The sequence below is a fragment of the Paenibacillus ehimensis NBRC 15659 genome, from assembly GCF_004000785.1.
GTDB lineage: Bacteria > Bacillota > Bacilli > Paenibacillales > NBRC-103111 > Paenibacillus_G > Paenibacillus_G ehimensis.
The window spans coordinates 57,672-115,342 of the sequence record NZ_BILX01000003.1 but is presented as its reverse complement, the minus strand read 5'-3'; the positions used below and the strand labels follow the sequence as shown (position 1 = coordinate 115,342).

General features: G+C 50.2%; 50 protein-coding genes and 2 pseudogenes (2 of these 52 cut by a window edge). 45 read left to right on the top strand and 7 right to left on the bottom strand.

What is annotated here, in order from left to right:
• The 12 genes from PEH01S_RS02695 to PEH01S_RS02640 all read left to right on the top strand — a co-directional run.
• On the top strand, positions 1–80 hold the 3' portion of the coding sequence (locus tag PEH01S_RS02695; protein WP_025848181.1) for a molybdopterin oxidoreductase family protein. 2,098 nt of this gene lie to the left of the window's left edge; 80 of the gene's 2,178 nt are visible here — the last part of the coding sequence; the start codon falls outside the window, past its left edge; it ends in the stop codon at positions 78–80.
• Complete coding sequence (locus PEH01S_RS02690) at positions 77–640, top strand: 4Fe-4S dicluster domain-containing protein (protein WP_025848182.1); 564 nt, start codon at positions 77–79, stop codon at positions 638–640. Before PEH01S_RS02695 ends, PEH01S_RS02690 begins: the two co-directional genes overlap by 4 nt.
• A 45-nt stretch (positions 641–685) precedes the next feature.
• Positions 686–1,213 (top strand): Rieske 2Fe-2S domain-containing protein, encoded by a 528-nt coding sequence (locus PEH01S_RS02685; RefSeq protein ID WP_127483855.1) that lies wholly within the window; start codon positions 686–688, stop codon positions 1,211–1,213.
• Positions 1,203–1,391, top strand: a complete 189-nt coding sequence (locus PEH01S_RS02680; protein ID WP_127483854.1) for a hypothetical protein — start codon at positions 1,203–1,205, stop codon at positions 1,389–1,391. The genes PEH01S_RS02685 and PEH01S_RS02680 overlap by 11 nt, the downstream gene beginning before the upstream one ends.
• A complete protein-coding gene (locus tag PEH01S_RS02675) occupies positions 1,388–1,738 on the top strand; it encodes a hypothetical protein (RefSeq protein ID WP_127483853.1) in 351 nt (116 codons plus the stop codon). Before PEH01S_RS02680 ends, PEH01S_RS02675 begins: the two co-directional genes overlap by 4 nt.
• The gene (locus tag PEH01S_RS02670) at positions 1,738–2,031 is read left to right on the top strand and encodes a hypothetical protein (RefSeq protein WP_127483852.1); all 294 of its coding nucleotides are present in this window, start codon (positions 1,738–1,740) and stop codon (positions 2,029–2,031) included. Before PEH01S_RS02675 ends, PEH01S_RS02670 begins: the two co-directional genes overlap by 1 nt.
• A 94-nt stretch (positions 2,032–2,125) precedes the next feature.
• Positions 2,126–3,394 (top strand): molybdopterin molybdotransferase MoeA, encoded by a 1,269-nt coding sequence (locus tag PEH01S_RS02665; RefSeq protein WP_164827644.1) that lies wholly within the window; start codon positions 2,126–2,128, stop codon positions 3,392–3,394.
• 132 nt (positions 3,395–3,526) lie between these two features.
• The gene (locus PEH01S_RS02660; protein WP_127483851.1) at positions 3,527–4,828 is read left to right on the top strand and encodes a hypothetical protein; all 1,302 of its coding nucleotides are present in this window, start codon (positions 3,527–3,529) and stop codon (positions 4,826–4,828) included.
• An 85-nt stretch (positions 4,829–4,913) separates the two neighbouring features.
• Entirely contained in the window at positions 4,914–5,312 is a 399-nt protein-coding gene (locus PEH01S_RS02655) for an Rrf2 family transcriptional regulator (RefSeq protein WP_025848192.1), read from the top strand.
• 97 nt (positions 5,313–5,409) lie between these two features.
• Positions 5,410–6,318, top strand: a complete 909-nt coding sequence (locus PEH01S_RS02650) for an NAD(P)/FAD-dependent oxidoreductase (protein WP_036713388.1) — start codon at positions 5,410–5,412, stop codon at positions 6,316–6,318.
• Between the two features lie 110 nt (positions 6,319–6,428).
• On the top strand, positions 6,429–6,749 hold the full coding sequence (trxA, locus tag PEH01S_RS02645; protein WP_127483850.1) for a thioredoxin: 321 nt from the start codon (positions 6,429–6,431) through the stop codon (positions 6,747–6,749).
• A gap of 259 nt (positions 6,750–7,008) precedes the next feature.
• Positions 7,009–7,446: a NucA/NucB deoxyribonuclease domain-containing protein gene (locus PEH01S_RS02640; protein WP_025848197.1), complete on the top strand. Its 438-nt coding sequence runs from the start codon at positions 7,009–7,011 to the stop codon at positions 7,444–7,446.
• Positions 7,447–7,775: 329 nt separating this feature from the next.
• Here PEH01S_RS02640 and PEH01S_RS02635 read toward each other — a convergent pair whose 3' ends face one another.
• The gene (locus tag PEH01S_RS02635) at positions 7,776–9,617 is read right to left on the bottom strand and encodes a fibronectin type III domain-containing protein (RefSeq protein ID WP_127483849.1); all 1,842 of its coding nucleotides are present in this window, start codon (positions 9,615–9,617) and stop codon (positions 7,776–7,778) included.
• A gap of 307 nt (positions 9,618–9,924) precedes the next feature.
• Positions 9,925–11,514, bottom strand: coding sequence for a sensor domain-containing diguanylate cyclase (locus PEH01S_RS02630; protein WP_127483848.1), 1,590 nt, complete (start codon positions 11,512–11,514; stop codon positions 9,925–9,927).
• A gap of 187 nt (positions 11,515–11,701) precedes the next feature.
• Here PEH01S_RS02630 and PEH01S_RS02625 point away from each other — a divergent pair, with 187 nt between their 5' ends.
• The 16 genes and pseudogenes from PEH01S_RS02625 (at position 11,702) to PEH01S_RS02550 (ending at position 28,480) form a co-directional block, all read left to right on the top strand.
• Positions 11,702–12,994, top strand: coding sequence for an ATP-binding protein (locus tag PEH01S_RS02625; protein ID WP_127483847.1), 1,293 nt, complete (start codon positions 11,702–11,704; stop codon positions 12,992–12,994).
• 190 nt (positions 12,995–13,184) lie between these two features.
• A pseudogene (locus tag PEH01S_RS35295) lies at positions 13,185–13,420 on the top strand (DNA-binding domain-containing protein); the annotation flags it as partial.
• A 396-nt stretch (positions 13,421–13,816) separates the two neighbouring features.
• Complete coding sequence (locus PEH01S_RS02615; protein WP_246062772.1) at positions 13,817–15,298, top strand: spore germination protein; 1,482 nt, start codon at positions 13,817–13,819, stop codon at positions 15,296–15,298.
• A gap of 27 nt (positions 15,299–15,325) precedes the next feature.
• Complete coding sequence (locus PEH01S_RS02610; RefSeq protein WP_127483846.1) at positions 15,326–16,420, top strand: GerAB/ArcD/ProY family transporter; 1,095 nt, start codon at positions 15,326–15,328, stop codon at positions 16,418–16,420.
• Positions 16,407–17,594, top strand: a complete 1,188-nt coding sequence (locus PEH01S_RS02605; RefSeq protein ID WP_025848202.1) for a Ger(x)C family spore germination protein — start codon at positions 16,407–16,409, stop codon at positions 17,592–17,594. Before PEH01S_RS02610 ends, PEH01S_RS02605 begins: the two co-directional genes overlap by 14 nt.
• 178 nt (positions 17,595–17,772) lie before the next feature.
• Positions 17,773–18,564 (top strand): DeoR/GlpR family DNA-binding transcription regulator, encoded by a 792-nt coding sequence (locus PEH01S_RS02600; protein WP_127483845.1) that lies wholly within the window; start codon positions 17,773–17,775, stop codon positions 18,562–18,564.
• Positions 18,554–19,492 (top strand): 1-phosphofructokinase, encoded by a 939-nt coding sequence (gene pfkB / locus PEH01S_RS02595; RefSeq protein WP_127483844.1) that lies wholly within the window; start codon positions 18,554–18,556, stop codon positions 19,490–19,492. Before PEH01S_RS02600 ends, pfkB begins: the two co-directional genes overlap by 11 nt.
• Before the next feature lie 36 nt (positions 19,493–19,528).
• Entirely contained in the window at positions 19,529–20,902 is a 1,374-nt protein-coding gene (locus tag PEH01S_RS02590; RefSeq protein WP_025848206.1) for a PTS fructose transporter subunit IIC, read from the top strand.
• A 51-nt stretch (positions 20,903–20,953) separates the two neighbouring features.
• Positions 20,954–21,406, top strand: coding sequence for a PTS sugar transporter subunit IIA (locus PEH01S_RS02585; RefSeq protein WP_025848208.1), 453 nt, complete (start codon positions 20,954–20,956; stop codon positions 21,404–21,406).
• Between the two features lie 14 nt (positions 21,407–21,420).
• Positions 21,421–21,699, top strand: a complete 279-nt coding sequence (locus PEH01S_RS02580) for an HPr family phosphocarrier protein (RefSeq protein ID WP_025848211.1) — start codon at positions 21,421–21,423, stop codon at positions 21,697–21,699.
• A 38-nt stretch (positions 21,700–21,737) separates the two neighbouring features.
• Complete coding sequence (gene ptsP / locus PEH01S_RS02575) at positions 21,738–23,477, top strand: phosphoenolpyruvate--protein phosphotransferase (protein WP_127483843.1); 1,740 nt, start codon at positions 21,738–21,740, stop codon at positions 23,475–23,477.
• A 172-nt stretch (positions 23,478–23,649) separates the two neighbouring features.
• Positions 23,650–24,216, top strand: coding sequence for a MerR family transcriptional regulator (locus PEH01S_RS02570; protein WP_127483842.1), 567 nt, complete (start codon positions 23,650–23,652; stop codon positions 24,214–24,216).
• Positions 24,217–24,245: 29 nt separating this feature from the next.
• Positions 24,246–25,270: pseudogene (locus PEH01S_RS02565) on the top strand (agmatine deiminase family protein); the annotation flags it as partial.
• 64 nt (positions 25,271–25,334) lie between these two features.
• Positions 25,335–26,510 (top strand): DUF4272 domain-containing protein, encoded by a 1,176-nt coding sequence (locus PEH01S_RS02560; RefSeq protein ID WP_127483841.1) that lies wholly within the window; start codon positions 25,335–25,337, stop codon positions 26,508–26,510.
• 245 nt (positions 26,511–26,755) lie between these two features.
• Positions 26,756–27,199: a MarR family winged helix-turn-helix transcriptional regulator gene (locus PEH01S_RS02555; protein WP_127483840.1), complete on the top strand. Its 444-nt coding sequence runs from the start codon at positions 26,756–26,758 to the stop codon at positions 27,197–27,199.
• A gap of 54 nt (positions 27,200–27,253) precedes the next feature.
• Positions 27,254–28,480, top strand: a complete 1,227-nt coding sequence (locus PEH01S_RS02550) for an epoxide hydrolase family protein (protein WP_025848217.1) — start codon at positions 27,254–27,256, stop codon at positions 28,478–28,480.
• Between the two features lie 82 nt (positions 28,481–28,562).
• Here PEH01S_RS02550 and PEH01S_RS02545 read toward each other — a convergent pair whose 3' ends face one another.
• Positions 28,563–29,465 (bottom strand): LysR family transcriptional regulator, encoded by a 903-nt coding sequence (locus tag PEH01S_RS02545; protein WP_127483839.1) that lies wholly within the window; start codon positions 29,463–29,465, stop codon positions 28,563–28,565.
• A gap of 236 nt (positions 29,466–29,701) precedes the next feature.
• Here PEH01S_RS02545 and PEH01S_RS02540 point away from each other — a divergent pair, with 236 nt between their 5' ends.
• Positions 29,702–32,884 carry a bifunctional cytochrome P450/NADPH--P450 reductase gene (locus PEH01S_RS02540; protein WP_127483838.1) on the top strand — a complete coding sequence of 1,061 codons (3,183 nt, stop codon included), beginning with the start codon at positions 29,702–29,704 and terminating at the stop codon, positions 32,882–32,884.
• Between the two features lie 56 nt (positions 32,885–32,940).
• Here the strand turns inward: PEH01S_RS02540 and PEH01S_RS02535 are convergent, their stop codons facing one another.
• Positions 32,941–33,600: a type 1 glutamine amidotransferase domain-containing protein gene (locus PEH01S_RS02535; protein WP_127483837.1), complete on the bottom strand. Its 660-nt coding sequence runs from the start codon at positions 33,598–33,600 to the stop codon at positions 32,941–32,943.
• A gap of 224 nt (positions 33,601–33,824) precedes the next feature.
• Between PEH01S_RS02535 and fabG the strand changes: the two genes are divergently transcribed.
• The 9 genes from fabG (at position 33,825) to PEH01S_RS02490 (ending at position 42,233) form a co-directional block, all read left to right on the top strand.
• Positions 33,825–34,598 carry a 3-oxoacyl-ACP reductase FabG gene (fabG, locus tag PEH01S_RS02530; protein WP_025848223.1) on the top strand — a complete coding sequence of 258 codons (774 nt, stop codon included), beginning with the start codon at positions 33,825–33,827 and terminating at the stop codon, positions 34,596–34,598.
• A 145-nt stretch (positions 34,599–34,743) separates the two neighbouring features.
• Entirely contained in the window at positions 34,744–35,568 is an 825-nt protein-coding gene (locus PEH01S_RS02525) for a MerR family transcriptional regulator (RefSeq protein ID WP_025848224.1), read from the top strand.
• 38 nt (positions 35,569–35,606) lie between these two features.
• On the top strand, positions 35,607–36,629 hold the full coding sequence (locus PEH01S_RS02520) for a serine hydrolase domain-containing protein (protein ID WP_127483836.1): 1,023 nt from the start codon (positions 35,607–35,609) through the stop codon (positions 36,627–36,629).
• 168 nt (positions 36,630–36,797) lie between these two features.
• Positions 36,798–37,121, top strand: coding sequence for a hypothetical protein (locus tag PEH01S_RS02515; RefSeq protein WP_127483835.1), 324 nt, complete (start codon positions 36,798–36,800; stop codon positions 37,119–37,121).
• A 59-nt stretch (positions 37,122–37,180) separates the two neighbouring features.
• Positions 37,181–37,618 (top strand): hypothetical protein, encoded by a 438-nt coding sequence (locus PEH01S_RS02510; protein ID WP_127483834.1) that lies wholly within the window; start codon positions 37,181–37,183, stop codon positions 37,616–37,618.
• 333 nt (positions 37,619–37,951) lie between these two features.
• Positions 37,952–38,974 (top strand): LacI family DNA-binding transcriptional regulator, encoded by a 1,023-nt coding sequence (locus tag PEH01S_RS02505; RefSeq protein ID WP_036713364.1) that lies wholly within the window; start codon positions 37,952–37,954, stop codon positions 38,972–38,974.
• A 239-nt stretch (positions 38,975–39,213) separates the two neighbouring features.
• A complete protein-coding gene (locus tag PEH01S_RS02500) occupies positions 39,214–40,488 on the top strand; it encodes an ABC transporter substrate-binding protein (protein WP_127483833.1) in 1,275 nt (424 codons plus the stop codon).
• A gap of 54 nt (positions 40,489–40,542) precedes the next feature.
• A complete protein-coding gene (locus PEH01S_RS02495; RefSeq protein ID WP_127483832.1) occupies positions 40,543–41,421 on the top strand; it encodes a carbohydrate ABC transporter permease in 879 nt (292 codons plus the stop codon).
• The gene (locus tag PEH01S_RS02490; protein WP_025848232.1) at positions 41,418–42,233 is read left to right on the top strand and encodes a carbohydrate ABC transporter permease; all 816 of its coding nucleotides are present in this window, start codon (positions 41,418–41,420) and stop codon (positions 42,231–42,233) included. Before PEH01S_RS02495 ends, PEH01S_RS02490 begins: the two co-directional genes overlap by 4 nt.
• A 128-nt stretch (positions 42,234–42,361) precedes the next feature.
• Here the strand turns inward: PEH01S_RS02490 and PEH01S_RS02485 are convergent, their stop codons facing one another.
• A complete protein-coding gene (locus PEH01S_RS02485) occupies positions 42,362–42,796 on the bottom strand; it encodes a hypothetical protein (RefSeq protein ID WP_127483831.1) in 435 nt (144 codons plus the stop codon).
• A 355-nt stretch (positions 42,797–43,151) separates the two neighbouring features.
• On the opposite strand from PEH01S_RS02485, the gene PEH01S_RS02480 reads away from it, so the two are divergent.
• Both PEH01S_RS02480 and PEH01S_RS02475 read left to right on the top strand, forming a co-directional pair.
• On the top strand, positions 43,152–43,799 hold the full coding sequence (locus PEH01S_RS02480; RefSeq protein WP_127483830.1) for a hypothetical protein: 648 nt from the start codon (positions 43,152–43,154) through the stop codon (positions 43,797–43,799).
• Between the two features lie 3 nt (positions 43,800–43,802).
• Positions 43,803–45,524: a WD40 repeat domain-containing protein gene (locus PEH01S_RS02475; RefSeq protein WP_127483829.1), complete on the top strand. Its 1,722-nt coding sequence runs from the start codon at positions 43,803–43,805 to the stop codon at positions 45,522–45,524.
• A 216-nt stretch (positions 45,525–45,740) separates the two neighbouring features.
• On the opposite strand, the gene PEH01S_RS02470 is transcribed toward PEH01S_RS02475, so the two are convergent.
• Entirely contained in the window at positions 45,741–46,532 is a 792-nt protein-coding gene (locus PEH01S_RS02470) for a DJ-1/PfpI family protein (RefSeq protein ID WP_025848239.1), read from the bottom strand.
• A 726-nt stretch (positions 46,533–47,258) separates the two neighbouring features.
• Here PEH01S_RS02470 and PEH01S_RS02465 point away from each other — a divergent pair.
• Positions 47,259–48,155 carry a class I SAM-dependent methyltransferase gene (locus tag PEH01S_RS02465; protein WP_127483828.1) on the top strand — a complete coding sequence of 299 codons (897 nt, stop codon included), beginning with the start codon at positions 47,259–47,261 and terminating at the stop codon, positions 48,153–48,155.
• A gap of 101 nt (positions 48,156–48,256) precedes the next feature.
• Here PEH01S_RS02465 and PEH01S_RS02460 read toward each other — a convergent pair whose 3' ends face one another.
• On the bottom strand, positions 48,257–48,688 hold the full coding sequence (locus tag PEH01S_RS02460; RefSeq protein WP_025848242.1) for an SRPBCC family protein: 432 nt from the start codon (positions 48,686–48,688) through the stop codon (positions 48,257–48,259).
• Between the two features lie 481 nt (positions 48,689–49,169).
• Between PEH01S_RS02460 and loaP the strand changes: the two genes are divergently transcribed.
• The 4 genes from loaP to PEH01S_RS02440 form a co-directional block, all read left to right on the top strand.
• Positions 49,170–49,745 carry an antiterminator LoaP gene (gene loaP / locus PEH01S_RS02455; protein ID WP_025848243.1) on the top strand — a complete coding sequence of 192 codons (576 nt, stop codon included), beginning with the start codon at positions 49,170–49,172 and terminating at the stop codon, positions 49,743–49,745.
• A 138-nt stretch (positions 49,746–49,883) separates the two neighbouring features.
• Complete coding sequence (gene fabD / locus PEH01S_RS02450) at positions 49,884–53,150, top strand: ACP S-malonyltransferase (protein WP_127483827.1); 3,267 nt, start codon at positions 49,884–49,886, stop codon at positions 53,148–53,150.
• 37 nt (positions 53,151–53,187) lie between these two features.
• Complete coding sequence (locus PEH01S_RS02445) at positions 53,188–54,429, top strand: FAD-dependent oxidoreductase (protein ID WP_127483826.1); 1,242 nt, start codon at positions 53,188–53,190, stop codon at positions 54,427–54,429.
• Between the two features lie 39 nt (positions 54,430–54,468).
• A protein-coding gene (locus tag PEH01S_RS02440) for an SDR family NAD(P)-dependent oxidoreductase (RefSeq protein WP_127483825.1) crosses the window boundary here: on the top strand, positions 54,469–57,671 show its 5' portion. 1,975 nt of this gene lie beyond the right edge of the window; the window shows 3,203 of its 5,178 coding nt (coding positions 1–3,203); its start codon is at positions 54,469–54,471; the stop codon falls past the right edge of the window.

The window sequence follows — 57,671 nt, the reverse complement described above, 5'->3', positions numbered from 1 at the left end:
TGTCGCGAATGCCGGAGTTTAAAGCTTGCGCAGCCCAGATTGAGAAGCTGGCGAACGGGACGAAGGGGGCACTGCTGTGAAAAAAATATTATATATCGAAATGGACAACTGCATCGGCTGCCGAAGCTGTCTCGCCGCTTGTACGCAATGCGGCGGTCACGAGGAACGCAACCGCAATTACGTATATGATGTCAACCCGTTTGTAGACCGGCAGACGATTCCGCTCATGTGTCTGCACTGCGTCAACCCGGCATGCGCCAGAAGCTGTCCGGCGCAAGCCATCCAAATAACGGAAGAAGGCGCGGTGCTGTCCGCTCTCGTCGAGAAATGCATCGGCTGCCAGAACTGCACGATTGCCTGCCCTTACGGAATTCCGAAATTCGATGAAGAGCAGAACCTGATGTATAAATGCGATCTTTGCTACGACCGCACGAAGGACGGCATTCCGCCGATGTGCGCATCCGTTTGCCCGACCAATACGCTGCAGTGGATCGACGAGAACGAATTGGCCGAGAAGCGCGAGCGGCACCGGTTGGGCAAATGGGTCTCCAGCCGGCAGCCGTTCGAGCCTCTGGAAGGGGAGACGAATGTCAAGATCAGCCTTCCCGGTATTATCCAAGGAATACAGAAGCTATTCTGAACCGTCTGACAAGAAGCGACCAATATTAGAAAGCGGGTGGACCGCATGGATCAAGAAAAGAATAACAAGGTTCCGTATAACGAAGACAATTATACGCATAACATTCGTAAAAATAATGAGCGAAGCCTGGATCGGCGCGGCTTTATGAAGACGATGGTGGGGGCGGCGGGGGTGTTTGCCATTTCCACGCTTCCCTGGGGCGGACTCGCGGCCAAAGAGCTGGCGGGGCTCGGTCAAAAAAGCCATCCCAAAAAGAAAATCGCCGACGTCCAAGCGTTGAAGGTAGGAGAGGCGGTCGAGTTTGCTTATCCTGAGGAGCACGATTCGGCGCTGCTGATCCGCTTGGGCGAGAACGAATACAAAGCGTATCAAAATGCATGCACCCATTTGAAATGCCCCGTCTTTTGGAACGGCGAGGAGAAAAGAATGGTTTGTCCGTGCCATCACGGCTTTTTTGACCCTAAATCAGGCGCTCCGACAGGAGGACCGCCAAGAAGGCCGCTGCCGGAAATTATAATAGCCGTCGAAGGGCCGACTATATATGCAACGGGAGTGAAGCGGTATGAAGCGTAGCTATCGAGGCGTCATTCTGCTGAGTATCGTGCTGCTGCTCAATATTATTTTTACGCAGTACACGATCAACCATTATTATTACGAAAACTATAAGCTTGTGATCTTGTTTGCTGCGTTAAACGTCATTCTGTTTCCGATGGCCTTATTTATTTACAAGAAGGAAGTGAAGAACAGATGAAGAAATCGGAGTTTTTCATGGATTTATGCTTTATTCGGCAAAGTGCGGCGGACGCTCCCGGACAAACCTTTGCGCAGATCATTGACGATCAGCTGAAAGGCTTGTTTCCGAAGCATGCGAAGTGGACCATGGAGGATAAACAGGAAGACGGTCTGGATTACGTCATTGCAGAGGTTACAGGTACAGGAGCTTGGGAGAAGGAGGAGGAGCTTCTCGCCGATCTCGAAGAGCGGGCAGCGCATCATTTCTGGGACTGGCTGCAGGGCTACCGGCTAGAGTTCGAGCTAAAGGAACATGCGGAGTGCAGCCATTGCGGCAAAAGTAACGTCAAAGCCGGGGTCTCGTGATGGAATGGAACGTGCTGTTATCCAAGTACGAAGGAAGCCGGATCACCGTATGGATTGAAGATCTTTCGGGCGAAGAACAAACGCAGCCCAAGCCGTTCACCCTGTTCAAGACAGCGCTCACGGATAACCATGCCTATTTGCAGTTTTATTTCAATGCCGATCAGTTCCTTTCCGTACCTTTATTTGACGATCCGCTGACGAAGCTGGAGCGCGGCCAAGCAGGAGACTGTTTTGTTTCGCATGATCTTCAAGCCAACCTGCGTTATCATATCTACTTTGAAGAACGCGTGTAAAGGAGCGAAGCCTTGCGCTATTCGATGATGCCATCGGGTAGCTTATTTTTATAAAAAGGGTTCCTTGACCGGTTCGCAAAAATTGGAGGATAGTATGGAATCTTTACAGCTCTCGAATCGCTTTCGCAGGCATGCCATTCGACCTGACGAGGCTCAAAAGAGGATTCTACATCATATTCGGCCGGGAGACGTCGAACAAGTGCCATTGGAGGAAGCTTTTGGCAGGAGATTGGCGGCGGATGTATTCGCATCGGACAATATGCCGCATTTTTGCCGTTCGGGTATGGATGGATTTGCGATTCAAGCGGAATCGACCGTCGGCGCATCTTCCGATCAACCGGTTCTTCTGGAAGTGGTCGAGAGCATTCCTTGCGGCTCGACACCGGCTAAAGCCATAACGGGAAAGACGGCATCGAGGATTATGACGGGAGCGATGGTGCCTGAAGGCGCGAATGCGGTCGTCATGCTCGAGATTGCGGAATGCTTCGAACAAGGCGGGGAAACGTTCATTTCGATCAAAAAAGAACAGAAGGCAGGACAAAACGTAACTCCAACCGGATTTGAACTGGCAAAAGGCGACCTTGTTTTGGAAAAAGGAAGGAAAATCAATGCAGGCGAGGTTGCCTTGCTGGCCGCATTCGGCGCGGGAACGGTTCATGTCTTTAAACGACCCAAAGTAGCCATATTCGCAACGGGTTCGGAATTGCTGGGCCTTCATGTGCCGCTGGAGCCCGGCAAAATCAGGAACAGCAATACGTATATGCTGGCAGCACAAGTTCGGGAGGCAGCCGGAATCCCGATCCTTATGGAATCCATACCTGACGATGCGGAGCGGGCTATGGAGAAAATAACCGACGCTTTTTCCAAGGCGGATTGTGTCATTACGACAGGCGGGGTCTCGGTAGGCGACTACGATATTATGGTCGATATTTTTGCGGCATGGGAAGGCATGACGTTATTTAACAAGGTGATGATGCGGCCGGGCAGCCCTACGACGGTTGGCGTGCGGGAGGACAAATTTCTCTTTGCGCTTTCCGGTAATCCGGGAGCCTGCTTTGTAGGCTTTGAGTTGTTTGTGCGACCGGTGCTCTGGGGGATGCAAGGGAAGAAGGACGTCCTCCCGCCGGAAGCAACCGCATTCTCGGGGGAGGATTTTACGAAAGTCAATGCTTATCATCGATTCGTGCGGGCGAAAAGCTATATCGAAGACGGCAAAGTATACGTGAAAATGGCGGGACCCGATCAGTCCAGCGTGATGCTTTCGATCAAGGATTCCGACTGTCTCATGGTCATCCCGCCGGGAGGTCGCGGCGTCCTTGCAGGAGAAAAGGTAAGCATTATTCAACTCGGCGTTCCGGACTGATGGATGACTTGCAGGAATCTGTCCATACAGCGCGAATATGAAAATGCAAAGATCGGAATGTGCCAATATACGGTTCATTTCTGTAGTTTAGAAAAGGGCAGGAGAGAAGCTTGCAATGAGGATGTTGTCACTATGTCTTATATTCGTCATCCTGGCGGGATGCGATCCGTCCGGCCAGCAAGCCGGCCTAATGAGCCCGCGAAAGCTTCCGATTCGAAGTCGCCTCCGTCCGGATCGGCGGCACCTGTTCCCCCGGCTGCCTCTCCCACGGTACCCTCGCAAGCCGCTCCTGCAAGCGGCAGCGCATCGGTCGAGGAAATTGCGGACCAGTCGTTTCAGGTTGAACTGGAGTCGTGGGGCAAGGTTCGGTTTGTGTCCGCGAAACGTGCGAATGCAGACGGGCGTAAAGAGCTTTTGCTTAGCTTAAAAGATGCCGAAGGCGGCACCCTGTATACGTTCCCGCAGCCGAAGCTTGTCGCGTCGTGGAATTTCGAAGCCGTCAAGGCAGTTTCCTTTAAGGACGTCGATGGGGACGGCAAGAAGGATGTGATCGTGCTCGCGGATTACGTTGCCGGAAAAGAGTCGGGCGGAAGCGCCGCAGTGACCGCCCCGTCCATATTTGTTCAAAAGGACAAAAGCTTTGTATCGGATGATGATACCGATAACAAGCTGAACGCCTCCGGGAAAATTAAGACCGTGAGCGACGTTATGGCGTTCTTTAAAGCAAATGAAGGCGCTGCCCAAACCGTGCCGGATGCCGACGGTAATGCCACCTTAGAGAAGGTAAACCGGAACCTGTGCTCAAGAGTAGTCGCTTCCAGCATGTCCGAGGGCGAAATCGTCCGGACTTATGAGAACGAATATGCCAAGCACGAGCTGAACGGCTCCGAGCACGGTCAGGATGAAATGTATCGCTATATCGGCGAGTGCTTTCAACGGGAAACGGACAAATGGCTTGCAAACGACAGCAAGCTAAAGACGCAGACGGACGCGATTCATCAAACGGTGAATGAGGCGATTTCGGCGCTGTCCGGTATCGATTATGTCCGTGATGGCGGCGGCACCATGTGGGTTCACGATGGCAATAGGACCATTGGAATCTACGGGTATCGGATGAATGTGTACGCAAAGATGAAATTAAACCATCCCAAGTCCGCCGCTAAAAAATATGACGCGCTCGTCGAAAAGCTGGATTCGAACTTGGCAAAATTAAAGGAGCAGGGAATTAAGGGGCTGGAGGAACTCACCGATGCCGGAGGGGTGAAAGAAGCACAAAAAGAATTCGATGCCAAGCTTTCGGAGCTTGAAAACTCCCTGCACAAGTTTAGAGAGCTAACCTCCGATAAAGACGAGGCGAGCCTCTATCTCATGGAGCTTCTGACGAAACGAGTCGGAGCTTCGATTGACGAAAACCGAAGAGACGGAGAGGAGTGAAGCCGCCTGTGAGCGGCTCTCACTTGACACATTTCTAATTCAAGGATATTATAGACACAACAAGTCTTTAATTGAGGTGTTGGCCATGAGATTTTCCAAAGCGACGAATTATGCTCTGCACACGATGCTCGCTCTGATTGACGCTTCTCCGGTTAAGCCGGTAGGCGTGCAGCAGCTGGCGGAATCCCAAGGCGTTTCACCGACCTATCTTTCCAAAATTTTGACGAGGCTCGTGAAAGCAGGGATGATTGAATCGGTATCCGGGGCTAATGGCGGCTACCGGCTGTCCCGCAAAAAAGACGATATTACGTTTTTGGACATTATCCACGCGATTGAAGGCAACGCCTCCTTATTCGAATGCGATTTCGTCCACGGCGACGAATGCCAGATTCAAGCTGTCATGAAGGAAGCGGAACAGAAAATGGAATCGCATCTCCAACAAGCGAAATTGGTGGATCTGGCTCAAAAGCAAGTACAAGCTTAAGTCGAGCGAAAAGTATGGTTGTTGCGTGTACAAGTTTTTTTAACTTAATTATAGATATAAACAGTCTATAATATCCGCATTAGAGGAGATGAACATCATGATTTACGATTGCGCCATTATTGGCGGTGGACCCGCCGGGTTGAACGCAGCCCTTGTGCTTGGCAGGGCAAGGCGAAGCGTGGCCTTGATCGATAATAACAAGCCCCGCAATGCCGTTACGCATGCGTCTCACGGCTTTATTACGAGAGACGGCGTAACGCCGGGCGAATTCCGCCGCATTGCTTATGACGAGGTTCTGCGTTATCCGTCTGTCAAGCATCTGCAAACCGAAGCTGTCGAGGCTCGCAACAACGCATCGGGACTTTTCGAGGTGCTGGATTCGTCAGGTCTTCGCATTCAAGCGCGGAAACTGATCCTGGCGTCGGGGGTAAAGGAAATATTTCCTGAAATCGACGGCTTTTATCCGCTGTATGGGAAAAGCTTGTTTAATTGTCCTTATTGCGACGGCTGGGAGCTTCAGGATCAACCGCTTGTCGTCGTGTCCGAATCACCGGCCGTTTTTCATACAGCCAAGCTTCTTTTCAATTGGAGCAAAGATCTGGTCGTCTGCACGAACGGCCAGTCGTCCCTGTCGGATGAGCAAAAAAACCGGCTTCAAGCCAAAGGAATCGTGGTGATGGAGCAGCCCGTCACGGCTTTCGTCGGCCACCATGGGCGGCTTGAGCATGTTCGCTTTGCGGATGGGACAGAGCTTCCGAGAGCCGGCGGCTTCGTGATGCCCAGGTTTGTGCCGGCCGTACCGTTCGGGGAACGTCTGGGCTGCGAAAGGACGGAGAATGGCGGGATCAGGACCGATGCATGGGGAAGAACCTCGATCCCCGGTTTATATGCCGCAGGGGACGCTTCGTACTTCATGCCTTCCCAAGTCGTTTTTGCCGCGGCCGACGGCAGCCGAACGGCTATGGGCGTGAATGTGGACTTGACGGAAGAAGATTTCGCAAAATAACCGTTTGGTTCGTTGCCGGAACCGCGGAGTTGGTGGAGGAGGTGATGCAATCTTCGTCGGTTCGGTTCAATCGGAATCTGTTTATACCATTAGAATGGAGGAAGCTACGAATGACCATTTGCCATACTGCGGATACGACTTTTGCCGGTGACTTAAAAAGCGAAGGCTTGACATTGGTCAATTTTTGGGCGCCATGGTGCTCGCCTTGCCGCTTCTTTGGCACCGTACTCGAAGCGTTCGATCGGGAGCATAGCAGCGAAGTAAGGATCCTCAAAGTTAATGTGGATGAAGAATCCCATACGGCCAGTCAGTTTGGGGTCATGAGCATTCCAACGACGATCCTATTTAAAAACGGAGATCCGGTAGACAAAATCGTTGGCGCCATTCATGTCGACGAGCTAAAAAAATTTATAGCCAATCACAAAAATTAGTGGCGGTTCAAGCGGCGGCTTGGCCAAATTTGTCCAACTCATGAGCTGCTGACTGCCATCGATATCCATTCGAAAGTCTCCCGTTCCGGGAGAAAGCCAGGTCGACTTTAGTCAAGAAGAAGACCTGTTTTTTTTCGGCCAAATCGTCTTTACAAAATCTATAAAATGAATATGCCACAAAACTATTGTGGGACAACAACGTTATCCAATACAATGGATAAGGAATATTATTCCAAATATGAGTATTGGAGGTAATCGAATGATGAAGAAGCAGAGCACGGCGCTATTTTCGATTGTTTTCCTCATCGCGGTGTTACTTGGCAGTTTTTTTCCCGTTGCAGGCTCGAATCACGTTTCCTTTGCGGCATCCTCCTACGACTACATACTTATGTTTCCGACGGACCGATATCCCGAAACAAGGGCGCATATCAAAGATGCCATTGCAGCCGGTAAATCCGATATCTGTACGATCGATCGCGACGGCACCCGTGAGCGGCGAGAAGAAGCTCTGGAAGGTTATCCGCCCAAGAAAGGCTATGATCGGGATGAATGGCCGATGGCGATGTGCCTGGAAGGGGGGAGAGGTGCGGATATTCGGTACATTAGCCCGTCCGACAACCGGGGAGCGGGAAGCTGGGTAGGGAATAAGCTTTCCAAATACTCGGATGGAACCAGAGTGAAATTTATCGTGAAATAAACGAAAGAGCCGTAGAAAAGACTTCTACGGCTGAGCTTGTTGAGAAAGTGGTCGTTTACAAAAATAGAGATGCATACGGAGGTGGGGTATCCACTGGAGAAGCGATAGCGGCCGCCTTTGTCTTCGGGAAATGTCCGCTATTAAGCGGCTTTCCAATCAAATTTCCCGAGGACAAGAGCGGTCGGAAGTGGATACCCCACCCCATCGAACCTCTATATCTCTGTGGACCACTTTCTCAACAGCCTGAGCCGTAGAAAAGACTTCTACGGCTCGAATCATGAGCTTATGCGTTTGCCGCCGGCCGCTGCATGCCCGACCGACTCCGAGCTTTACTTCAGCAGCCACAGCGCCGCTACGTACGGCGGCTCCCAGCCTTGCAGCGAAGTATGATTTTGGCGGCACACATAGGTTTTGCCTTCGTACGTAACCTCATCGCCTGTTTTATAGGCGACCCCGGGCGCCCAGGGCTGCGCGCCGGACGGTGCGTCCGTCGTAACCGTGAGCACAGCGGCAGGCGAGACATTGCCGGCGGCATCCCTAGCCGTTACCGAGAACGTATAGCCGGTATTCGGCTTCAGTCCCTCGATCGTTGCGCCTGTTGCTGTCACGTTCACCTGCGAAGAACCGTAGGCGACCGTATAGCCGGTCACGCCGACATTATCGGAGGACGCCGCCCAGCTTAGCGTTACGCTCGCAGCCGACTTGGAGACCACGCTCAGTTGGGTCGGCGCGGTCGGCGCCTGGTTGTCGCCGGAGGCTTCGTCCGTCTTGACCGTTACCGGATTGCTGGCGGCCGAGACGTTGCCTGCGGCATCCTTGGCCGTCACCGAGAACGTATAGCTGGTGTTCGGCTTCAGTCCCTCGACGGTTGTGCTCGTACCGGTCACGTTCGCTTGTGAAGAGCCATACGCGACCGTATAGCCGGTCACGCCGACATTGTCGGTCGAAGCGTTCCAGGACAGCGAAACGCTGGTCGAGGTTTTGCCGGTCGAAACCAGATTCGCCGGAGCCGTCGGAGCCTGCGTATCCGGCGCCGTCGGGTTCAAGGCGTTCAAATAAGCGCGATGCTTCTTGGAAAACTCGAATTGATTGAATTTATCCCAGTTGATCGACCACGTCATCAAACCGCCAAAGTTCGGATAGCCGGTTGCGCTGCCCCGTGTTTTGTACGTGCTAAGCTGTTGGCCCTTCACGAGCGCATCGAGCGCCTTATGCACCTCGGCAACCGGTGTAAAGCCGCCGCCCGCATTGCTGTTCGCCGGCAAGCCCAGCAGCACCTGCTCCTGCCGCAGCGGCGGGAAGAACAGATTGGCATTCTTGCCAACGGGGAACCCGGTCAACACCATATCGGCCATGGCGACGTGGAAATCGGCGTTGCCCATCGTATGATACTGATCATCGAGGCCGATGATCGGGCCGGAATTGTAATTCTGCACTTGGAGCCAGTCCAGAATATCGCGCGTCGCATGGATCACGGGCAGGTAAGCGCCGGCGCGCGAATCGCAGCTGATGCAGCTCCCGCCGTAGAACGAATAACCGAGTTGGACGAAGAACGTCTCCGGTGCCATGGTCAGAATGAATTTGTCTGTGCCGAAGTGGCTGTTCAGCGCCTTGAGCGCATCAATCAGGTTGACGATGACGGGCGTCGTCGGATGGCGGAAGTCGGAATCGCCGGCGTTCAAGTAGAGCGAGTGTCCTTCGAAGTCGACGTCCAGTCCATCGAACCCGTATTTCTCGATGATGCCCGTCACCGAGCTGACGAATGCATCGCGGGCGGCCGTCGTCGGCAGCTGGACTTGACCGTTCGCACCGCCGATAGAGATGACGACCTTCTTGCCTTTGCTCTGCAGATACGCGATGTCGGCTTTGAAGTCGGCTTCGGTATAGTTATACGGGGTGAAGCCGATCACACCGGTACTGCTGCCGGTCGGCTCCGCGAACGAAACGTTAATGACATCGAAATCCGGAGAGACGTCTCGGAGCCGGATAAAGCCCGAGCCGTTGTCGAAGTTGTGCCAATAGCCGACGATTTTATAGCCTCCCGCGGGGGCGGCGGCAGAGGGAAGAGGGGAGGCAAGCACAGAGAAAAGCGAGACGATAAGCGAGACAATGAGTCCTATTAGCAGACGGGGGCGCAGGCGTACGTACAAGGGAGAACTATGGAAGTTCATTGGTTGAGCCTCCTTTAATGAATTGGTTATTGAATTTCGAATCGTTTATTAAGCGCTTACAAAAAATGCTTTGCCGGCAAATATAATCTTCGGCATCCTCTCCTTTCCGTCGTCCGCTTCCCTAAGTCTCCTCCTTTCCGCTATAAGGATCACTTCCTATTATATGGGATATTTTACACCCGAAAGAAGGGAGAACATTTTATCGAAAGGGGAGAAATTATTCCAAAGCATCCGATCTAATTACTCCGTGCTTCAAATTTGAAAAACGGAGCGCCTCCACCATTCGAAAATGGAAGCACTCCGTTTTCTAGTCGGCCACGATCGTCCTGTTTTTCCCCGCTTCCTTTGCCCGATACAAAGCGTGATCGGCCCGTTGAAACAGCATTTCAGCGGATGGGGCGTGGGATGGATAGTGGGCGATACCTGACGAGACCGTTATCGGGATTCCCAGGGGATTTTCCCTCGTTTCAAAGGCTGCACGAATTCGCTCTGCCGTGATCAAAGCCTCCGGAACGGTGGCGAGCGGAAGAAGCACGACGAATTCTTCTCCGCCGTAACGGCAGCATATGTCATGAGGACCTACGGACGAAGTGACGACGCGGGCCAGATGCTTCAATACTTCGTCTCCCGCCTGATGACCGTAAGTATCGTTGATGGACTTGAACCGGTCGATATCCATGACAATAAGGGCGAAGGGGTACTTCTCTTCCGTCCATTGCGCCATGATGGATTCGAACGTTCTTCGGTTCGTTAACCCCGTTAAAGAATCGGTCATAGCGGCATGAGTCAGCTGCTCGGTCTGCTTCTGCAAATCGCTTAGCGCAATCGTAATCGTTTGGGTCAACAAGTCGGCTTCTCTGTTCCAGTGACGCTTGACGTTCGGAAAAACGACTCTTTCGCCTTTGCTTAATCTACCTGCCAGATTGGCAAGAGCTACGAATGGACGGGCCAAACGCCGGGCAAGCCATATCGCGGCGATCATCAAGACGACAAACGGAACCAGCGTGTAGAACAGGATGGCGCGAATATTGCGGTTCAATTCGTCGTATACGACGCTGATGGGGGACTGAACAACGACTCCCCAACCATTTTCCAGGACAGGAGAATAGCCCGCAAGATAAGTGATTCCTTGAGAGTTCGTAACCTCGTCATGCCCGCTTGCGCCCCGAAGCACTTTCTGGACGACTTGATTGGCGCTGCCATCGGTACCGATCCGGGATTTGTCCGGATGAAACAATAAATGACCGTTGGAACTCACGACATAAAAGTACGAGCCGTCGCTATTGAAGTTATGCATCCCGAACATCATATTCAATATATTGTTTTCCTGCAAATAAAGACTGCCTCCGATATAACCGCGGTATATTCCGTCTTTGTCGTAAAGCGGCTCGCTCATAAAAACAATAAGACGTCCGGTTGCCGAGGTGTACGGCTTGGAAATGTAGGGCTTTTTTAAAGCCAACGCTTCTTTAGCCGCTTCCGTCACGATGTACAGACCGGTCGTGCCGACAGAAGGCGGATCTACACCGCGGACAAGACCCGTTTCGTCCACGACGGCGATGGAGTTGAAATAATGGCTGCCGAGGCGCAGCGATTCCAGCTGCTTCTGTATTTCTTGCGCGTCCGAGAGATCGCCGGCCGAAATACGGGTGCCGGTATAAGCCAGGCCTGACCGCATCGATTGGAATAAGGAATCGATGGAATGACTCATTTTGGTCGCGGCCGAATGGTTCAACGCAAAGGTCGTTTCGAATAGCGATTGCTTATTGGACTGATAAGACGCGAGCAGAAGAATCGTCAAAGTAAGCGCAACGGAAAGGGAGACCAACCCGGTTAAAAGCGTGGCAAGGCTGATTTTATTCTTTTTGGCAATGCATATCCCGAACAGCCCGGACATGGTATCTCTCTCCTCTTTTTCCAATGGAGTTCCTACTTCATTTTCGACACGACCCGTCATAATCCTTTTCGTAGAGGGATGTTCATAAAAAAGATCCCAAGTCTCGCAAGACCGGATCTGGGATGTTGGCGGATGACTCTCCTTTCGTTTATACTCATTTTAAAAAAAGATCACCGAGGGGGAACTCATGAGGAGGTTTGTCAAAAATGAAACCGCGCAAATTCTGGTTATCGCGCTAACAACGGCGATTGGCGCCGAAATTAAAGTATATCCGTTTCATGGAGATTATTTTCGTATGGGGCTTGGCGCCAGTACGTTTTTGTTCTTCTTATTGTTTGTGCGCCATTTGCCTTACCTCAAGGTTGGGATCACAACGGGAATACTGAGCGTATTCTTTCAGGGTACCGAATGGCTGACCCAATCGACCTCGCTTTCTTTCACGGCAAGCCTTCAGAATAATGTGGCCGCCGGTGTATATTATGTCGTGTTTGCGCTCTGCATGGGACGGCTTCAAACGAAAATTGACGAATATACCCCCCTTAGGTTAGGCGCGCTTGTATCGGGAATTGATTTGATTTCGAATGGGACCGAGCTTTTCTTGCGATGGCTTCTGCTCAGCGTAAATGTGATGGATTGGGACGACTGGCTTCTTTTATTGATCATTACCCTTGTGCGCAGTTATTTTGTCATCGGGCTGTACAGCAGCATCATGATCGGCCAAATGCGCATCGTTCATGCCGAGAAGGAAAAACGGATGGAGCAGATGCTGCATGTGGGTACTGGACTTTACGGGGAAACGTTCTATTTGAAAAAATCAATGGGCACGATCGAAGCGATTACTGAGCAGAGCTACATTCTTTATTCCAAGTTAAAAGAAGACAACCTGGGGCGTTACGGCCAAGAAGCATTAAGTATCGCCCAGCAGATTCACGAAGTCAAGAAGGATTCCCAGCGCATCCTGGCCGGCCTGACGAAATTATACGATAGTGAAATCGTCGTCGATATGAGTCTGGCAGAAATGCTTGACTTTGTCGTAAAAGCGAACCAGAAATACAGCCGTATGTTTCAAAAGAAAATCAAGTTTACGACCGAACTGGCTACGGATTACCGAACCGCCGAGTTTATTCCCTTACTAACCATTGTGAACAACCTCGTCTCGAACGCGGTGGAAGCCATTCAAGGGCAGGGAAGCATCCGTATACGGGTAGATGAAGATATAACGGACACGGTCCTCGTTGTTTCCGATACGGGGTGCGGCATTCGGGATTCGCACCGCAGCGTTATTTTTCAACCGGGATTTACGACAAAATATAACGAAAGCGGGGTCGCCGCAGCCGGGATCGGACTATCGCACGTGCGCGATATCGTCCATTCGCTGGGTGGAGAGATTGCTGTCGGCTCTTCCGAAGAAGGCACCGGCACGACATTTATCGTGCGGCTTCCGACCAGCAAAATAAGAAGTGTTTTCACAGCCGTGTAGATTTTTATATTTTTTAGTAGTCGGGATGTTATTTTCAAAGTGCGCTTGGTTTATTGGAAACGAATGGATACCTGCCGTTTCCGGCCGAAGGAGTGAAAACGTTATCGAGGCAAACGAATCCATCGTGACCGGAGGGGGAGATCGCTCGCCGATTGAAAAACGTTTTATTAACGCGTGACGGGGTTGGTTTGCGCCTGAACAGCGTGTGCGGAGAGCGATATCTCATGCGTTAAATCATCTTGCATCATTAGGCATCACGGATTATACCAATCCCAAGTTTGAAAATTATGCCATGAAATTTTTCGATTTTATGGAAGTCCGAAAAAAATGATCGAACTTGAAGAAGATCGAAAGTTCAACGTTGCCCAGAAAATCAATACGAAAAAATTCGTTCGAGTCCTGTATTTGGAAGCGAAGCAAATGATGGCGACATTGAAAACTGATTCCCGAAGAACGATGCGAGTGGAAAAGAAAGGAAGAGTGGATTGGACGAGAAGCATGCCTGCCTTTTATGCCACAATGAGACGCATGAATCCGGCGGAAGAGAGGAATACATTTGCGAATCATGCTCTGATATTTTGGAATTCGGCTATCCCTCGTTTCCATCGTATCCGTTGGAGGAAGGCAGCAAAAAAATGGAACACACCGAAAAATCTTTATTATGACGAGAAAACATTGGAAAATACCTGTTACTGGCGTATACAGCTTGCCGGTGCAGGTTTTTTTCTTAATGAACGAAACAAAAGCATCATAAAATGTAATGATTTAGGAATAATACAAAGGAAAAATTTATAATCCAACCAATGGCTGGAGGAGGTGAGCGTGTTGCAGGATTTTCTGTTCACAGACAAACTAGCGGGTAACCTTCGGATGATGAAGGATGCGATCGGGCAAAGCCCCGACGTTATTTTCCGAGAATTTAAAGTAGGACATTCCTCATGGCAAGCGGCTGTCGTTTATATCGACGGACTGGTCGATAAAACCGTTCTGAATGAGCAAGTAATCAAGCCCCTAATGCGGGAACGGGGTCTGTCCGGCCATTCTTCCACGAATAAAGAGCAGCTCAAAAGCAGCATTTCCGATTCCGTCGTTTCGACTGCGGAGGTGCAAGAGATGCGTTGTTTAAAGGACTGCGTTCGTAAAATCCTTGAGGGGAATACGGCGTTATTTTTGGACGGTTTTACCGATGCTATTCTTCTAAGCACTGGCGGGGGAGAGGTCCGTTCCATTGAAGAACCGTTGTCGGAAGCGGTTGTGCGGGGGCCGAGGGAAGGCTTTGTCGAGAAGCTTCATTACAATACGGCCATGCTTCGGCGCCGGGTGAAAGACCCGGGCTTTACGATGATCCCTTATAAGCTTGGACGCCGGTCTCAAACGGACGTGTATCTGATTTATATCAAGGGATTAACGAACCAAGAGCTTGTGGAAGAAGCGAAGAGCCGAATCGAGCGGATCGATATTGATGAAATTTCCGACTCCGGCTATATTGAACAGCTCATAGAGGATCACAAGTACTCTCCGTTTCCACAGATGCAAAATACGGAGCGGCCTGATCGGGTAGCGAGCGCTTTATTGGAGGGACGCATCGCCTTGCTGGTGGACGGGACTCCCTTTGCTTTGATTATACCGGTTACCTTTTCCATGCTGATGACTTCTTCCGAAGACTATTACGAACGGTGGATGCCGGCTTCCTTGATTCGCATGCTGCGCTATGGGGCGGCATTAATCGCCCTGTTTCTGCCTGCCCTTTATATTGCTTTAATTTCTTACAATCACGGATTAATTCCGACGAAATTGGTGATCTCCATCGCAGCAGGAAGGGAAGGCGTTCCTTTTCCATCGATTATCGAAGCGCTCATTATGGAAGTGACCCTGGAAATTCTTCGGGAAGCGGGGCTGCGATTGCCTAAGCCAATCGGACAAGCCGTCGGAATTGTCGGCGGATTGGTGATCGGCCAAGCCGCCGTGCAAGCGGCTATTGTTAGTCCTATCATGGTCATCGTCGTAGCGCTGACCGCCATTTCTTCGTTTGCCTTTCCTCAGTATTCTTCGGCCATTGCTATTCGTATGCTTCGGTTTGCGATGATGATGGCGGCCGCCATCCTGGGGCTTTACGGCGTCATCCTGCTTTTTATATTGATCATGGCCCATCTGGTGAAGCTCAAGAGCTTTGGGCTCGATTATATGTCTCCTTTCGCGCCCATGCGGGTGAATGATTGGAAAGACCTGATCCTGAGAGCGCCTCTCCAAATGATGAAACGGCGTCCGGAGCTAATCAGACCGCAAGACCGCACGCGCCATTAGAGAAGGTAAGGGTGAATCGTCACAATCATGAATCGCAAAGATCAAATTACATCAAGGCAAGCTTCACTTATCGTATCGAAAAGCATGATTGGGACAGGGATTTTATTTTTGCCGCAGGTCGTCGCCAAGGAGGTGGGAACGCCGGACGGATGGATTTCCGTGCTGATTGGCGGATTCCTCGCTTTACTGGCCGGGTATGTCATCAGCAAATTAAACCAACGCTTTCCAAAACAAACGTTTTTCGAGTTCAGTCAAACGGTATTCGGCAAGTGGATCGGAGCGGTCCATATCGTCCTCCTGAGCGCCTATTTCACGATTTCTTCCGGGTATTTGGCGCGGATCATGGGCGAGGTGATCCATATGTATTTGCTGGATAAAACTCCGATTGCGTTCATCATTATTACCTTTATGCTGGTCGCGGCTTATCTCGCGACAGGAGGAATCAATCCGATTGCGCGGTTGATCGAGCTATTTTTTCCCGTTATCTTAATCATCCTCGCTGCCCTTATCGCGTTCAGCTTTAAGGAATTCGACTTGGACAATATTCGGCCTGTGCTTGCAGAAGGACTCAGGCCGGTGTGGAAAGGGATTCCCTCCTCGACGTTCTCTTACAGCGGCTTCGAGATCATGTTGGTTTTAAGCGCGTTCATGCAAGAACCACGAGACGCCGTGAAATCCATGCTGAAAGGCATCGGCTTGGTGATTCCTCTATATACGTTAACGGTATTGATTGCAATCGGTACGCTTACGGTAGAGGAAGTCAAGACACTGCCTTGGCCGACCATGTCCGTAGCCAAGGATATCGAGCTGCCAGGGGGATTTTTCGAACGGTTCGAGTCTTTGTTCTCCGTGCTTTGGGTCATGTCGATGTACTCGACTTTTGTGCCGTATTATTATGTGGCAAATCTCGGAATGAGCCATTTGTTCCGAAGAAATTTCCGGACCTTTATTTACCTCCTGTTTCCGGTCATTTATATCATTGCCATGCTTCCGAAAAAGTTAAACGAAGTGCTAAGCATCGGCAATTTTCTTAACGACTTTGCCTTGTTCATCATTGTGATCATGCCGCTCTACTTCTGGATCTTCGTTAAGTTGAGGGGGAAAGGACATGCGCACGGCTAGAAGGCTGCGCTTGCTTTCGGCAGTTCTGTTTCTTGTGTTCATGACGGGCTGCTGGGATCGGGTAGAGATCGAGGATGTGGGGATCGTACTTGGCATCGGTTTCGACATGCCGGCGAACCAAGAGAATGGGATGCGGGAAGGGAAACAATCCAAGCCTGAGCGGATCTCCATGATTCATCATTTGGCCGTGCCGAAGCAATTCGCCGTGAAAGAGGGGGGATCTGGGCAAAAGGATTATATAAACGTCGTCAGCGAGGGGAGAGTCGTCTTTGACAACATTAACGGTTTGTCAACGCGATTATCCCGCACACCCAGTTATGAGCATTTAAGGGTGATTCTCATCAGCGAAGAGGTGGCCCGCAGCTTTGATTTGAAAAATATCATCAATTTTTTGCTGCGCAACCCGGAAACAAGACGGTCCATCCGGGTATTAATATGCGAGGGAAAAACTAAAAATGAATTGGAAAAGAAAGGCATCGTGGCCAATCCGGCAATAAATTTAAGAGGAATGACAGAAGGATACCGCAAAACGCTGCGTATGCCCCCGATCATGAAGCTGGGAGAAATGTCGGAAAACTTAACGAAAAAAGAGAATTTCGTCATTCAATGGGTTTCTGCAGCGCATGAGGAAGCGACCATTTCCGGGGCAGCCGTGATCCGGGGAAAGGATGCAAAAATGGCCGGGTGGTTGGATGAGGAAGAGACGGTTGGCTTGAATTGGCTGAAGGGAGAGAGGAGGAGAAGCGGGATTATCGAAGGAACGGACCCCAAAAGCGGGGCAAGTATCATCTTTGAAGTTCACAAAATCGCGAGGACCATCAAGTCCAAACCCAAGGACGGGCATATTTCTTTTGACGTGGAAATTAAGGCGGAAGGAAGGCTGCGTGAAGATTGGGTCGATTTGGACGATGCGTTTAAGGAGGAGTTTATATCCAGGGCGGAGCGGGCGGCGGAAGCGGCGATACAGACTTCTATTAAAAAAGCGCTTGTTAAAATGCAACAGAAGCTGATGCTGGATGCCGCCGGCTTCGGCAAGCGGCTGCAAATCGAATACCCTCGGGTATGGAGTAAAGTGAAAGGAAAGTGGGACCCTATGTTTAGCGAATGTCCGATCAACGTTAAAGTGAATGTCCGGATCACCGAATTCGGAACAAGAGGAAGCAAGGGGGGATGATGGCGGAGCATCTCATACCCCTTGCGTTTTTGTGCTCATTTAAGAAAGATATTTAATAAATTAGACAAAAGTAAGCGCTGTACAAATCGTTAATAATCATATACAATCATAAATGAGAAGAAACGATAAATATCAGTCAAAGATGAGCATGCAAGAGGTACAGCAGGGAGGGGAACGTATGCTGTTTGAGGAAGAACGCCAACAGAAAATCGCCGATTATGTTCAGACGCGGGAAAGAGCTTCCGTTCAAGAACTGGCACAGCAGTTTCAAGTATCCGAATCGACCGTCCGCAGGGATCTGAAGATTCTGGAGGAGAGCAGGCAGCTTCGCCGTACGCACGGGGGAGCGGTAGCGTTAGTGCACGATAACTCGGAGCCGCCGTTTATGGAGAAGGAAGACAGCTACCGGGCACAGAAGGAGGCGATCGCCAAAGCCGCTGCGGCCATGATCCAAGAAGGGGACACGATTGTTCTGGACTCCGGCACGACAACTTATTATTTGGCCAAGGAGCTTAAAGCTTTCAAGCAATTAACGGTGGTGACCAATTCGGTCATGGCCGCTCAAGAGCTGCTCACGCATCAAGGTATCGATCTCGTGCTAACCGGCGGATCGCTTCGTCATGAAACGCTGGCTATGGTCGGGCCGTTAACGGAGAAAGCTTTGAAATCGGTCTATGTGGACAAAGCCTTCTTGGCAACGAACGGGTTGGATCCTCTTATCGGGCTGACAACCCCTAATATATTGGAAGCTTCGGCAAAGCAAAGTATTCTTCACTCGGCCAAACAGGTGATTTTGCTCGCGGATCACAGCAAATACGGGAAAGTTTCGTTTGCCAAAGTGGCCGAGCTGCCGGATATCGACCACTGCATTACAGACGACGGAATGCCGGAAAATGCACGAGAGGAGCTGGAGGCGGCCGGCATATCGGTGACGGTTGTCCATGCTGGGGGGAAAGGACATGAGCTCTAAAGTCCTTACCGTAACGTTGAACCCGGCTTTGGACAAAACCGTTACGATTGAAGAGTTCGTCAGCGGCGGATTAAATCGAATTAAAGCGTGGAGAACGGACGCCGGGGGCAAAGGAATTAATGTCGCTAAAGCGCTAAAGCATTTTTCCGTCGATGTGGCATCCTGGGGGCTGACGGCCGGTCATCAAGGAAAAATCATTACCGAACAGCTCACCGGTCTGGGCATTCCGAACTTATTTATCGAGACGGCAGGCGAAACCAGAACCAATTTGAAAGTATATGTCGAATGCACCAAAGAAACGACGGAGCTCAACGAAGCCGGCTTTACGGTCGGCCGGAAAGCACTGGAGGAGTTCATTGAGCGGTATACCGACGCTGTTCGCAGCGTGTCGGTCGTCGTATTGGGAGGCAGCTTGCCGCCCGGAGCGCCGGACGATACGTATAAAACGTTAATCGAGATTGCGAATAACGCAGGAGCCCGGACAGTGCTGGATGCCGACGGGGAGCCGTTCATGAAAGGGATTGAAGCTGTTCCTTATGCGATTAAACCGAACATTCACGAGTTGGAAGCGCTTTTTGGCGAAAGCTTTCGGACGGACGAGGAGATTGTTTCCGCAGCGAGAAGGCTCACAGGCAAAGGAATTACTTACGTTTCCGTTTCTTTGGGAGCCGAAGGTTCGATTCTGGTCAGCCAAAACGAAGCGGTTCGCGCCAAACCGTTTCCGATTGTGCCCCTGAGCACGGTCGGCGCCGGCGATTCCATGGTGGCAGCTTTGGTTCACTGCCTGCTGGAGGGGAAGCCGCTTGAGGAGATGGCACGATGGACCTCGGCGGCGGGAACGGTGACCGCGTCCAAGCCGGGGACGGAGGTTTGTACGCTTGCCGAAGTGGAAGAGAAGATAAGCGGGGTAACGGTATGGCCCTTATAGTTTCATTTGTGATCATGAGTTGAGGAGGCGCTCGATATGAAAAAGATTTTGGCTGTAACTGCTTGTCCCACCGGCGTAGCGCATACTTACATGGCTGCCGAATCTTTGGCCAAAGCGGCGAGAGAGAAGCAGGTTCCGATTAAGGTTGAGACGCGGGGAGCCGTCGGCGTGGAGAATGAGCTTTCCCCGGAGGAGATCGCCGAGGCGCATGCCATCATTGTGGCGGCCGACACGGACGTATTGGAATCCCGATTTGCAGGGAAACCTCTTGTCAAAGTACCGGTGGCCCACGCCATTAAAGATCCGGCAGGTCTTATTGACCAAGCCCTTAATAAGGAAGCCGCGCCCAAGGCAGACTACAAAGAACAGGTGGAGCAATCGAAGGCGCAGCGCAGCGCTTCCCGTACCGGGGCGTATAAGCATTTGATGACCGGTGTATCCAACATGCTTCCGCTGGTCGTCGCAGGCGGGCTGCTGATCGCCCTTTCCTTTGTTTTCGGCATCGAGGCGTTTAAAGAAAAAGGAACGTTGGCCGCAGCGTTGATGGACATCGGCAGCGGAGCCGCTTTCGCGCTGATGGTCCCGATTTTGGCCGGATTTATCGCGTTCTCGATTGCGGAAAAGCCGGGTCTTGCCCCCGGTCTTGTAGGCGGCATGCTGGCCTCCAAAATCGGCGCAGGGTTCCTTGGCGGCATCATTGCCGGTTTCTTGGCTGGCTATGTAGCGAAATGGTTAAAGGATTATATCAAGCTGCCCAGAAACCTGGAAGGCTTGAAGCCGATTCTGCTTATTCCTCTTCTTGCAACCGGAATAACCGGACTTCTGATGATCTACGTCATCGGAGAGCCTGTGAAGACGATCATGGACGGCTTGACGGAATGGCTGAAAGCGCTTGGGTCGACCAATGCTGTCCTGCTCGGCGGTTTGCTTGGATTGATGATGGCCTTCGATATGGGCGGACCGTTGAATAAAACGGCGTATACGTTTTCCGTAGGATTATTGGCCAGCGATGTGTACGGGCCGATGGCCGCCGTGATGGCGGCAGGAATGACGCCTCCGCTTGGATTGTGGTTGGCGACGCTGCTTGCTCCGAAGAAGTATACGAAGGAAGAACGGGATGCCGGCAAGGCGGCCTCCGTGCTGGGAATTTCGTTCATTACCGAAGGGGCGATTCCGTTTGCGGCCAGCGATCCGTTCCGCGTCATTCCTTCGATTATGATCGGCTCCGCAGTAACGGGCGCTTTATCGATGCTTTTCGGCGTGACGCTTCGTGCGCCTCACGGCGGCATCTTCGTACTGCCGATTCCGAATGCGGTGAGCCACCTGGCCTTGTATGCCGCAGCTATCGTCGCAGGGACCGTTGTTACAGCGGTTGTATTGAATCTATTAAAAAAGCCTGTTCTGAAATAGCGGTAGATTCTATCAAAATTCCACCCTTATTACCCTTAGGAGGATGTAATGATGAACATTCAAGGACTTTTGCAGGAACAAAGCATTATGATTCCGCTGGAAACATCGGACAAAGAAAGCTGCATCCAGGCGATGATCGACGGGCTCGAGGCCGCAGGGTGCCTTCGCGACAAGTCCGCTTATTTCGATGCCGTGATGAAGCGGGAGGAGACGGGCTCGACAGGGATCGGCTTCGGCGTCGCCATTCCCCACGGGAAATCTGGCGGTGTAAGCAAGGCAGGATTGGCTTTTGCCAAGCTGACCCAGCCGCTCGACTGGCAGTCGCTGGACGGAAATCCGGTATCGATCGTGTTTATGATCGCCGTTCCGGAGGAAGCGGCAGGAAACGAGCATCTGCAAATCTTGATCGCGCTTTCCCGGAAGCTGATTGACGAACAGTTCCGTCAAAGCTTGTTGAACATTACGGAGCCGCAGCAATTGATCGACCTATTGCAAGCCATTTAGGAGGAGATGAGCCTATGCTTACGAAAGAGGTTACCATCCGCAACGCTTCAGGGTTTCATATTCGGCCTGCCCAGCTGTTTACGGAGAAAGCGACGACGTTTCAATCGAAAATCAAAGTAAACTTCCATAAGGAATCCGATACGGTAGAAGCGGATGGGAAAAGCATCCTCGGTCTCATGACCTTGGGGCTGGAGAAAGGCTCCGTCATTACCCTTTCGGCGGACGGACCGGACGAGCGGGAAGCGCTTGATTCGTTAGTAGAATTGGTAGAAAGCGGCTTTGGGGAAGCCTAGCATCACAGAACAAGAGCCAAGGAATGGGGAGACGATCAATGGCAGAAAAAAGGCTCAAGGGACTTGGCGTATCGGCTGGTGTCAGAATCGGTAAAGCTTTCGTCTACTCGCCTGTCAGGCTGGCGGATATCGAGAGCAAGAAGACTGATCACAGCGGCTTGGAATTGCAGCGGCTTCAACAAGCAAAAGCGAAATGCGCAGAGCAGCTCCAAGCGCTGATTGATCGCGCTCAAAGCACGTTAGGAGAAGATAAGGCGATGATCCTGAAGGGGCAGCTCAGCTTCCTGTCGGACCCGGTCTTTTATCCTCCGATGGAAGATCTGATTGTGCAGGAGCAGTGGTCGGCCGAGACGGCGGTTCACAAAGTCGTGAGCCAGGTCGCGGGTTTATTCGAAAGCATGGCGAACGAGTACATGCGGGAGAGAGCAGCGGATGTTCGCGATGTGGGGAACCGATTGTTTGCCCAATTGTCCGATTATCAAGGCACCCGGCTTTCGGACATTCAAGAGCAGGTTATTCTAGTAGCGGATGATCTGACTCCTTCGGATACGGTACAGTTGGATAAAAGTCTGGTGCTCGGGTTTGTTACGCGAATTGGAGGCAAGACCTCGCATACGGCCATCCTTGCCAACTCGTTAGGCATCGCTGCCGTACTGGGGATAGGGGATGATATCGAGGCTATCCGTCATGGCGATGAGCTTATTATCGACGGCTCTGTCGGGGATTGCATCGTGAGCCCGTCTTCGGCAACGGCTGCAACGTATCGGGAGCAAAAGGAACGGGAAGAATCGGAATGGGCCGATTTGAAGGCCTACGCGGATCGTGAAGCCGTCACGAAGGATGGCTTTCGAGTGGAGCTGGCAGCGAATATCGGAACGGTAGAGGAATCCATGTCGCTGTTGGAGCAAGGGGCCGAAGCCGTAGGCTTGTACCGGACGGAATTTTTGTTCATGGGACAATCCCAATTGCCCGATGAAGAAACCCAATATAAAGCGTATTCGGCCGTGGCCGAAGCGATGCGGGGCCGCCCCGTCGTCATTCGTACGCTGGATATCGGAGGAGATAAGGAGCTTCCTTACCTGGAGCTGCCGAAGGAGATGAACCCTTTTCTCGGCTACCGGGCGATCCGGATCGGATTGGACAGAAAGGAGCTTCTTCTAACCCAGCTCAAAGCGATCGCTAGAGCCGGCGTTCATGGAACCGTCAAGATTATGTTTCCGATGATTTCAGGGCTGGAGGAATGGCGCGAGGCGAGAGCGATGTACGAGCAGGCCTGCGAACAGCTTCGCAACGAAGGCAAGCCTTTTGCCGATTCGGTGGAGCTTGGGATCATGATCGAAATTCCGTCTGCGGCTCTCATGGCCGATAGCTTCGCTAGGGAAGTTGATTTTTTCAGTATCGGAACGAATGACTTGGTGCAGTATACGGTAGCCGTCGACCGCATGAACGAAAAGGTGTCTCATTTGTACGATTATTTCCATCCGGCTGTCATAAGATTGCTGAACAATGTTATCGACGCATCGATCCGTCACGGCAAGTGGACCGGGATGTGCGGAACGATGGCCGGAGACCCGCTTGCCGCCCCTTTATTGGTTGGCTTGGGTCTTCACGAATGGAGCATGTCCGCTTCTTCGCTGTCCAAAGTGAAAAAGATGATCGTCCATTTGAAGCGAAGCGAGTGTGTCGCTTTGACCCAGCGTATATTCGAGCTGGAAACGGCTGCTGAGGTAAGACGAGCGCTTGAAGATTTCCATAAGCAGATCGAGGCGGGCGCGTAACCGGAACGATCAATATGGCTATTCCAGCGATGAAAAGGGAGCGTTGTCACTGTTTCAGTGACCGGCTCCCTTTTTTTGATTGTGCGGTGTGGAAGAGAATCGGCAAAATGACCGAAGCTTGAATGGACCAATGTTCTTGATATAGTGTTAATTAGCGGAGGGAGGGTTATTGATGTATAAAATAGGAGAGTTTTCGAAGATCAATAAAATATCCCAAAGGATGTTAAGATATTACGATGAGAAAGCTTTATTAACGCCAAAAAAAGATGAAGCTAACGGTTATCGGTATTATACCAGCGATGATATGAAAACGGTGAATAGAATAAAACAACTGCGCAAATATCATTTTTCAATAGACGAAATCAAGAATGTACTCCAAATCGATACGGATTCTGAAGCCATGAAAGCGGTATACCGGCAGAAGATTGCTGAATTGAACGAAAAAGCCATGGACTATCTCGATGTTATTGAGGAGATGAAAAACGGAATTGAGCCTAAATATACCAGAAAAAGGGTGAACGTTTATGATGTGGTTTGTGGAGTGAGGAAGCCATTCCATGCTCTATGCTTAAGACAAATTGTACATGAACATGACTTGGAGCAATTAATCGATCGACTTCATAAATGCGTCAATGCAATGAATCCAACGTTGACCGGCAACTATTTTGCTATATTTCATTCCGTTGAGGAAGGGGAATTTATCAATATGATGTTGAAGTATGTCAACCTATACGGGTAGAAAGGGAGCTAATAGATTCCAGGATAAATACATACACGATGCCGGATGAAAAAAGCGAGCATGAGGGTACCTGGCTGCAATGGCCTCATGGATACACCTACGGCGACGATTATAAGAAAGGTATAGAGCCCATTTGGGTCAAAATGGCCGCCGCTTTAAGCGAAGGTGAAAAGGTTCACATCGTTGCCTATACCCAGGCGGAAAAAGAACATATTCATCAACTTCTTCCAAAGCAAGGCGTAACTATGGAGCAGATCGATTTCTTTATTTCGCCTACCGATGACGTATGGGCAAGAGATAACGGACCGATTTTTGTTTATGACCATGAGCAACATCTAAAAATATGGGATCCGGGATTCAACGGATGGGGGAAGAAAGCCCCTTTCGCCAAGGACGCCATGCTTCGTGAGCACATCAGTCGGGAGTTGAACATGGAACGAATTGTTTTGCATCAGCTTGTCATCGAGGGTGGGGCAATGGAACTGGACGGAAACGGTACTTTTCTGGCAACCAGAAGCTCCGTTATGAATCACAACAGAAATCCCGAATTATCCGAAGCGGAAATTGAAGCCTATATCCGCAGCCTTGGCGTTACGCATTTTATTTGGCTGGATGGGGTGCCGGATGCCGATATTACCGATTTTCATATTGATGGTCTTGCCAAATTTTTCGATAAAACGACCATCGTTACCTTGTCTGCGGATGACTTAGCCGAATGGGGCTCTCAGCCAAAGATATTAATACATTATTGACTGCAAAAAATGCTTCAGGCGAAATGTACAAGCATGTCTATTTGCCGCTTAGCCGAAACAAGGTCGCTTTAGAAAACGGAGAACAATTGGATGATAAAGGGTCATATGTAAATTATTATATCGGGAACAAAGTTGTATTGGTCCCAAACTATAACGATCCGAATGACAGTACAGCAAATGGGATCATCCAAAAATTATACCCCGATCGTCAAGTAGTCGGTATTGACGTAAGGGAGCTTTATAAGGATGGCGGGATGATTCATTGTGTGACGCAGCAACAACCAATCGCATTAACCTATTGAACTTGATGCTATTATAGAGTAAATTCAAACATAGGCAAATGATGGCATCGAGGAGGAACTCATTTTGAAGCATTTTACCATATTCGCGTCCAGAAACGACATTGACGATATCGAAAATACGATATCAGACGTGTTTGTGAAAGGCTATGAAATCAAGAGAAACGAACATGATTATTTTCTCAAGTCCAAAGGATTGTTCAGCAAGCACAAAGTGACGATCAGAGTCGCTTCCGAGGATACGAATCCCGATTATTTCGCTACAAACATTCCCGGGATGATGGGGTTTTACGACCGTATTCCGTTTGAAGACGAGAACCTTAAAGGATTGGTCATGACGCAAATCTCCGTCTTAAATACGATGCTTGCGATCGAAACGGAGAAGGATATAACCGACGCGCAGATGCAATTATTTACGGGGCTGCTGTCGCGGGTAGGAGGAATCGGCTTTTTGCCGAACGGAATTTTGCTTGATCAAGCAGGAGAGGTGATTGTGTATCCCGACGGTACATCGGGCCCGCCCAACTTCAGGCCTCACGCCTGCACCCGAAAGGTACTTGGCCCTGAGCTCACATCCGAGGAAGGCGAACAACGAAAAAACAGGACAATTGCTTTTTTAAGTGAAAGAGGGATTCCGTTTATTCACGGACTGCCGCAGCTTCCGCCTTTAGAACAATGCCAGTTTAAAACAAAAGAAGATATCGCAAGAAGAGCCGTCTCCTTATTGATCGTCATTCAATTCGCTTGCGACGTGGCGCAAGGCGAAGATATTCATGGGTCAAGAGACTTTTTCACAGGGATGCTGCAAAAATTCGGCGTGGAACAGGATCTGACGGAGAACGAAAGAAAGTTATTGCAGGATGAGGAGCCGGTCATGGAAGAGGCGGTCAATATTTCCTGGCAATACGAAGCGTACTGGGCGCTTATTTGGGCACTTGGACTTGTGGATACGCTCGATTTTCCCGATCGCGTATGCGACTGTGAGTATGCGATTGAAGTCGTTTCCAGCTGCGAAACGTTCGAACAGTTCTTGCTCAAAACCTCGATGCGCAGCAAGGAAGAAATGATGGATGAGGCTGACCGAATTTATCGGCTTCACTGGGCATGCGTCAACAGCCGAATCCAAGGAGAAGAAGCTCCTGCCGGCATGAACGAAAGCATCGTCATGGAAAGACGCCGGGGATTGTTCTGGATCATAGGTCACCGCGATGAAGAGTGGGATCATATTTCAATGGATACCTAAAATGGAGAGGACTGTCTCTTGGCAGAAAAAATTTTGCTGAAGAGAGCAGTCCTTTTAATTTTCTCCAGGAGATAGAGTTTGGGCGTGTTATTAAATTCACAATAAATTGCTGGTTCTCAAGGGGAGGAGGATTGTTTTGGGACGGACGCTTATTTTACAAGCTCGCGCTTCGGCCTTACGCCTGACGGAAACAAAATATGGATTTATATTAGACATTTATATAAATAACTGATATAATTTAGCTCATGGAACCTAAAACTAACATTACCGAACTGAACGTGAGCGACTTCGCTATGGCGTTCGAAGAATTGACGAGGATTTTCATTCGGATGCCGTCCATTGAGAAGCTAAGCTTCACCACGCTATCCGTATTGCACACGCTCTCGCTTAGAAGCCCTATGAGGCTGAGCGAGCTGATTGCTACGGAACAAGTAACGCAATCCGCAATGACGCAGCTGGTGATTCGGCTTGAGCGCGATGGGCTGGTGGAGCGCCGGCCGGATCCGAGCGATGGCCGTGCGGTGCTCGTCCGCATCACACCCCAAGGGGCAAAAGTCATCGATTCACGCCGGACTGAACGCATTATGCAGATCGGCAAACTTATGGAAAGGCTCACGCCGGAGGAAAGAACAAGTATCGCATCCGCACTGCCCGCATTGACGCGCCTTGCCGAGCTTGGCAACGATTAGCCAAGACTGCGGCAGCACCGCGCCTACATTCGAATTGTCCAAGGAGGAGTACCCGTGATAGAATCCCGTTTCCCGCTTGAACCGACTCCTGTCTACGTTCCGGACGATCTGCTCGCAGATTTGAGAAACCGGCTGAAAGCCACCCGTTGGCCCCTTGATGCCGGTAACGACGATTGGTATTACGGTGTCAGCCGACGCTACCTTGAGGGATTGGTCGACTACTGGATCCACAAATTTGACTGGCGCAAATCCGAGGCTGCGATCAACGTCTACGAACACTACAAAGTAAACGTCAACGGCGTTCCAGTACATTTTATGCGCAAGCCCGGCGTGGGACCGAACCCGATTCCGCTGATTCTGACCCACGGCTGGCCGTGGACGTTTTGGCATTGGTCCAAGGTGATCGATCCGCTTGCGGACCCCGGCGCATTCGGGGGAGATCCCGCGGAGGCCTTCGACGTCATCGTGCCGTCTCTTCCTGGCTTCGGGTTCTCGACGCCTCTGCCGAACAACCCGGACATGAACTTTTGGAAGGTCGCCGATCTTTGGCACGTGCTCATGACGGAGATTCTCCGTTATGATAAGTACGCTGCAGGGGGATGCGATGTAGGCGCCCTCGTGGCCGGGCAGCTCGGACATAAATATAGCGGCGAACTCTACGGGATCCACATCGGATCTGCGCAAAAACTGAGCCTATTCAACGGGGATCGCGCATGGAATTTCTCCGGATGGCAGCCGATTCCTGACAATATCCCCGAAAGCATACGGAGCGACATCCTGAAGTTTGATCGTCGTTTCGCGTCGCATCTCGCCGTCCACGTGCTTGATCCGAGTACACTCGCCTACGGGCTGAGCGACTCGCCGGTTGGCATGCTTGCATGGATTCTTGAACGATGGGCAAAATGGAGCGACAATGACGGAAACATTGAGCATGTCTTTTCGAAGGACGATTTACTTACACACGCCACGATCTTCTGGGTGAATAACGCCATCGAAACCTCCATACGCTTCTACGCGAACGCCAACCGTTACCCTTGGCAGCCCTCTCATGATCGATGGCCGGTTGTAGAAGCGCCCGCCGGCATCACTTTCGTAGGCTATGAGAATCCGCCGGGCGTTACGACCGAAAAGCGGGTTCAGCACTTTCTGGGCAGCGACCGCGCGTCTTGGTACAACCATGTCAATATTAGCGTTCACGAACGCGGCGGACACTTCATACCTTGGGAAATTCCGGATAAGTGGGTTGACGACCTGCGCCGCACCTTTCGGGGACGCCGATAAGCGTTGCTCTCTGCCATAGATGGACATTCCATTGTCGAAAGACGGGAATGTCCATTTTTTGTCTAAGCGGGGATCTAATCGATCAAGCAAAACCTTCCTGGGTATCCCAAGTTCGCTGAATTGCGAAGCTATAAAAGGCGTTCGCGGCTGCCGGCAGGTAACGGCCCATAATTCTTGAGATCCCGGTGGTCCTAGTACATTGGGGCTCCGTCATGGTCAGAACATGAAGCCGGTCCTTTAATAGTTCAGAGAACTTTTCCCAAAGAGGCTTAGGGATAAATGAGATTCCGAGACCGAGACTCACCATTTCTCCAATGACAACGGAATCATTTCCCTCGAATGCTATTTTCGGAGTAAAACCGGTTTGCGCACAGAACTTTTCCAGCCAATTCGATGAATCGTAGCTGGTATTGCTGCTAATAAATCTTTCGCCCGCGACTTCCATAAGCCGTATTTCTCGACGATGAACAAAGCGTTCTTCTCTCGGCACCAGCAATAATAATTCTTCCGAAAATAAAGGGTGCCATTGGATGTCCGGGCCTTCGATAGGCTCGGAAGAAATGCACATGTCAATCTCGCCTTTCTCCAGCAAATGGTACATGTTGATGTCGCTTCGCAAGTATTGTCGTATCCGTATATCCGGGTATTGAAGCAGAAATGACGACACCAGACTCGGAAATATGCTGACGTTTGTGGTAGCAACGGAGACCGAGAGATTTTCGATCCGGGCCATGTCGTTAATTTTCTTCTTGGCTTGATCCAGCTCCAGAAACGACCGCTCGAGGTGGGTAAGAAAAATCTCGCCGTATGGGTTAAGCCGAATATGACGTCCCTTTCTTTCGAACAGGGGGACGCCGATATCCTCTTCTAACCGGGAGATCGTTCTGCTGAGTGCCGGCTGGGTAATGTTTAATTCCTCGGCTGCCTGGGTCATATGCTGCAACCGGGCAACGGTTTGAAAATATCGAAGCTGCTGCAGTTCCATTTTCCTTACCCCATTCATTATTTCAATGTAATGAATTCATGTTCAATTATACATTGGATATTATGGATTGCGGCGGTTAAAATAAAACACATATTTCGAATAAGTTTTAGGAGTGGACAAAAAAACAACTTTTCTTCCGAATGATCCTTTAGGGTAATTTTTGTTATCGATGTTGGGGAATATTAGAAAGAGATTCCCGCGTATCCGGTTAAGTATAACAAGAGGGAGGTTTCTTCATGGAAAACCTATTGCCGATCCCCCAGCCAAAAACATACGGCGTTCTAGGGAATGTGCCTTTGATCGATAAGGATTCGCCTACTTTATCTTTCTGTAAACTTGCCGACGAGTACGGTCCTATTTTTCGCTTCGAGGCCTTAGGAAGATCGGTTTTTATTATATCCGGACCCGACTTGGTAGCCGATGTATGCGATGAATCCCGTTTTGACAAGGCTATAGGTCATTTGCTGAAAGTACGCGATTTTGCCGGAGACGGACTATTCACAAGTTTAACGGAGGAGCCCAATTGGCAAAAAGCGCATCATATTCTGATGCCTTCCTTTAGCCTTCAAGCGATGAAGGGATATCATGACATGATGGTGGACATCGCTCTGCAGCTTGTTCAAAAATGGGCACGTTTGAATCCCGACGAAAGTATCGACGTTCCGGACGATATGACACGGCTCACCCTGGATACCATTGGCTTGTGCGGTTTTAACTATCGTTTCAATAGCTACTACAGAGAAACGCCGAATCCATTTATTGTGAGCATGGTTCGTTCCTTGGACGAAGCGATGCATTATGGCAACAGGCTGCCGATTCAAAACATGCTGATGGTTAAAACCAAGCGTCAGTACGAGCGCGATATTCAATCGATGTTCTCCTTGGTCGACAAAATCATCGCCGAGCGTAAAGCAAGAGGCGATCAGGGAGAAACCGATTTGCTTGCCCGAATGCTGACCGCCAAAGATCCCGAGACCGGAGAGCAGCTGGATGATCAAAATATTCGCTACCAAATTATCACTTTCCTGATCGCCGGTCATGAAACGACAAGCGGCCTATTGTCTTTTGCGATTTACTTTTTATTAAAACATCCGGACGTATTAAAAAAGGCTTACGCAGAAGTGGATGAAGTACTCACAGGTTCGACGCCGACTTACGAACAAGTTCTGAAGCTGAAATATATTCGAATGATTTTAAACGAAGCTTTACGTTTATGGCCGACCGCTCCTCAATTTAGTCTTTTCGCCAAGGAAGATACCGTCATTGGAGGAAAATATCGAATTAACAAAGGGGAAGCCGTTTCCATTATTTTACCCAAACTTCATCGGGATAAAGGGGTTTGGGGAGAAGATGCGGAACAATTCCGGCCGGAACGGTTCGAAGACCCTGCCCAAATACCGGACCATGCCTATAAACCGTTCGGGAATGGACAACGAGCCTGTATCGGCATGCAGTTTGCGCTTCACGAAGCGACTTTAGTTCTTGGGATGATCCTTCAGCAATTTCAATTGCTTGATCCTTTGAACTATCAGTTGAAAGTCAAACAAACCCTGACGCTGAAGCCGGACGACTTCAAGATACGCGTTCAATTGCGGGATAAGAAAATAACCCATACGTATCCAAACAAACCGGAGGAAGACCTTGCCCAAGCTCCTAGCCCTGAACAACAAGCGCAGCAAGCTTCCGTCATCGGAGTGAACAACAGACCGCTGCTCGTGCTTTACGGTTCCAATATGGGAACGGCCGAACGCATAGCCAAAGAACTGGCGGACCTTGCCCGTTTGCATGGCATCCGAAGTGAAGCAGCGGCACTGAACGACCGTCTGGGCCATTTACCGAAGGAAGGCGCTTTAATCATCGTCACCTCTTCCTATAACGGCAAGCCGCCGGGCAATGCGCGTCAGTTCGTTCAATGGCTGGAGCAGGTGGAACCGGGCGAGCTGAGCGGAGTGCATTATTCCGTATTCGGCTGCGGGGACCACAACTGGGCCTCAACGTATCAAGAGGTACCGAGATTCATTGACGAACAGCTCGCCGCCAAAGGAGCGACTAGATTCTCACTTCGCGGAGAGGCGGATGCGAGCGGAGACTTCGAAAAGCAGTTCGAAGCATGGAAAAGTCAAATGTGGACCGATGCGATGAAGACGTTCGATTTAAAGCTGAACGAAAATGCGGAAAAAGAACGGAGTACGCTGAACATTCAGTTTGTCAGCGGCTTTACGGAGACGCCACTCGCTCAATCGTATGATGCGGTTCACGCCGCAGTCGCGGAAAATCGCGAACTTCAGCAGTCCGGCAGCGGACGAAGCACGCGGCATATCGAGATCGAATTGCCGGAGGGGGTTACGTATCAAGAGGGCGATCACCTTGGAGTATTCCCAAGCAACAGGAAAGATAATGTCGGCCGCATTCTGCAGCGGTTTGGTTTGAATGAAAAAGATCAAGTCATTTTGACAGCAAGCGGCGTCAGCGCGTCCCATCTGCCGTTAGACCGGCCTGTATCGCTTTTTGACCTGCTTAGCCATAATGTTGAGCTGCAGGAGGCTGCCACGCGTGCCCAAATCCGTGAGGTTGCCGCTTTTACGGTTTGTCCTCCGCATAAGCGTGAATTAGAAGCGTTGTTGGAGGAGGGGACATACGAAGAACAGATCTTGAAGAAACGGATCACGATGCTTGACCTTGTCGAAAAATACGAAGCCTGCGAAATTCCGTTTGAGAAGTTTTTGGAGCTGCTGCCTCCGCTAAAACCGAGGTATTATTCGATATCAAGCTCTCCCCGGGTGAACGCAGACCGGGCCAGCATTACGGTAGGCGTAGTCCGCAGTCAGGCTTGGAGCGGGCAAGGAGAATATTTCGGAGTAGCCTCGAATTACTTGGCAGACCGTAAGTCGGGCGAGGACATTGTCATGTTCGTCCGTACGCCGGAATCGGGATTCCAGCTCCCCGAAGATCCGCAGACCCCTATCATTATGGTCGGGCCGGGGACGGGGGTGGCTCCTTTCCGCGGTTTCCTGCAGGCCCGAGCTGCGATGAAGCGGGAAGGTAAGCCGCTGGGCGAAGCCCATCTTTATTTCGGCTGCAGGAACGAAGCGGATTATATTTACCGTGAAGAGCTTGAACAATACGAAAAAGACGGAGTGGTTACGCTTCATACCGCGTTTTCGCGTAAGGAAGGCGTACCTAAAACCTACGTACAGCATTTGATGGCGAAGAATGGAACAGAGTTAATCCGCATTCTTGACGGTGGAGGACGGCTTTACGTCTGTGGAGACGGCAGTAAAATGGCGCCGGATGTAGAAAACGAGCTGCGGAAAGCGTATCAGGCAGTCCATGGAGTTGAACGACAAGAAGCGGAAACATGGCTGGAGCAACTCCAGTCGAATGGCAGCTATGCCAAAGATGTGTGGGCGGGGATATAAAGGTATATTGCGAACGGAACGGAGGAGCCAAATCAATTGGCTTCTCCGTTCGTCGGTTAGCCGAGTTTTGCAATGACAGCTTGTGTTACCGCCAGAGTAGATTGAGGGTTCTGTCCTGTAATAAGGCTGCCGTCCTCCTCATGGTGCGAGGACCAATTCGGAGCCGCCACAAAGATTGCTCCTAAATCCCGAAGCCGGCTTTCCAGCAAAAACGGAAGATGGGGGGCGAGTGTCGTTTCCGCCTCTTCTCTGTCCGTGAAGGCATTGACTCGTTTGCCGGCAACAAGCGGAAGCCCATTGGATAATGCCGCGCCAACCAACGCTGCCGGTCCGTGACAAACGGCGGCAACGATTTTATTTCCTTCATAGAAATCGCGCAGCAGTTCCTGAAGCTTGGGATGTCTCGGAAGATCATACATCGCTCCATGGCCCCCGGGCAGGAAAATCGCATCGAAGCCTTCGCAGGTAATCTCAGCCAGATTCACGGTGTTTTCCAAATATTTAGCCGCATCTAAAATTTCTTCCGGTGTGTCAGGCCCAACACTGCCGGGATCAACCGGAGCTTTTCCTCCAAGAGGGCTAGCCACCGTAATATCGTATCCTTTTTTTCGAAATTCCATATAGGCCTCGGCGAATTCCGATAACCAAACACCTGTTGTTTTCCCTTCATGTATTTCCGCATGGCTAGTAACAACGATCAATACTTTTTTTGCCATTGGTTTAGCCTCCTGTAGTATTGGTTTTTGATACATCCTCATTCTACGTCTGGATTTTTCATAAAACAAATTATGAAATAATAGTTATTTCATAAATAAATTAATGTCAAATAGAGAAGCTCCGCGAGTTGCCTCCGCTTTTGGATTTGTAGTACGATCATAGTGGACCCAAGTAATGGAAATATTAGCAGCTCATATTTACAGAGGATAGGAGTGTTGTTGACATGCTGACGCCACTGAAGGATAAGACGGTCGTCGTGACCGGAGCCAGCAAAGGGATCGGCAAAGGAATGGCCAGAACCTTCGCCGCGAAGGGGGCGAACGTCGCAGTCGTCGCACGCAGCCTGACGAAAGCGGAGGAAACCGCGGTAGAAATCCGGGAGAACGGAGGCATAGCTCATGCCTTCGAAGGCAATGTCGCCGATTTGGAATCGATGAAGCGCGTTGCGAACGAGACGGCCGGTCGTTTTGGGGGGATCGACGTCCTGTGCGCCAATGCCGGCATTTTTCCGAATGCGCCGATTGAGGAAATGACCGGCGAGCACTGGGATGATGTGATGAACACGAATGCACGGGGGACATTGTTTTCCCTTCAGGCTTGCCTGCCCTTCCTGAAAAAAGCGGAATACGGCCGGATCATCGTTACCTCTTCGATTACGGGGCCGGTCACCGGCTATGCCGGGTGGTCGCACTACGGCGCAAGCAAAGCCGCGCAGCTTGGATTCATGCGCAGTGCGGCGCTAGAGCTCGCCCGTTACAACATTACGATTAACGCCGTCATGCCCGGCAACATTATGACGGAAGGCTTGGAAGGGCTCGGAGACGAATATTTGCAGGCGATGACGTCGTCCATTCCGCTTAAGCGGCTCGGAAGCGTCGAAGATATCGCTTATGCCGCTGTCTTTTTAGCTTCGAAGGAGGCCGGTTATATTACGGGCCAAACCATCGTCGTCGATGGCGGGCAGATTATTCCGGAAAGTCTGGAAGCGATGGGGTAAACCTGATTCTCGAATGGATAGGGAAGGCAAGTATAATAGGGAGCTCGCACACTGTACGCTGCGAGCTCTTTTTGCGGTTGACTTTGCCCCTAGGGTAAGCTGTACAGTGAAACTGTACAAAAACAGGAAGATTGGAGGCGGCTTCTTGCTATCGATTGGAGAATTCTCGAAGCTATGCGAAGTATCTACAAAAACACTTCGTTATTATGATGAAATGGGATTAATTCATCCGGATGAGATTAATCCTGAAAACGGTTATCGATATTATTCCATCAAGCAACTCCAAAAGATGCTTTTTATCAACCGGTTGAAGTCTTACCATTTTTCGCTGGAAGAAATCAAAGCCATTCTGGAATTGGAAGAGGCTCAATCCGAGGAGAAGCTTTGTTCTGCTCTTCATCGCAAGAGAAGGGACATCCAGGAGAAGCTAGATGCTTTGGAATATACCTTAAAACAAATGAGCAGCGATATTATGAATTTAGAGAAGGGCATCCCAATCATGTCCTACCTTGACCGTATCGAAGTACAGCTGGTGGAAACCCGGCCCAAGAATATTCTCTACATGCGTCAGAGGATGAGCAGCGACGACTATGCTGCCGGATATGGAACGTATTTTAGCCGGCTCTATGAAAAGATTGCTACTGAAAAACTCACCTTGCTTGGCACGCCAATGACGATTTATCACAGTCCCGAATACAATCCAGCCGGCAATGATACGGAGTTTGCTATCCCGATCGAGGAGACGGTAAAGGGAACGAGAGATTTGCCCGGAGGCCTTTGCGCGAAATCTGTGGCCAAGGGCTCCTATTCCGAATTGACATCGGTCTATGCCAAGCTGAGGGAATGGGTAGAACATGAAGGATATGCATTGGTGAATTCACCGTATGAAGTATATGTAACCGACCCCAATCAAGTCACCGCTCCCGAGGGGAATGTGACCGAGGTATATTTTCCTGTAAAGAAAAAATAACAGCAAAACAAATATCGCCCTTTAGAGAGGTATCTATCATGCAAAGAAATTATTGGCCAACGGCAGAATGGCAAGCTGCGGAACCGGCAGCCTTGCGAATGGACCCCGATAAGCTTTCAGAGCTTGAACCTAAGATAAAATCCGAGTATGGCAATATCAACGGTATTGTTGTCGTGAGAAATGGATCTATGGCGTATGAAAGCTATTATCATGGCTATGGCCCGGATGAACCGCACCATGTGGCATCCGTAACGAAAAGTATCCTATCTGCCCTCATCGGGATTGCTATAGATGCAGGTTATATAAACTATGCAGACCAGAAGGTGCTGGATTTTTTCCCTGAGTATGTTCCCGATGCTGCGGATCGGCAGAAACGAGAAATCACCATTCGCCATCTTCTTACAATGACGGCTCCCTATCCGTTTGAGGACTGGCACGAACCGCTGGACAAGATGTGTATGCAGCCTGACTGGATCAAGTATACCCTGGAAATGCTGGGCCAAAAAGGGAATATCGGGACTTTTAAATATTCTACCGCGGGGGCGCACCTGCTTTCCGCCATCATCACACGCAGCACAGGAAAAAGCGCCCGTGAGTTTGCGAATGAACGATTATTTAAACCGATCGGCATGAAGGAAATCCCGGATTACAAAATGAAATCATTCGGGTTTGACGATTTGTTCGGCAAAAACGTGAAAGGATGGGTGAAAGACCCCAGCGGTCATTCCACAGGAGGCTGGGGACTTACGCTGACTCCCCGTGATATGGCGCGTTTTGGTTTTCTCTATCTGAACCGTGGCAATTGGGACAATCGTCAGGTGATTCCCAATACATGGATTGACGAATCAACAACGATGAACCCCAATCAATACGGTTATTTATGGTGGTTGCGCGAAGAGGACGGAGTTTTTGCATACATGGCACTGGGCGATGGGGGAAATGTCATCTGCTGCATTCCGGAAAAAGACCTGGTCGTAGCCATCGCATCACAATTCATCATTCATCCTCGCGACAGGTGGACACTGATTAAGGAATGTATTCTTCCGGCTGTCATTGACTAAATCTATGATCGTCAGGTCTGGTAAAGATGAGAGTAGTAGCGAACAACAAGATTCGACAATTTTTGTGCAGGATATCGCGGGTTTCATGCAAGATCATTTCAATTAATCTCAAATAAAGTTATTTCGTGTATGATTTGGATAGATCTAAAATAAGGAGGTATTTACACGATGAGTCTGAAAAATATTTTATTCGCATCGGCATTGGCCCTTCCTCTCGTTTTCGGCTTTCAGAGCACCAATGCGCAAGCGGCCGAGCAGACCAATTATATCTATGGATCGCTGGCTAAAGCCCCGGAATATTTTGTTGGTATTAGCGTAGGGGATGAATGGGACATTGATTCCGGAGCAAGATGTACGAATTCGGATAGAGATGTCGTCAAAGTCAACTGCAAAAACGGAGTGGTCAAAGCTCTTTCTAAGGGATCTGCCACGGTTAAAGTTTATGATGACGTCCGAGAGCTGATAGCAATCTATTATTTTGACATTGACTAGTAAAGCTGCCTATGAATAGGCTGTAATTCACTATCCAACGTTAAGGAGCGGATGATAGCATGAAGAAAACACTCATCGCATTAAGTACTTCCGCAACTCTTCTGGCAAGCGTATTGGCACCGACGGCAAGCTTTGCCGGTACCGATTTTGCTTCGATCAACAACACGGCATTGAAAGACGCTTCTGCGGCGAGCAAATCATTTGAAAATTCGATTTCCGTTACAAAAGGATCGAATCAGGAATATACGGCATCGGGGGTTTTGGTCAACAATATATGGAGATATTATGCGCTTTCCGTTTATACGGATCCTAATAGCACCAAGCCCTTAACTGTAAGAGTCATAAAGTACGTTGCCGATAAAACCATTTTTGAATTTACTTTGCGACCTGGAGAGTCTCTTCATACCGATTTATACATTCGAACCGGAGAATATTACATTCAATTAAGCGGTGGGCCCGGGTCTGCCGGTTATGCATCGATGATAGAAAAAAAATAGCAGCAGATGAAATCATACGGAGATGCTACAATGCATCTCTTTTCTTTTGTGCCGGAGAGTTTAGTAATCCGTTTAAACTCGCTAAAAAGAATTTGCTTTCAAAACCTCGTTCATGCGAGGTTTTTGTTTTTTTTAGCAGCTAAAATTCATGGTGGAGACCAAGTAGTGTTAGTGAAATTAAATTATTTATTTTACTGTATTTCATGTGTTGATTTTTGCGTTAACTTAGGTTAAATTCATTATAATAATGAAATTGTGAATTAAACGGATGTTGTAAGCGTTTTATAATGAAGATAAATTAAGTAAAATTAATTATATTCAGGAGCTATCTATATGCCTACAATAAAGGATGTTGCCAGAGTAACGAATTTCTCGACTACGACGGTATGGCGGGTATTGCAGAACGACCAAACGTTATCGGTAACCGACGAGACGCGTAACAAGATTATCGCTGCAGCCAGTCAATTGAATTACAGGCCTCTTCGTAAGAAAAAGGGGGCGGTTGACAAAAAAACGGCCAACGTAAAGATTGGCGTGTTGATCTGGTGTTCGCCGGAAGTGGAGTACGAGGATCCCTATTTTTTGTCGATCCGGCAAGGTCTTGAAATGCGTTTCTCCGAATTGGATTTAACCTTATCACAGATTTATCGGTTAGGGGCACAGGAACCGGATGGGAATCTAAACGAGCTGGACGGATTAATCGTCATTGGAGCTATTGACCCAAGTGAGGTCGAACGAATCTACAGCCGTCCGGAGCGAATCGTCTTCGTCAACTGCTGTCCCGATTCGGATAAGTACGATTCGGTTGTCACGGATTTCGAGCAAGCCTTGGCTTTGGTAATGAATCACTTTTTTGCGTTGGGCTATCGGGATATTGGCTTTGTCGGGGGAGATGAGTTCATTCACCGTTTCGGATTCGAGAAAATTCAAGTCAAGGAAAGCCGCAGAATTGCTTTTGAACGGATCGCCAAGGAGAAGGGCATATTCAACCCGGAACGAATGTTTCAGTCGGACTGGTCGACGATGGGCGGGTACCATACGGTAAAAGACATGGTTCAACAAGGTAACCTGCCGAGAGCCATTTTCTTTGCCAGCGACCCGATGGCGATCGGCGCTTTGAAGGCGCTGCATGAAGTTGGTGTTTCTGTGCCCTCCGAGGTTGCGATCATTGGCTTCGATGATATCGAGATGGCGTCGTTTGCCAGAGTTCCTCTAACGACCGTCAAAATATACACCGAACAGATGGGGAGAACGGCCGTGGACATGGTACTCCAAAGAATTCAGGGAAGAGATGTTCCGCTCAAGTCTGTTGTCCCGAGCCGGCTTGTTGTCCGGGAAAGCTGCGGGGGAACATAAATCCGGGTGTAAATTCTTTGAGGGGGGTGAGAAGAAAGAACGAAGGGGCCATATGCAATGAATGAAATTGATGAGCGTGAAAAGGAGGGGGCGCAATCCTTCAGCAGATAAAAAAAAGGACCCATGAAACATGAGGTCCGATAAAAAAATTGTCCAATTTAATTCTATAAAAAAACACGAAAACGGTCAACGCAGGATCCATATCAAATTAAACTCATACGCCAGGGAGGTATTCCCATATGAAGAAAATGACAGCGCTTACAATGTCGCTCGTTATGTCTGGAGCCATGACCCTGACCGGCTGCTCCCAAACGGAGTCCGGCAAACCGGCAGCGAACGGCGAGCGAATAAAATTAACCATCTATTCTACCGCGAACGATAAAGCAACTCAAAATGTATACAAAAAGGTGACGGACGACTATACGAAGCAGCATCCAAATGTGAGCTTCGAGCTTCAATTCCCCGGCAATGACTATGAAAGCATTCTGAAGATGAAAATGGCTGCGAATGACATGCCGGATTTATTTGATACGCATGGGTGGTCGCAAATTCGTTACGGCAAATATCTCGCCGACTTGTCCCAAGAGAGTTGGGTAAAAGATATTTCCGAATCGATGAAGCCGATTGTAACGGATAAAGCAGGCAAAGTGTATGTGCTGCCGCTCAATGCCGCAAAGGACGGAATCACGTACAATAAAGACGTGCTGGATAAATATAACATTCAGCCGCCGAAAACGCTGGACGAAATGATAGCGGCCGGCGAGAAAATTAAGAAGGAAAGCAACGGTCAGGTGGCCCCGTTCTTTTTCTCGGCGCCGGATTCTGCCTCATTGGCACAATTTTTCGATTATTACGCAACCTCCTTGTTGATCAGCCCTCCCAAAAATTATGCCGACGATCTGTTGAAAGGGTCATTTGATTGGGCGAACTGGACCCCGCTTGCGGCCAAATTTAAAGAAATATACGACAAGAAGCTGATGAACCAGGATGTGCTAACCGTAAAAGATGCCGACAAGGCTTCCCTGTTCGCGCAGGGCAAAATTGCTTTTGTCACCGGCGGCCCCGGTTTTGTCCCGGACGCTCTGAAAATGAATCCGAACGTGCATGCCGGAATTATGCCGGTGCCGGCCATGGTTGACGGCGACGAACCGACGTTCTCCGGCGGCGAACGCTTCACCATCGGAGCGTGGAAAGACGGCAAGAACCTGGAAGTGGCCAAGGACGTCATTCGCGAATTCGCGAAACCGGAAAATTTGAAAGCCTTGTCCGAAGCATCGGGTACGCCGGCGGGTATGAACGGCATAAACCCGGATCTGGGTGTCTTTACGGAGTATTACAATAAGTATAAGGATATTCGCGTATTCCCATATTTTGATCGCGTGTATCTGCCAAGCGGCATGTGGGACGTTCTGCAAACCGCCTCCGCACAGCTTCTGGGAGGCAAATTAACGCCCGAAGCGTATTCGGAAACGATGAAAAAGGAAGTCGCACGCTTAAAAGCGCAGCAAAAATAAATACGTCTAATAGGGGGCGCCATGCCCCCTTATTGATTACGAAGGAGGTCAAGCATGCGCTCCTACCGGAATTCATTATTTTGGTTGAACCTCATGTATGTTCCGGCGTTACTGCTGTTTCTATTGTTTATCGTGTACCCTTTTCTGCAAGGGGTGCGAATCTCGTTTACCAATTGGGACGGATTCTCGCAGGATTATTCCTGGATTGGGTTCGATAACTACAAGCGGCTGTTTACTGATGAAAATATCGGTCTTGTTGTGAAAAATACGTTCATTTACGGATTTGGCAGTACGCTGCTGCAAAATGTGATAGGGCTTCTGTATGCCATTTTGCTGAACCAGAATATCAAAACCAGAGGACTGACCAGATCCATCGTGTATTTGCCGGTCATTGTGAGTCCGCTCATTATGGGGTACATTTGGTACTTTTTCTTTCAGTACAGGGGTGGGGCACTTAACGACGTGATCATGCTGTTTATGGATCAACCGGTCGATCTGCTGGCAAATTCGTCCCTGAATGTATGGATCATTACACTTGTGAATACCTACCAATACTTAGGTGTTGCCATGATCGTTTACTTGGCGGGATTACAGTCGATCTCCAAAGATTATTATGAAGCTTCGTCGATCGACGGGGCCACGGCTTGGCAAAATTTCTTCCGCATCACGCTGCCGCTGCTGGCGCCTTCCATTACGATTAACGTCGTACTTAATCTGATCGGAGGACTTCAGCTGTTCGATGTCATCACGGCGCTCACGAAAGGCGGACCGGGCTTCGCCTCTCAATCGTTATCGACTCTGATGTACAAAAGCTACTTCGGATCGCAAGATGCGGGATATGCGGCTACTCTTGGCAATCTGATGTTCGTTATCATCATGATTGTGAGTGTCTTCTCACTAACCTTCCTGCGCAGAAGGGAGATACAAGCATGAAGAAAAGCAACAAGGCAGCTTTCCTTTTATCGTTGGCCATTGCCTTTATACACATACTTCCTTTCTATATATTAGTGACGACTGCGCTGAAGCCGATGAGTGATTTAAGCTCCAAATGGCTGCTGCCGAAAACGATTGATTGGAGCAATTTCACGGATTCCTGGAGCGGGTCGAATTTAGGTCAGGCTTTCTTCAACAACATCTTCATTACGACTGTGTCGCTGCTGCTGATCGTCATCGTCGGGGCTTGTGCATCTTATCCGTTGGCGCGCAATCAAACCAAGCTGAACAAAGCCATGTATATGTTGTTTATCTCGGCGCTCATTATTCCGCCCTTGACCATACTTGTGCCCTTGTATAAATTTTTCATCGATATTCAAGGCATGAATACGTATTGGGGCATCATCCTTCTTCATTTAACCTTCAATTTACCGACGACCATCTTTTTATATACGGGGTTCATAGGCACGATACCGCGGGAATTGGACGAGGCGGGCATGATCGACGGCTTGGGACGGCTGCGCTTGTTTTTTCAGTTGATTTTGCCTTTGCTGAAGCCGATCACGGCGACCGTTATTATTTTGGCGGGAGTTGGAATTTGGAACGATTACAGGTTCTCGCTGTTCTTTTTGCAAAAGGGCGAAATGCGCACCGTTACTGTGGCATTGGCAACGTTTTTCGGTCCGAATACGAACAATGTAGGCTGGGTGGCGGCCGGCTCGCTGATCGCTGCGCTGCCCATATCCTTGTTATATTTGTTTTTGCAGCGATACTTTATTACCGGTTTGGCATCGGGTGCGGTTAAAGGCTAACAAGAGGAGGAGCTGCTGTAGCGCACCGCTGACTGCCCCCGCCGCTTGCGGAAGGCTGGCGGGGGACGAAAAAAAAGCCAGTCCTTGTATCTAACAAAGGAACCGGCTGGCAATCGAAGTCCAAATTTTTACGAATTGATGTTCAAGGTATAATTTTCATTGCCCGAAATGTGCTTAACCTTTACATAATACTCTCTTCCTTCGTTAAGAAATACTGAAAAATACTCGTCCCGGCCTTTACTTTTAAATGAATGTGCAATCTGGTGCTCACCGGTTTGATCATAAAGGTAAAGGTCTTGGTCGGTTTCTGAGCCTACTCGCATGTCAAATTCGTATATTCCCGAAGATGGAGCTTTAAAGACAAAAAAGTCCTCGTCATTCTCACCATCTACATCATTCCGTTCTCCAAAAATGGTAACCGGAACGCTGACTCGATCTGCCGTAGTACGATTGTTATTTCTTTCCCGCTCGTAAAAATAATCTGATGCAAAACTTGCCGCCGGCGCCAACACGCTTGCCAGCAGAGTTGCGGTAGTGGCAAGAACAACAAATGTTTTTCTCATAAGAGCTTCACCTCTTCTTATAGTGTAGTTTGAGAAGTGCTAACCTCTCACGCCCAAATAATACAATATTTTACTCTTTCAAGCCTTACGATTTCATGATCTGGCAGAAAATTAGCATGATCATGCACAAAATTTGTCGAAATAGGTTGGGATAACAGTTTCTTATCGGCCGGATTCGGACAAATCGAAATTCATTTATACAGGTGGAGGAGGGATTAGGTCTATGTTGAGAACGGCATTGTTGAAAAAGGTTTATACGCAAGAGATAATAAAGACGCACATGGAATGTTAAACGAACATGGCGAAGCCCATGCTCGCCGCATTCCGGAATCGAACCCGGAAGGAGCTATAGGAAATGGGCATTGATGCCGCATGGAAAGAGCAGTTAAAGCAACTAAAATGGGAATGCGACCGTGCTTCGGAATTTATCGATATTTCGATTTATGGTCCGGATGAGCTGGAACGTGAACAAATCGGCTACAGCGTAGATACGGAGGGCAATCGTTTGGCCTCGGACGAAGAAGGAGCCTGGCAGCCGGGATGGATCGTTATCGGCTGTGTCGATCTCACCGGCGACCCGGTCATTGTAGATACTTGCGAAGCCGGACAGCCCGTCGCCTGCCTTATGCACGGAATGGAGGAATGGGGGGCGGGCAGCTACATCGCCGGCTCGATGGGACAATGCAAGGACGCGATTGCGAAGATCAGACTATTGATGACAGACAAAAATCCGGAGCGGACGAACGTGCCCGTCGCCTGCGCCGATCTGGACGCTGTCGTCGCGGAAATTGCGGCGGCAGACGAATATGCCCATGCCGATGCCTGGAAAGCCCTGCTCGCGCCGTGCTACCGGTCCGCACGACAACAGGAAGAAACTGTAATCCGGACAATCAAGTCGATGAGCGGGCAAGGGATGAAAATAAAGGATATTGCGGATGCCCTCCAAATTCCTTTGAAGCAGGCATACAGCTATTTGAGACAATCGAAAAGCGAGGCGGACTAAGGCATGGAACAGCTGAAGGTTGCAGCGAAGGAATGCAACAGGGCTGGGAAGTATGAGGAAACTTTGGACTTGCTCGGCCCGATATGGAAAGCGGACTTCAGGAACCCGGAAGATCCTGCGCTGCGGCAAGCGGCTCTCTGCTGCCTTTATTACTATGCGGAAGCCGCCATTCTTGGTGAACAATTCGCTGTAGCCAGACAAGCTGCGGAACGGTTCGAGCGGATGCTCTCCAGCATGGCGGAACAAGAGGAGATAGGTCACGATATCAGGGTCATGAGGAATGTGCTGCAAGACGCCGTCTCCCTGTTCGGTCCGCCGGAAGAGAGGGAACAGGGGCTGCGCAGTATGGGCAGATCGTTGGCGTATGGCGGCCTGCTTCCCGTATGGGATGTCCGGATCAAATATTTTTTGGCGCTGGCCGATTATTTGGATTACGACGTCATAGACGCCAGACGCAAATTGTCTGAAATGTCTCTGGAGGAGGAAGCTTTGTTTGGCGGACCGATAGGCGACCTTCGCCGCAAAATCGAGGAAAGAAGCCGGCTCGATTTCAGGGCGCTGCGCGCCGGGCGCCGGGCTTTTGTCGAGATCGGAGAATATGACGGTCAGATCGAGCAGTTGTGCCTGAACGCCGATGGCAAATTAGCGGCCGTGATGCATCAAGACGGAGAACTGAAGCTGCTGAGTACCGTCAATGGAAGGGAAGAGGCCTCTTTTTCCGACAACAAGGCGCTGTATGAAGAAGAGAAAGCGGGAGAAGCCGGACTCGCTTTTAGCCCGGACTCCCGTTATCTGGCGGTGGGCTTAGGGGTCGGTATGGTCAAGGTATACGATCTGCAGGAACGAAAGCTTCATGCAGCGTATGCCTGCCCCGGCTTGGACTGGGAGCAACTGGACATGAATGCTTACTATAAGGAATATACTCACGTAACGTTTAGCGCAACCGGCAGGTATTTGATTGCCGTACCGACCGCGGGAAGCTACGATCCGCAGGGTGACGACGGGTATCCCATTCCGGAGCCTTACCGTACGTTCTACTGCATCGACTTCCGCAGCGGGCGCGTCATTCTTCAGCATACGTTTGAGGATGAGAGCAAGATCGCGGCGATCGCCATGAGCCCTGATGAAACGAGGCTCGCTGTCGGTTTATTCGGAAAGCGGATGACGGTATGGGACGTGGAAGCCGGACAACGCTTGTATGAGGAAGAGGATTTCGTTTGGCTCGGCCTGCCTTCGCGTGTAGGGATGACGCAAACGATTGCCTTCAGCCGGGACGGCCAAAAGCTGTTCTTTGCCGCCGGTAAAGCCGTCCGGATCGTGTATTTGGCGGACGGCAGCCGCACCGAGGACATCCCGATGCTGGGAGGTCGGGTATGCTGCGCGCTCTGTTTGGATTCGCAGGACCGTATCGTCGTGGCCCGTTATAAGCATAATGCACCGTCCAGCATCGTCAGATACCGCATCGGCTGCGACGATGAGGACGTGCTGATCGACCACGGAGCAGCGGACGTGGATCACATCTGGATCGACGAAGAACGCGACGAAATGTGGTTGTATGCATCCCCAGTCGTCCAAGTCAGAAAATACTCCAGCGGTGAGCTCATCAAAACATACGATCCGTATCAGTGGTCCTATTCCCCTTACAAGATCGTCAACTCGGTGTCCATTGCGCCGAAAGCGGGGATGGCTGCGATCAGTTTTGGTGCGAAGATTCGGCTCGGATGAACGGAGGGGGAGTGGGAGAGCGGACCAAGAGGCGTCGTCCCAACCTCGGAATGAGGACATCCATAGCGGTCATGAGTTTACATAGTATTTGTTATGTAAACTTATGACCGCTATTTCCGCTAGACGTTCGAACTAGCATCTTGGGCGAACCGAACGATGTAGGACGATCGCCTCGATTCCTCACTTGTCGGCGTTACCCACGGAATTAGCAGCCGGTTATTCTTTTTCAGATGCTCTCTGACTCTTCTCAAAGTCGATCGGCGCGATGCCTTCCGCTCGCCACACCGTGCCTCTTCGCTCATACTCGAATAACTTTTCTACGGCATTCGCAATTTGGGGCCCTAACTCACGCTCAACCAAATACAAAGCCACGTCAAGTCCCGAAGTTACGCCTCCCCCGCTCACGAGGCGAGGACCATCTTCAACGACTCTTGCATCAACCGCAATGGCGCCGGCCGCTTGTAACGCAGCCATGCCGATATGATTGGTAACGGCATGCCTGTCTTTCAACAAACCTTTCATAGCAAGCAGCAATGAGCCTCCGCATACTGTAGCTACAGTGACTTCCTCATTGTCAAAAGCTTGTTTCATGATGTCCGGTAAGCTTGTCTTCATGGCCTGCCTTAATACATTCGGAATGGAATCTTCCGAATTTCCCGCCGGCTTACCCGAAGCTCCAGGCACCAAAATAATTCCCGGACGATTTGGGTCTAAGACGGCTTTCGCTTCGAGGGCGGGCCCATTCAAACCGCTGGGGACAGAACGCCGACCCTCCGCGGATACCAATTCCACCGTAAGCGCCCCTTCTGAATACATTCCCGCGGCAGCGAACACTTCATAGGGTGCTAAGGCGTCCAGCAGATCGAAACCATCGAATAAAACGATTTGAACATGTATGCTTTTGTCCTTGGATGCATCATTATTCTCTTTTGTTTTCGCAGTTGCTGCAGGCGCAATCAGACTTAGAACCAATGCCAACGACAGAAGTAATCCAAAAAATTTTTTCATCTTATACCCATTCCTTTCGTTTGCTCAAGGCGTAACCGGAATGAAATCCGTTAGCTTTAAGCGATTTTTTTTGCATTCTTCATAGCAGCACATGGAGCCGTAGACAAGATCCTCGAACGTGCGAGTGAATACCTCCTTCATCCGTTTCTGCGTAGGACGAGTCGTTATCCGCGGTATTTGCCGTCCGTATCCGCAAGAAGAATTTTAACAAATCAATATCTCAAACGAGGCTGTAAAAAGATCACAAAACAATAAACAATTCATCACACTTTGGAACACTTTGGAAAAAAATATGGTATAGCCGTTGACAAACGAAAATTTAAAATATATTGTGGATATATAATGTCTATGATTTGCTCGTGCAGGTTCAGATTAGATGCAATCCAAAACCATCTTAGCTCCTACATGATTTGATAGCCGTTGAAATTCCATGGTGAATCAAAGATATAATATGTCTTTAATATATTTATTGTTTCCCTATTTATTAAGCGTCAACTCAAGCTGTCCGTAGCTTGCCTTGCTAATCACAATGATGACTTTAACAGCAGGTTATAGTTCATTATCCTTTCCCGTGAACATGCTTCAAGGGATTCATGCTGCATTCTGACATTAACTGCCATTGCACCGGGGGGTGTTTACATGCTTTTTTAATCCCATTTGCTTCAGCTCAACCTTAAGTCACGGAAAGCAGATAATTTAGAAAACAAATGAGAGGGGATACGGACCATGTCGAACGATTTTTTTAACGAAACCGTTTGGGAAAAGGCTTGGAAGGAAGATATGAATACGGCAGTGAACAAGATGAAAAAAGCCGGAATGGATGCAGCTCACAGTTTCGACCATAGGGCAAAGTCATTCAACGAGGAGGCGTTTAACGAAGAAGGCAGACAAAGAACAAAACGGATTATGAATTGGCTGGAAGGACAGGGTGTGACATTCAAAGATCGTTCGATTTTAGACATTGGTGCAGCCTCGGGCGGATTTACAGTGCCGTTTGCGGAGAGAGGGGCGACTGTTACTTCCGTAGAGCCTTGTCTTCCTTTGGTCGAACTCCTGAAAGAAAACACGGCTGGATTAACAAACGGAAAAGTTGAGGTGGTGACTGAGCCGTTCGAAAACATTAATATTGAAGCAAAGGGGTGGGGGAAAGCCTTTGATTTGGTATTTGTCTCCATGTGCCCGGTTATTGTCGATTGGGAGAGTGTAGCGAAGGTACTGAGCTGCGCGCGGCAGTTTTGCTATATCAGTCTGACTGCCGGCTCCAGGGAACACAGTCTGGTGAACGAGGTTTGGACTTTGGTCACCGATCAGCCTCAGAAAACCGAACATCTGGAGATGGCTTATTTGCAACATCTATTATATCTCAAAGGCTATTCCTATGAATCGCTGGTCACCCGGGAGATGAAAACCAGGGAGGTCTCCAGAGAAACGGCGCTCATGGAAGTTATGGACTGGCTTAAAATTTGGGGTCTGCCTGCGGATGATCGGAACCGGCAAATCGTCTCCGACTATTTGGAACGGACTTACCCGTTAGACAACGTGGAAATCCGGCAGGGCGGCCGATTTGGCAAGGTACTGATTCGATTGCAGGATCAGAACATGTACACCAGAGAAAGTCTGTAAAGAGGGGAAGCCGCTAAATAACGCGAATAGCTGGCTACCCATAGAGTGAACTTAGAAGCGCATGCCGACATCGGCATGCGCTTTCAAGGCTGCGAAGTTTTTTATTCTTCTTTAGCTGTTTCCGCATATTTTTTGAAGTTGTCTAAAATCGCTTGCCATCCGGCTTGCTGCATCTCGATAGCGTGGGTCTCTTCCGCTTCGAACGATTCGATGATTTTCGTGTCGCTGTCTTGGCGAATAAAATCGATCTTCACTTTTCTACCGTCGGCCATCGTATAGGAGATGCTCTCGTTAATGTTCACCTCGTCGTATACTCCGCCGAAATCAAATCCGACGCTGCCGTCTTTGGCTTCCATTCTCGAGACGAATTTACCGCCCGCCTTCAGATCGTTCTCGGCGTATGGCGTGTGCCAGTCATCGGAAGCCGTATTCCATTGCGTGATATGCTTCGGATCAGTCCAATACTTCCATACGCTTTCGACAGGAGAATGAACGATCGCTTCTACTGTTATTACCGGTTTATCTGTTCCCATTGCATAGCCTCCCTGAATGATTATTCTCAAATACTACCACGAGCCATACACTGCAAAATGATTTTACCTACACCATTATAGCATATAAGTGGCAGCTGGATTTCTTTTAGATTGCTATTGTACAAACTTATAGGGAAACTGCTAACAAGCACAAACCTCGCCGCTGCGAAATTACCGAAAAAGTGGGTTGCGAATCGCCCAAGCGAATTAATGAAGTAAAATTGCCCATAAAACTCATAGAATCGCACATGTTCAACGCCCGACGGCATTCTTACAATAGTAACAGTGACGCTAGAGAAGGAATGAGGGAAATGAATGCCTCGGACGGAGGCCCCGGCAAAGCAATGCTTAAGTTTTGTGAGAACATTTGACCATGCTCTAGATATTATGATAACATCCTATATAATTACATAATTTAAATATTTTATATTAAATTAATGTTGATTTGAAAACTTCAATAAAGCACGAAAGGGGAGAGTTGATGGATTGGTATGCATTATTTGTCGAAACGGGAAAAGAAGACTTTGTTCGCACGAGAATCCGCCGTATTTTCGACGAATCGGAGCTCAGTGCGATCGTGCCGAAACGAAAGCTCCAGGAACGTAAACAAGGAAGGGCATACGAAGTTTGCAAAACGATGTTTCCCGGTTATGTGCTGATTAAAACCCGGATGAACGTGAATTCTTACTATGAGCTAAAACAAATTCCGAAGTGCTATCGGCTTTTAAATAAGTATAACAGGATGGACGCAAGAGAGAGCTTGCTGGAAAGCGGTATGGATGCCGCGCAGGAATCGAACTTATTTTTCAAAATTGAAGAGCAGGAAATGGCTTTAATTACGCAGCTCATTGATAGTAACGCAACGATCGGATATTCGACTGTATACGTAGAGAACTCCAAAGTGACAGTTTGCGACGGCCCGCTTAAAGGGAAGGAAGCAATCATCGAGAAAATCGATAGACGCAAGAATAGGGCGCGAATTTCAGTAGAGTTTATGCGGAAGAGAGTATGCTTTGATGTAGGGATTCATGTGTTGGATATGCTGGGGGTTCATTGAACTCGGTTTGGTGCAATTTCCAAAATTCAGAAGTGAATCCAAACGATGCCTCGGTACGTTGGAGCAGCTCTGAAGACATATAACGTTTTCGTAGTGTGTATGTTACATACAGATGATAGGGCGAAGCTATGCCGATATATGGAGGGATCTGCGCTGGAAAATTCGGTTGTGTTCATGTTTTCGGGCCAAGGGTCTCATTACTACCAAATGGGCAGGCAGCTGTTCGTCGGCAACGTTCGCTTTAACAGCACGATGTCCGAGCTGGACAAGCTGGCAATTGAGCTGAGCGGAGAATCCATCGTGCAGCATCTTTATAAGAATGGTTCCCCCGGTACGTCCTTCACGAGGACGCTGATCTCTCATCCTGCTATTTTTATGGTAGAGTTCGCATTGGCTCAAGCATTAATAGCTGAGGGGGTGCGGCCCGATTACGTGCTTGGCAGCAGTCTCGGCGAATTCGCCGCCGCTGCGGTATCGGGCATTTTATCCGCGGAAGATGCGCTTAGATGCGTCATTGAGCAGGCTAAATGCTTTGAGCGGTATTGCAGCCCGGGTTCTATGCTTGCCGTGCTCGCTCATCATTCATTATACGAACAAATCCCCGGAATTGAAAATTGTACGCTGGTGTCCGTCAATTATGACGGGCATTTTGTTATTTCCGGGCCGCATGAAGCGCTCTCGCACATCGGGAGCTGGTTGGCAAGCAGGTCGGTGGTCAGTCAGATGCTTCCGGTATCGTTCGCTTTCCACTCCGGCCTCATTGATCGGGCGGAGCGCTCCTACGTCGATTATTTGCGCCGGTTTATCTTTCAAAAGCCGCGAATTCCCTACATGTCTTGCATGCTCGGCGGCTTTGCCAGTGAAATAGAGCCGGACCATTTTTGGCAGGTTGCGAGAAAGCCTATACGTTTCCGCGAAGCGGCGGAAAAGCTTGAAGCGCTAGGTCCGCACACCTATGCGGATGTGGGACCGGGCGGCACGCTGGCCGGATTCGTCAGACGGAATTTCAAACCCGATTCATTATCGGAAACCGTTATCTTATTGGCCCCTTTTATGAAAGAAGAAGAAGGTATGCGGAACCTGTGCGCAAAATTTCGAACAATTGAACCCGTTGTCCAAGGAGGAAGGCGAGTTATGAAAGCGTACGTATTTCCAGGTCAAGGATCGCAGTTTAAGGGGATGGGTCAACAACTTTTCGGGCAATTTCCGGAGCTCGTTGCAGTCTCAGATGAAGTGCTGGGCTACTCTATAGCGAATTTATGTTTGCGGGATGTCGAAGGACGGCTGAACCGTACGGAATATACACAACCTGCTTTGTACGTCGTGAATGCTTTGACCTATTATCAGACTTTGCAGGAAACCGGCATATCTCCGGATTATACGGCCGGTCACAGTCTGGGTGAGTTCAACGCGTTGCTCGCTGCGGGGGTGTTCGACTTCGCAACCGGGCTGCAGCTGGTCAAATTCAGGGGGGAATTAATGAGCAAGGCTGCCGGCGGCGGCATGGCGGCTGTGTTGGGTCTTGCCTATGACAAGGTGCTGCAAGTATTGCGGGACCATCGGCTGGAAACGATCGATATCGCCAATATCAACAGTCCTTCGCAAATCGTACTTTCCGGACCCAAAGACGATATCGTCGCAGCGCAATCCGTTTTCGAATCAGCCGGAGCCGTCAATTATGTAGTTTTGAATGTAAGCGGCGCATTTCATTCCCGCTACATGGAATCGGCTAAGCGGCAGTTTGCCGATTATGTGCGGCGCTTTGCATTTGCCGCACCGCATATTCCGGTGATTTCCAATGTGCGGGCCAGACCTTATACCGCCGCAACGATTATTGAAAATATGGTGGAGCAGATCACATCTCCCGTGCAGTGGACGGACAGCATCCGCTATATGATGGGCAGAGGGGTCTCGGATATTGTTCAAATTGGCCCCGGTTCTGCTGTCGCCAAATTGGTGCAAGCCATTCAAAGAGACGCGGCCCCTCTTGTCGTGGAGGAACACGAACAGGAAGAAGTTCAGGCGCCGCCGAACGGCGAGGAACATGCGGCCGGACATCCGCAGCTTTTTACCGCGGATAATTTGGGCTGCGCCGAATTCAAAGAAGACTACGGGCTGAGGCTGGCTTATATCGCAGGCGGGATGCACGGCGGCATCTCCTCGAAGGAAATGGTCGTATGTCTTGCAAAAGCGGGAATGATGGGGTTTCTGGGCACCGGAGGAATGCAAATCGCCGACATCGAAGCCGAACTGTTATCCATACAGCGGGAGCTTGCGGACAACCAGCCTTACGGTCTGAACGTGGTGCATAATCAGAGCCAGCCGGAAATGGAAGACGCTATTGTGGATCTGCTCTTGAGACGACAGGTTACCCGGGTGGAGGCCAAAGGTTTCTTGACCATGACGCCGGCGCTCGTAAGATACCGGACAATGGGCTTGTCCCGCAATCGCGACGGAAGCATCGCATCGTCGCATAAAATCATCGCCAAATGCTCCCGGCCGGAAATCGCGGCATTGTTTATGAGTCCCGCCCCCGATCCTATTTTGGACAAGCTGCTCCGCGAGCGGAAAATTACGGAGGACCAGGCGGAATGGGCAAGAAGAGTGCCGATGGCGGACGATATTTGCGCTGAAGCCGATTCCGCGGGATATACGGACGGTGCGGCGGCGATGGCGCTGCTGCCGGCCATGCTTGCACTTCGCCAAACGATGATGGCCAAGCACCGGTATGCCCGAAAAATCAGAGTCGGAGCGGCGGGAGGGATCGGAACCCCCGAGGCCTCTGCGGCTGTTTTTGTCATGGGTGCCGATTTCATTCTGACCGGCTCCATCAATCAGTGTACCGTGGAGGCCGGCACGAGCGCAGCGGTCAAAGATTTGCTTCAGCAGATCAATGTGCAGGATACGGCATATGCGCCTGCCGGAGAGATGTTTGAGCTCGGAGCGAAAGTGCAGGTGCTCAAAAAAGGCGTTTATTTTCCGGCCAGAGCCAATAAATTGTATGAGTTATACCGTCAGCACGACAGTATTGACGAGATCGACGAGAAGACGAAATCGCGGCTTCAGGACCAATATTTCAAAAAGAGCTTTGAAGACATCTATGCGGAAGTCAAGCAGACGCATAGCGCGGGGGAAATTGAGCAAGCCGAGCGAAGCCCGAAAGCGAAAATGGCGTTGTTGTTCAAATGGTATTTTTCCCATGCAACGAAGCTGGCGCTGCAAGGAGACGCGGATGCGAAGGTCGATTACCAGGTTTACTGCGGGCCGGCTTTGGGAGCGTTTAATCAATGGGTGCTTGGGACTCCGATGGAACGTTGGCAGCAAAGGCATGTCGATGTCATCGGTGAAACCTTGATGAAGGAGACGGCGCAGCTTCTGAACAGACGTTTGTTCCGCACCGGATAAGCATGAATCGAATATCACGTACGCGAGGAGTGAGAGTATGCAGATCGACACGGACGTATTGATTGTCGGCGCAGGTATTTCAGGGGCGACATTGGCGCTTGCCATGGGCAGGAAAGGCTATAACGTTACGCTGATTGATCGTTTAAAGCGATTCCAAAACATACCGAAAGGAGACTTTCTCCAACCGGTTACCATCGATATTTTGAACAGGCTGGGAGTGCTGCCCGACATTAGCCGGCACTGCGCTACGGTGACAAAGGTCAACTACGGTACGATAGGCGGCGTTAAGTGCTTTACCGGAAACTACGCCGACCTGGATATGCCGGTCAAATATGCACTGAACGGGGAGCACCGAAAAATACACGAAGGCGTTATCAATGCGGCAACCGCTCTTCCGAACGTCCGTTTTTATCCCGGCGTTAACGCCGAGAAGCTTGTCTATGCGAATGGCAGGGTGGCGGGAGTTATGGCTGGTTCGGACGAGGGGACCGTGAGGATCACCTGCAAAGTGCTGGTCGGCTCGGACGGAATCAAATCGAAGATCAGGGAGCAGTTGGCCCTGAAATACAATCTTTATCCTTATGAAGAGAAGAAGGCCAAAATGTTCGTTTTTACGCTTCATACGGCAATACCTCCGGAGGCCGAAGCCAGCTTTTATTTTGGACAGGGCGTCAGCTGCGGCGCATTTCCGCTGCCTGATAACCGGGTTCGGGTATATTTGGCGCTCCGCAAAGACTTATGGCAGAAAATCAAAGACGAAGGCATCGAAGCTTTGCAAGCACTGCTGCATTCCCTATACCCCAGGCTGAAAGATGAGGTGGCCCAAATCGCCGACTTTAAGCAGGTGCAGTCCGTACCGGCTTTTTATTTGCATACTCCAAAATGGGCGGTAGACGGAGCCGTTCTGCTGGGAGACGCCTGTCATGCTTTAAGTCCGGCGCTCGGGCAAGGGATGAATTTGGCGATCCAAGGGGCGATGGAGCTGGCGGGCACGCTGGAAGCGGCGCTGAGCACCGGCGATTATTCCGAAAATACGCTGCGTTCGTATGAAAAGAAGAGGCGCAAATACGTCCGGTTAATTCAGCAGAACAGCACCGCCCACACGTTTTGCTGGTTCGTGAAAAACGCAGCTTTCGTCAAAATGCGCAACGCTGCCTTCCGTCGAATGGGAAACTGTCCGAATTTGCTGAAAGAGCAAATGCTCACGACATCCGGGTACAGCGATAAACCGCCCTCGTTTTCTCATTTGCTCCGCTTCGCCGGGCTGATGAAACCGTAACGCTTACGACGAAGTCCAAGTTACGGAAAGGAGAGGAGAATGACTTTGAATCGTGTGGATATCGCGGTTGTAGGAGTGTCTTGCCGGTTTCCCGATGCCGATGGATATCGTCAGTTTTGGACAAATCTTGTATCCGGGATGAATTCGATCCGGGAAATTCCCCCGGACCGATGGAATGTACAGGATTACTATTCCCCGGATGTCGATGAAGCCGGTAAAAGCAACAGCAAGTGGTGCGGTTCGCTTGATAACGTGTATGACTTTGATCATCGTTTTTTTCATTTATCGCCCCGCGAAGCCGTCAGTATGGACCCGCAGCACAGATTGCTGTTGGAGGAGACGTGGCGCTGCATCGAAGATTCGGGCATCCCCCTTCGGTTGCTTCAGGAACGGGTGACTTCCGTGTACGCGGGAATCATGTCGCCCGATTATCTTCAGAAGCTGAGCGGTTGCGGTGCGTCCGCAGCAGACAGCTACGCCTGCCTGGGCACCTACGAGAGTCTGCTCGCCAATCGGATCTCGTATGCATTCCACTTGCGGGGAACGAGCATGCCCATCAACGCGGCCTGCGCCTCGTCGCTGGTCGCCGTTCATGAAGCCCGGCGCGCTTTGCTGCAGGGAGAATGCGATTACGCTTTCGCTTCAGCGGTGAACTTGAATCTCCATCCGTTGAAATATGTTTCTTTCTCCAAGTCGAGGATGCTGAGTCCGGATGGGCAGTGCAAGACGTTCGATAAAGATGCCAACGGTTACGTTCCGGGAGACGGGGTAGGCGTGCTGCTGCTGCAGCGGCTCGATCAAGCCGTGGAGGAAGGCAACCGCATCTATGGTATTGTCAAAGGTTCCGCCGTCAATCACGTCGGCAAAAGCCCGTCGATAACAGCGCCGAAAGTCCAAGCGCAGCGCGATGTCATTCTAAGTGCATACAAGTCGGCGGGCATTCGGCCCGAGACGGTGACGTATGTCGAAGCGCACGGGACGGGAACTTCGCTCGGCGATCCGATCGAGGTAGAAGCTTTAACCCAGGCATTTCGCCAGGATACGGGAGACTGCGGATTTTGCAAAATCGGCTCGGTCAAAACGAATATCGGCCACTTGGAAAGTGCGGCGGGGATGGCCGGAATCATAAAAGTTCTCATGATGATGAAGCATCGGACCATCCCTGCATCCCTTAACGTCAAGGTGCCGAATCCGATCATCGATTTCGCGGCAACTCCTTTTGAGATCGCAACCGAGTCAAGCGAATGGCGGAGCAGGGAAGAGGGACAGCCCCTGAGAGCGGGGGTCAGTTCATTCGGTTTCGGCGGAGTCAATGCGCATGTCCTGCTCGAGCAATACAAGGAAGCGCCGAATGCAGCCAAAAAAAGGAAGAGCAAGAGCGGCAAAGCCGACGCTTCGGCCGGTGGCAGGCTGTTCGTTTTATCGGCCAAAAGCGAGGAAAGTCTGAAGCGGATCATCGCCGATTGGAAGCAGTGGACGGCAAGCGCGGAGTTCATGAATGAGGTCGAACTGGACGATCTATGCATGTCGGTGCTTATGGGACGCGAGTCGTTCCAATACCGGGTTGGCGGGTTGGTAGAGAGCAAGCAGGATATATGCGCGCTGCTGGAACAAAACGCCGGCATCTCGCGCGCAGCGGAACGGCTCTGGTGCTTGCACGTTGACGATCCGAAGTGGCAGGGCTACAGAGATATCGGCTGGAACGGGGCGGAAAGTGTTCTGCTGAAGAGAAAAGAGGAACAATTCATCGCCGTCCTTAGGAAGCTGGGAATAGAGAGCGGCATCGCGCGCGGGTTTTATGACAATACGTGGAGCGGCGAATATCGGGAACTCTATTTGTTCGCAGCCGGTTATATCCATGCATCGGCTCTGATGGAGCTCGGATGGTCTCCGGCCTGCGCGGCGGGATCGAAGTCGGGAGCATGGGTCAGCCTGGCGGTCAGCGGCATGCTCTCCCTGGACGACATCGTTGCCGTCCTCACCGGTCATAAGAAGCGCGACGACCTCCAACCGGGAAGGCCGTCCATCCCGCTGTATAGATCCGGCGGACAGATGCTGATGCCTTATGCTTTTGATGAAGCGTATGTGGAGAAAATCGTTTGCGCGCTGAGGCATATTGCCGATAACCGGTACGACGGCGTGCATGCGCAATTGATGGACAAGGCAAAACAGCTGTACGCGAATCAATACACGTTTAAAACGTTGATGGATGAGTGGCATACGGCGATTCAATCCGTCACAGGGGCAAATAGCAAAAGGTGGCTGGACGAAGGGGCTGCCGGAGTTACCGAAGCGGCTGAACTTTCCAATCCGGCGGAGGCGAAGCGGCTGTTGATGCTGATGATTGCAAGTTCCATCCAAAAATTGAACCGGAAATGGGACCTGCAGGAGCAGCGGCAATTTGATCATCCGCCGTTTTACGAACTGCTCGATTTGCTGGCGGACGATGTGATCACGAAACAAATGGCGGTGCGGCTCGCTGCGGACGGCCGTCAAGATTTTCGGGAAGCGGCGGCTGTCATGAACCGCAACTGGAGCAAAATAAAACCGGGCCGCCCCTATTCGGTTATTAAAGAACATAGCAGGCTTGCCGGCGTTGCCCATAATAACGGACAATGGCTGGAATCCTTTATTCATGCGGATGACGATACGGATCAAATCTTGTCGGCTGCAGCGGCGCAGATGGAAGCTGGGGCGCCAATCACTTGCCTGAAGCTGGACCGGCCTTTCATGGAGAACGCGCTCAAGCTTTGGCTCTGCGATTCGGACATGGGCTTGACCAAGCTGAACAGCGACAAAAAGTATGCCAAAATCAGCTTGCCGCTTTATGCTTTTCAGCGGAAAACGTTTCGCTTGTCCAACCATCGGTCCGTGCAGGGGGCAGGGGCGGAGGGCGACGTCATGCTCCATCCTCTGCTGCACCGAAATCGTTCCGGCGCTCATACACTGCAGTTCAGCTCGGTCTTCAGCGGGCGGGAGTTTTTTCTCGCCGATCATCAAGTGAAAGGCAGCATGGTGCTTCCCGGCGCCGCTTATTTGGAAATGGCCGGAGCGGCGGTGCGGCAAGCCGGAGGGCTGCTTGCGCAAAGTCAGGAAGGATTTACGCTAAGAAACGTCGTTTGGATGAACCCGATTCGCGTAGGCCAAGAGGCGGTCACGGTTCATACCGCTCTATACCCGGACAATAACGGCGACATCCGGTATGAAATTTATTACGAGGAGCCGGTGGACAACCGGACTGT

Excerpts from the sequence above, each read along its gene's own strand:
- PEH01S_RS02685 (WP_127483855.1), top strand. The coding sequence starts at position 686 with ATGGATCAAGAAAAGAATAACAAGGTTCCGTATAACGAAGACAATTAT.
- PEH01S_RS02680 (WP_127483854.1), top strand. The coding sequence starts at position 1,203 with ATGAAGCGTAGCTATCGAGGCGTCATTCTGCTGAGTATCGTGCTGCTG.
- PEH01S_RS02675 (WP_127483853.1), top strand. The coding sequence starts at position 1,388 with ATGAAGAAATCGGAGTTTTTCATGGATTTATGCTTTATTCGGCAAAGT.
- PEH01S_RS02670 (WP_127483852.1), top strand. The coding sequence starts at position 1,738 with ATGGAATGGAACGTGCTGTTATCCAAGTACGAAGGAAGCCGGATCACC.
- PEH01S_RS02665 (WP_164827644.1), top strand. The coding sequence starts at position 2,126 with ATGGAATCTTTACAGCTCTCGAATCGCTTTCGCAGGCATGCCATTCGA.
- PEH01S_RS02660 (WP_127483851.1), top strand. The coding sequence starts at position 3,527 with ATGTCTTATATTCGTCATCCTGGCGGGATGCGATCCGTCCGGCCAGCA.
- PEH01S_RS02655 (WP_025848192.1), top strand. The coding sequence starts at position 4,914 with ATGAGATTTTCCAAAGCGACGAATTATGCTCTGCACACGATGCTCGCT.
- PEH01S_RS02650 (WP_036713388.1), top strand. The coding sequence starts at position 5,410 with ATGATTTACGATTGCGCCATTATTGGCGGTGGACCCGCCGGGTTGAAC.
- trxA (WP_127483850.1), top strand. The coding sequence starts at position 6,429 with ATGACCATTTGCCATACTGCGGATACGACTTTTGCCGGTGACTTAAAA.
- PEH01S_RS02640 (WP_025848197.1), top strand. The coding sequence starts at position 7,009 with ATGATGAAGAAGCAGAGCACGGCGCTATTTTCGATTGTTTTCCTCATC.
- PEH01S_RS02635 (WP_127483849.1), bottom strand. The coding sequence starts at position 9,617 with ATGAACTTCCATAGTTCTCCCTTGTACGTACGCCTGCGCCCCCGTCTG.
- PEH01S_RS02630 (WP_127483848.1), bottom strand. The coding sequence starts at position 11,514 with ATGTCCGGGCTGTTCGGGATATGCATTGCCAAAAAGAATAAAATCAGC.
- PEH01S_RS02625 (WP_127483847.1), top strand. The coding sequence starts at position 11,702 with ATGAGGAGGTTTGTCAAAAATGAAACCGCGCAAATTCTGGTTATCGCG.
- PEH01S_RS02610 (WP_127483846.1), top strand. The coding sequence starts at position 15,326 with ATGAATCGCAAAGATCAAATTACATCAAGGCAAGCTTCACTTATCGTA.
- PEH01S_RS02605 (WP_025848202.1), top strand. The coding sequence starts at position 16,407 with ATGCGCACGGCTAGAAGGCTGCGCTTGCTTTCGGCAGTTCTGTTTCTT.
- PEH01S_RS02600 (WP_127483845.1), top strand. The coding sequence starts at position 17,773 with ATGCTGTTTGAGGAAGAACGCCAACAGAAAATCGCCGATTATGTTCAG.
- pfkB (WP_127483844.1), top strand. The coding sequence starts at position 18,554 with ATGAGCTCTAAAGTCCTTACCGTAACGTTGAACCCGGCTTTGGACAAA.
- PEH01S_RS02590 (WP_025848206.1), top strand. The coding sequence starts at position 19,529 with ATGAAAAAGATTTTGGCTGTAACTGCTTGTCCCACCGGCGTAGCGCAT.
- PEH01S_RS02585 (WP_025848208.1), top strand. The coding sequence starts at position 20,954 with ATGAACATTCAAGGACTTTTGCAGGAACAAAGCATTATGATTCCGCTG.
- PEH01S_RS02580 (WP_025848211.1), top strand. The coding sequence starts at position 21,421 with ATGCTTACGAAAGAGGTTACCATCCGCAACGCTTCAGGGTTTCATATT.
- ptsP (WP_127483843.1), top strand. The coding sequence starts at position 21,738 with ATGGCAGAAAAAAGGCTCAAGGGACTTGGCGTATCGGCTGGTGTCAGA.
- PEH01S_RS02570 (WP_127483842.1), top strand. The coding sequence starts at position 23,650 with ATGTATAAAATAGGAGAGTTTTCGAAGATCAATAAAATATCCCAAAGG.
- PEH01S_RS02555 (WP_127483840.1), top strand. The coding sequence starts at position 26,756 with ATGGAACCTAAAACTAACATTACCGAACTGAACGTGAGCGACTTCGCT.
- PEH01S_RS02545 (WP_127483839.1), bottom strand. The coding sequence starts at position 29,465 with ATGGAACTGCAGCAGCTTCGATATTTTCAAACCGTTGCCCGGTTGCAG.
- PEH01S_RS02540 (WP_127483838.1), top strand. The coding sequence starts at position 29,702 with ATGGAAAACCTATTGCCGATCCCCCAGCCAAAAACATACGGCGTTCTA.
- PEH01S_RS02535 (WP_127483837.1), bottom strand. The coding sequence starts at position 33,600 with ATGGCAAAAAAAGTATTGATCGTTGTTACTAGCCATGCGGAAATACAT.
- fabG (WP_025848223.1), top strand. The coding sequence starts at position 33,825 with ATGCTGACGCCACTGAAGGATAAGACGGTCGTCGTGACCGGAGCCAGC.
- PEH01S_RS02520 (WP_127483836.1), top strand. The coding sequence starts at position 35,607 with ATGCAAAGAAATTATTGGCCAACGGCAGAATGGCAAGCTGCGGAACCG.
- PEH01S_RS02515 (WP_127483835.1), top strand. The coding sequence starts at position 36,798 with ATGAGTCTGAAAAATATTTTATTCGCATCGGCATTGGCCCTTCCTCTC.
- PEH01S_RS02510 (WP_127483834.1), top strand. The coding sequence starts at position 37,181 with ATGAAGAAAACACTCATCGCATTAAGTACTTCCGCAACTCTTCTGGCA.
- PEH01S_RS02505 (WP_036713364.1), top strand. The coding sequence starts at position 37,952 with ATGCCTACAATAAAGGATGTTGCCAGAGTAACGAATTTCTCGACTACG.
- PEH01S_RS02500 (WP_127483833.1), top strand. The coding sequence starts at position 39,214 with ATGAAGAAAATGACAGCGCTTACAATGTCGCTCGTTATGTCTGGAGCC.
- PEH01S_RS02495 (WP_127483832.1), top strand. The coding sequence starts at position 40,543 with ATGCGCTCCTACCGGAATTCATTATTTTGGTTGAACCTCATGTATGTT.
- PEH01S_RS02490 (WP_025848232.1), top strand. The coding sequence starts at position 41,418 with ATGAAGAAAAGCAACAAGGCAGCTTTCCTTTTATCGTTGGCCATTGCC.
- PEH01S_RS02485 (WP_127483831.1), bottom strand. The coding sequence starts at position 42,796 with ATGAGAAAAACATTTGTTGTTCTTGCCACTACCGCAACTCTGCTGGCA.
- PEH01S_RS02480 (WP_127483830.1), top strand. The coding sequence starts at position 43,152 with ATGGGCATTGATGCCGCATGGAAAGAGCAGTTAAAGCAACTAAAATGG.
- PEH01S_RS02475 (WP_127483829.1), top strand. The coding sequence starts at position 43,803 with ATGGAACAGCTGAAGGTTGCAGCGAAGGAATGCAACAGGGCTGGGAAG.
- PEH01S_RS02470 (WP_025848239.1), bottom strand. The coding sequence starts at position 46,532 with ATGAAAAAATTTTTTGGATTACTTCTGTCGTTGGCATTGGTTCTAAGT.
- PEH01S_RS02465 (WP_127483828.1), top strand. The coding sequence starts at position 47,259 with ATGTCGAACGATTTTTTTAACGAAACCGTTTGGGAAAAGGCTTGGAAG.
- PEH01S_RS02460 (WP_025848242.1), bottom strand. The coding sequence starts at position 48,688 with ATGGGAACAGATAAACCGGTAATAACAGTAGAAGCGATCGTTCATTCT.
- loaP (WP_025848243.1), top strand. The coding sequence starts at position 49,170 with ATGGATTGGTATGCATTATTTGTCGAAACGGGAAAAGAAGACTTTGTT.
- fabD (WP_127483827.1), top strand. The coding sequence starts at position 49,884 with ATGGAGGGATCTGCGCTGGAAAATTCGGTTGTGTTCATGTTTTCGGGC.
- PEH01S_RS02445 (WP_127483826.1), top strand. The coding sequence starts at position 53,188 with ATGCAGATCGACACGGACGTATTGATTGTCGGCGCAGGTATTTCAGGG.